The following is a 57671-nucleotide window of genomic DNA, read 5'->3' as shown; positions in this document are numbered from 1 at the left end:
GTCTTCCCAAAAGGCGGCTATTGGAATTATTCACCCCATATGCAACAATTAAAGGCCGATGCAATCAGCATCGATAGTTCCGTTCCGCTAACATCCCTGCAAGCGGCAGCTAAACGATCTTATATCATCCAAGGAAACCTAGATCCGTTTAGCTTAGTTGGGGATATAGGGAATTTAAAGAATGATGTACAAAATATTATACAAAAAATGGGTAAGGAAAAGTTTATCTTCAATTTAGGCCACGGCATCCTTCCGCAAACGCCATTGGAAAATGTATACCAATTAGTTGATCTGGTTAAATCAGGAAAAAAGTAATGGCGCGTATTGCGGTTATTTTATTCAATTTAGGTGGGCCAGATAACCAAAAAGCGGTTTCCGGCTTTTTATATAATTTATTTTCGGACAAAGCGATTATTAAAGCCCCCCAACCGATTCGCTTTTTATTAGCCAAATTCATCACCTGGCGTCGGCAAAAGAAAGCAAAAAAAATTTATAGCTATCTGGGCGGAGGCAGCCCGATTTTGGCAAATACGCAAGAACAAGCAGAGGCGCTGGAAAATAAACTGAGGCAAAATTTTTTAAAAGATACCGTAAAGGTTTTTATCTCCATGCGTTACTGGCATCCCTTCAGCCAGCAGGTGGCGAGCCAAGTCAAGGACTTCGACCCAAACCAAATCATCGCCTTGCCCTTGTACCCCCAATTTTCGACTACCACCACCGCTTCTTCCTTAGACAATTGGCAAAAAACTTGGAAAAAACAGGGGCATCTCGCTTCCGTAACCAGTGTTTGCTGTTATCCAACGTTGTCTGGTTTTACGGAAGTTATGGCAAAATCATTACAAAAAGAAATGGTCCAGTTGCAGCGGGATTTTCCAGGAACGCCCTATCGAGTCCTTTTTTCTGCCCACGGCTTACCTCAAAAAATTGTGGAGCAAGGTGACCCCTATGATGTCCATATTGCCACGTCTGCTGCGGCAGTGGCGGAAAAAGCAGGGTTGCGACCAGATCAATGGCAAATCACCTATCAAAGCCGCGTCGGCCCGGTGCTTTGGCTAAAGCCTTATAGCGAGAATGTAATCCGCGAGCTTAGCAACCAGCATCAGGGACTGATTATTGTGCCGATTTCCTTTGTGTCGGAGCACTCGGAAACGCTGGTTGAACTGGATATCACTTACCGGGATTTAGCTTTAGAAGCAGGTGCTGCTTTTTACAGGCGGCTACCGACGGTGGGTATCGATGAGATATTTATCCAGGGGCTTGCCAATTTAACGGAACAGGCCATGCGGTCGAAGTCCTCTATAACAAGCTGTTCTTTGGAAGGATACTGCCCGTCTTCCAAAAGTGGATGCTATCAGCGTACCCAGTTGAAAGGTCAGCCGTGATGGACGAAATTTATTTATGGGTGAAAGTGTTCCATTTGGTTTTTGTTGTTGCTTGGATGGCAGGTATGTTGTATCTGCCAAGGCTTTTCGCGTATCACGCCACGCTGCTTGCAACCAACCAACCCGCTGAGATATTTAAGGTGATGGAACGTCGCTTACTAAAAGTGATTATCAATCCAGCCATGATCCTGACTTGGGTTTTAGGATTTACTTTGGTATGGTTGGGACAGCATTGGCACGAATCATGGATTTATGTCAAACTAGCTTTGGTAATGGGGTTGCAGCTGATGCATATCTTTTGTATCCGCTGGCAACGTGATTTTGCCCATGACCGCAATCGTCATAACCCTAGATTCTATAAGCTCGTTAACGAGATACCAACCTTGCTGCTGATTGGCATCGTCATTTGCGCCGTTTTCAAATTTTCATGATTTTGCAAGCAATAGCTTATTTTCCCTTTGACATCCCTTTATTTTTCAGCTACTAGCAGTGGAAGAATATATATCATCTGTTATCCCCCATCAAAAACGTCTTGCGTTACGTTGATTTATACGATCAATAATCTGAGCTTTGTAACGGCAAACAAGACATTATCATTTCACACACCTTAATGGTTATAGTTTAAAATTTCATGAATCTTGAAGAACTGAAAAAGAAGTCACCGGCAGAGCTGTTAGCTTTTGCTGAAGAATTACAAATAGAAAACGCCAGCACGATGCGTAAACAAGACATTATGTTTGGCATTTTAAAGAAAACCGCCGAGAATGGCGCACCTATTTTCGGCGACGGCGTGCTTGAGGTTTTGCAAGATGGTTTTGGGTTTTTGCGCTCGCCTGAGGCCAATTACTTGCCAGGGCCTGACGACATTTATGTCAGCCCCAGCCAAATCAAAAGATTTGCTTTAAGGACTGGCGACATTGTCGAAGGCCAGATTCGCGCCCCCAATGATGGCGAGCGTTATTTCGCCATGCTGAAAATCAATACCATCAATTTTGATCAGCCGGAAAAAGTCCGCCACCGGATCAATTTCGACAATTTAACCCCGCTTTATCCTGATGAGCGGTTGAAATGCGAAATTGAGAATCCCAACCGCAAGGATTTAACCACCCGTATCACGGATCTGATTGCCCCGCTTGGCAAAGGCCAACGGGCGCTGATTGTTGCCCCACCAAGAACCGGCAAAACCGTTATGTTGCAAAACATTGCCCATGCCATCGCCCAAAACCACCCGGAATGTTATTTGATCGTTTTACTCATCGATGAACGTCCAGAAGAAGTGACGGATATGGCCAGATCGGTCAAAGGCGAAGTGGTCAGTTCAACCTTTGATGAACCGGCGGCAAGGCATGTGCAGGTTGCTGAAATGGTTATTGAAAAAGCCAAAAGGTTGGTTGAACATAAAAAGGATGTGGTGATTTTGCTTGATTCGATCACCAGGCTTGCCCGTGCTTATAATACAGTTGTGCCATCTTCGGGTAAAGTTTTAACCGGGGGTGTGGATGCGAATGCCTTGCAACGCCCCAAACGCTTTTTCGGCGCCGCACGTAACATTGAAGAAGGTGGGTCGTTAACCATTATCGCGACCGCCTTGATTGATACTGGCAGCCGCATGGATGAGGTTATTTTTGAGGAATTTAAGGGTACGGGAAATTCAGAAATCATTCTTGACCGTAAACTTTCAGATAAAAGGACCTTCCCGGCCATTGACATCACCAAATCAGGGACACGTAAGGAAGAGTTGTTGGTGGATAAGGCAACCCTTTCTAAAATGTGGGTCTTACGCCGCATCCTCATGCCGATGGGAGCAATTGATGGCATGGAGTTTTTATTAGATAAGCTGCGCTTAACCAAAAATAATGCCGACTTTTTTGCCTCGATGAATCAATAGCGATAGGGTTACGCTAGCAGTTATATCCTTGTGGGCTTTGTACAAAATATAAGCGCGCTGTCTTTGCAAGCTTATGTTTCTGGCACGCATTATTCTTCGCTTAAACCCACAGAATCATCAGACTTTGATCGAAAGATTTGACGGCAAGCCAAAAAGTTGTACCATCCCAATGAAGCCCCCTAAAATAACCTTTGCAGTAAGGGAAATAGCCACATGAAATTTCATATTGAGGTTGAATGCCCACCTGAGGAAATCAGGCGGCTGGTCGGATTGCCGGATGTGAGTGCTATGCAACAGGAGCTTTTAAAAGAAATCCAGGAAAAACTTTTATCAGCCATCAGCGAATCAAGTCCTGAAAAATTGCTGAAAAGCTGGATGGGCGGAATGTCCGAAAATTGGCAGGAATGGCAAAAGAAATTCGCCGATTTTAGTAGCAGTTTTCAGAAAAAAGACAGTAAAAAATGACCACTCATCCCAAAGTAAATTCTCCCGTTCCGCTTTATTATCGCAATCATGTGTTTTTTTGCACCAATGAACGTCCTGCCGATCATGCGCGCGGCTCATGTAAGGTTAAGGGTTCTGAAAAACTGCGGAATTATATGAAGGCGCGTGCCAAAGAATTGGGGCTTGATGATACGCGTATTAACAGCGCGGGGTGTTTGGACCGGTGTGAATTAGGTCCGGTGGTGGTGATTTATCCCGAAGGCATTTGGTATCATTGCCAAACGGTTGCAGAAGCTGAGGAAATCGTCCAAAACCACCTTCTGCAAGGGAAGATTGTCGATCGATTGATGTTAAAACCAACGGATAAAGCTCCCCTTGTCCCTTCCTGCTGATCCCAATCTAACGGAAACTATTTTTGCTTTATCGACCGGGTCATTGCCCGCAGCGATTGCCATTATTCGTATTTCTGGCCCAAAAACTGCCGATATCCTAACCCAAATCACCCAAAAAAAACTGCCTTTGCCTCGGCGGGCTCAGCGAAATTTACTATATATCAACAGCAGCTCCAGCGATAACCTGGCAGGGCAGCAAGCTAAAATCTTAGATGAAGCGTTGGTTTTGTGGTTTCCCAACCCTGCCAGTTTTACTGGGGAAGATATGGCAGAATTGCAGGTGCATGGCAGCCGCGCCATTGTTGAAATATTGATTAAGGAATTACAGCAGTTTCCTGAAACCCGTCTTGCGGAAGCTGGCGAATTCACCAAACGGGCTTTTCAACACGGAAAGTTGGACTTGACGGCCGTTGAAGGATTGGCTGATTTAATTGCGGCAGAAACGGAAGCTCAGCGTCGCCAAGCCTTGCGCCAATATCAAGGGGAACTGGGAAAATTATACGAAATTTGGCGGCATGCTTTAGTGCATTTGGCGGCTTATCTCGAAGCTTATATTGATTTTCCTGATGAAGAATTACCGGCTGAATTAAACCACATGGTCAAGCAAAAATTGGCTGATTTGCAAACCCAGATTAAAAACCACCTGGCAGACGGCAATCGCGGCCAACGGATCAGGCAAGGATTGATGCTGACCATCGTAGGGCCACCAAATGCTGGCAAATCAAGCTTGATTAACTGGCTTTCAAGGCGAGATGTTGCCATCGTCTCCCCTATTGCTGGCACGACCCGCGATATTGTGGAAACAACCTTGAATATCGGGGGGGTACCGGTCACGATTGCCGATACGGCGGGGTTGCGGCCAACCACGGATAGCATTGAAGAGGAAGGTGTCAGGCGGGCACGGCAGCACGCGTTGGCAAGTGATATCCAGCTACTGATGGTTTCGGCACAAGACTGGCCGAAAATACCCGATGATATTCGGGAATTAGTGACTTCGGAGACAATTTTTTTGGTCAATAAAATTGATCTATCCCCTTCTGTTCCTATGGCAGCATCACCCGCACCAAATACCTTTTTTATCAGTTTGCAAACTGGTGCGGGCTTAGCGGATTTTATGGAGTTCTTGAAACAGAAAATAGGGGAAATGGTGGGAACAGCAATTGGCTCTGCCCCCCTGATTACCCGCCACCGCCACCGCCAAGCATTGGAAAAATGCTTGCTGAGCTTAGCACAAGCTGATATGACCGTATCTATAGAATTAATGGCCGAAGATCTTCGCTTGGCCATAAGGGCCTTGGGTGAAATCACCGGGCGGGTCCATATCGAAGAGATGTTGGACGTTATTTTCAGGGAATTTTGCATTGGCAAATAGGCAAATTCATCCGTATCTAATATAAGGCGAATAATTTTCAGAACGGTAGGGTTTATAAGATGAAAGTAGATGTGATCGTCATTGGGGGTGGCCATGCTGGCTGTGAAGCGGCGGCGGCGGCGGCTCGTTTAGGGGCCAAGACATTGCTGGTGACCCACCAACAGGCAACGATTGGGGAGATGTCCTGCAACCCAGCCATTGGTGGATTGGGCAAGGGACATTTGGTCAGGGAAATTGATGCGCTAGATGGGTTGATGGGACGGGTAGCTGACAAAGCAGGTATCCAATTCCGTATGTTAAACGCCAGTAAAGGGCATGCGGTGCGAGGGTTGCGGGCGCAAGCCGACCGTAAATTATACCGGGCTGCCATGCAAGCGGCCTTGGCGGAACAGGTAAACCTGGAGATTTACCAGGCATCCGTTGAAAATCTTTTGGTTGATGAGAAGAGCCACGAAATCATCGGCGTGCAGACAGCTGAGGGAAAGAACCTTTATGCGGGCGCTGTGGTGATTACCACCGGTACGTTTTTACGCGGCCTTATCCATATTGGCGAGAAAAAGGTTCCAGCTGGCCGGGTAGGAGAAAAACCGTCTTTAGGGCTTTCAAATTCACTCGAGCGAATCGGGTTTCAATTGCGGCGCTTGAAAACAGGCACTCCTCCCAGACTAGATGGGCGGACCATTGATTGGTCAGGCTTGGAGAAGCAGCCCGGCGATTTTCCCATCCCGGCTTTTTCCTATCTAACCACGGCTATTACAACCCCACAAATCCCTTGTTATTTAACCGCCACGAATGAGGCGACTCATGCGATTATTCGGACCAATTTGCATCGCTCCCCCATGTATTCTGGCCAAATTGAAGGCATTGGGCCGCGTTACTGCCCCTCTATTGAAGACAAGGTCGTGCGTTTTGCAGACCGTTCCCGGCACCAGATATTTTTAGAACCGGAAGGTTTGGATGACGATACCGTTTATCCCAACGGCATTTCCACGTCCCTGCCGGAAGATGTGCAGCTAGCACTTTTGAAAACCATCCCGGGTTTAGCCAATGCGAAAGTGATCAGGCCAGGATATGCCATTGAATATGATTTTGTAGACCCAAAGGAATTATATCCTTGGCTTGAGGCAAAAAAAATGCCCCGCCTGTTTTTGGCAGGCCAAATCAACGGAACTACGGGGTATGAAGAGGCTGCAGCGCAAGGGATTGTAGCAGGATTGAATGCCGCTTATAAGGCCAGTGGAAAGGCACCCGAGATTTTTTGACCGCAGTGAATCCTATATCGGGGTTATGATCGATGATCTGGTTACTTTGGGAACAAATGAACCCTACCGCATGTTTACCTCACGGGCAGAATATCGCCTACATTTGCGCAGTGATAATGCCGATCGCCGTTTAACTGGGCGTGGGATCAAAATAGGGTGTGTGGGTGCGCTTCGTCAGCAGCATTACATAACCAAAATGGAACAATTACAAACCACGCAGCAAACACTTGAAAAAATGTCGGCCACCCCGACAGAATGGCAACGCTTGGGTGTGGGCGTCAATGCGGACGGGGTTAAACGATCGGTGTTGGATGTGTTGGCTGCATCACTAGTAGATTGGCAGCAATTATGCAAAATTTTTCCAAATCTAGTGGGGGTTCCGAACGCTATTGTAGAGCAATTGGAAATTGAAGCCAAATATTCTGGTTATATGAAAAGGCATGAAACCGATATCCGGTTATTCCGTCAAGATGAAGAACTTTTTTTGCCACCATTATTGGATTTTTCAGGTATTCCTGGTTTGTCGGCCGAGCTGCAAAAAAAGCTTAATCAAGCCAAGCCGTATAGTGTTGGGGCCGCCTCCCGTATTCCGGGCATCACCCCAGCTGCTTTAACGATTTTATTGAAATATGCCTATAAAAAGCCCGTTCAGCAAACGGCATAATTGATCATAAGCTTGGACCCATGACAAAAACCGCAGAAGAATGTGCAGCCCTTTTACATGTTTCACGTGAAACATTTCAGCGCCTGCAATTATATGTGACCCTTCTCGGCCAATGGCAAAAAAGGTTGAATTTGATTGCGGAGGAAACGGTTGGGGATATTTGGGAACGTCATATTTTAGATAGCGGCCAAATCCTGACCTTATTACCAGTGCTTCCCCAAAAGATAATCGATATGGGATCGGGCGCCGGTTTGCCGGGAATAGTTTTAGCCATCATGGGTGTCCCAGAAGTTGTTTTAGTTGAGTCAGACCAGCGCAAAGCGATTTTTTTGGAGGAAGTTGCCTATCAGCTGTTTGGAACTGCAGCTATTGCATCAAAAAAAATAACCGTACTTAATCAACGGGTGGAAACAGTTGAATTCCTGAAAATTGATATAGTAACATCCAGGGCGCTGGCAAAATTGGATCAATTATTTAACCTTTGCCGCCATCAATGGCATGACCAGGCCAAGGCTGTTTTCTTAAAAGGGAAATTATGGAAAGAAGAAATCCAACAGGCGCAAAAGCACTGGAATTTTTCGTATCAAGCCCACTCTAGTTTAACAGATTTGCAAGCTAAGATTTTAATCATTGAAAAAATAACGCGAATCGCCTAACACCAAAACCGAGGCAGTGATGGGCTCAAAAAATTCTAAAATAGGCAAAGCAAGTAAAGTAAGCCAGCCATTGCCGTGGTTGGCAAAATATCCCTAGAATGTAAAGGCAGTCTGATGAATAAACCAAGAATTATTGCGATTGCTAATCAAAAAGGGGGGGTTGGTAAAACCACTACTGCCGTGAATCTGGCAACCGCCTTAGCCGCTTATGGGTTAAAGATTTTGGTGGTTGATTTGGATCCCCAGGGGAATGCCAGCACCGGTTTGGCGATTGATCAAACCAAACGCCAATTGTCCACTTATGACATGCTGATTGCGGATAAGGACCCAACCCCGCTGATCCAAACCACCCAGGTTCCTGACCTTTTTATCATTCCAGCCTCGATCAAATTAGCGGGGGCGGAAATTGAATTGGTGGAAATGCCAAAACGTGAACATAAATTACAAATGGCTTTGCAAAAAATAGACAAGAAGCTTTTTGATATTATTTTCATTGATTGCCCGCCTTCTTTAAACTTATTAACCCTAAACGCGTTTGTCGCCGCCGCTCAAGTTTTGGTGCCTTTACAATGTGAGTTTTATGCTTTGGAGGGCCTTAGCTTGCTGATTAAAACCATTGAACGGGTACGGGCGGGATTGAATGCGGGGCTTGAGATCCAAGGCATTGTCTTGACCATGTATGATCGGCGCAATAATTTATGTAATCAAGTGGCGGGGGATGCGCGCCAATATTTCGGGGATAAGGTATATGAAACGGTTATCCCGCGTAACGTGAAAATATCGGAAGCCCCTTCCCACGGAAAACCGGTATTATTATATGATCATCAAAGCGTTGGGGCCCAAGCTTACATCCAATTAGCAGCCGAAATGGTGCGCCGTGAAAAACTGGTTATTTAATTTCTGGGGTATAAAATCATGGTTGAAAAACGAAATTTAGGGCGCGGGTTAGCGGCTTTATTTGGCAATATGGTGGAAGGCGAAGAAACATCATCCCCTTCATTCCTGCTACTGGCCCATGATGTGCTACAACCCAGCACCTTACAGCCAAGGCGGACATTCCTGCCGGAACAATTGAATGAATTGGCTGGATCCATCCGGCAGGATGGGATTTTGCAACCTTTATTGGTCAGGAAGCACCCCAATCTTGCGGGACAGTATGAAATTATTGCGGGTGAGCGCCGGTGGCGGGCAGCAAAAATTGCTGCCTTAAAAGAAGTACCGGTTGTTATCAAGGAAATGAATGACCAGGAAGTTCTGCAGATTGCTCTGGTTGAAAATTTGCAACGCCAGGATTTACTGCCATTGGAAGAAGCGGAAGCCTATCACCGCTTGCTCCATGAATTCGGCAAAAAACAGGAAGAAATTGCAGAAATGGTTGGGAAAAGCCGCAGTCATATTGCCAACCTGATGCGATTGCTGGATTTACCCGCGGAAATTAAAGAATTACTGACGCGCGGCGATTTATCCGCGGGTCACGCCCGCGCGCTACTTAATGCCAAGGATCCGGTGCGTTTAGCAAGACAGGTGATTGCGGAAGATTTAAGCGTGCGGGAGACAGAGGAATTAAGCCGCAAAAACCATAAAGCTTTAAAAAACATTGCAGCTAATCGTTGGCAAAACCGTCAATCAGAAATTATTGCCTTGGAAAAAGATTTATCAACCTTGCTTGGGGCAAAAGCACGCATTACCCTGCATGGGAACGGCGGTATGCTGACATTGCGGTATAAAACCTTGCAGGAATTAGAAGCCATCCTCCATCGGTTGCAGGCACAAAAAAAATAACCTGCCACCTACCTAAAAGGAATGGCGATAGCCTTTTGACACCAGGATCATAGGCAGGATTTTTTAATTTTTTAAAACCAGTCACTTTCCTTGAAATTGCCTTAGGTCTTCCCTAGAGCAGTGATAAGAAAATAGAGGGCTAATCCGTCCAACTGGAAAATTGGCAACTAAACATTTTTCCTGGCGCTGTTTTGTAACGGGAATCCGGAACAGTAGCTGCTTGACTCTTATATAAGGTTCTTTGTTTCACGTGAAACGATTATTTATCATTCCAGGCGCATCAAAAACCAGCGGTAGGCGTTTAACTATTTATTTGCATGATTTGTAGCAATTGGTGAAAAGTTATTTCCGAGGCGGGTGCATGGGGCTGCTTACAGCGAATTTCCAAATTAGTTAATTCTAGAAAAGTAGCCATTAAGCGCTCAAGCGGCCATAAAGAAAATTGACGGCAAAAAGCGGCTTGATATTTATAAAATATAGGGGGTTTTAATTGTATCACTGCTTGATCAAGGGAAAGCTGTTGCCCATCCATAATCACCCGGGCGCGCCAAAATTGTTGCAGATGCCGCAAAACTGCCCGGATGATCGAAATCGGAGTTTCCCCTTCCGCCAAACATCGCGGGTAATGAGTTGAAAAATCATCTAGTTTCTGTCCGGCAAAACTATAAACCAAATCATGAAGCGATATCTCACCTTGATCCCCTAAACATAGTGAAATGATATCAACCGTCAGTAGGTTGGAGGAAGATGTTGTAGGTTGAGGGCTAAGATAGAGCGCCAATTTGGTAATTTCATTTTCAATAGCCAGTTTATGAGCTGGCAAATAACGCTGCAATAGCAACAACCCGTCCCTATCGGCTCTCATGCCATGGGCTGTCAAGGTGCGTTCAATGAAATACGCTTGTTCCTTCTCATCTAAGGGATAACACCCTAATAACCCTGCTTGTCCGTGCGCTTCCATAAATTTGCGCAGGGTAGATTTGGCAGGCAAATCATCTCCTTCCAATAACAGGAAGCTTTGATGGGTGCCATGGGTTAAAATGTCTTTTAAGGGCGCTAAAAAGCTGTCCGTAACTTGCCGTACCTGCACAACCCGGTGGCCACCGGATAAAGGAAACTCGTTTAAACAATCGGCAATTAATAAACCCGTTTCTTGCGCGTTATTCCAAAAGAAACTATTGAAGCGAAAAGGATCAGGAGGAGTGCCTAACAGTTTTTTGATACAACGTTCACTATAATTCCTGATCGAGCCGTGATCTGGGCCGAAAATAAGGATCGTTCCAAAACCAAAAAAAGGGGAAGGTGATTGAGAGGATGATAAGAGGCTTTCAAACTTTTGCGGCGAAATCTTCATAAATCAGCGGGAAGTTAGGAAAATGCTGACGCGTTGATGGATCTGATAGGCAAGTTCTTTCGCTAAGCGCAATTGAGCCTCTTCCTTGGCAACATAAGCTGCATAACCGGAAAGGACATAATTAAAATGGGTGTCTGACTGGGCCACTCCCTTGAGCAAGATAGGATCGCTGCCTTGGAGCTGCAATTGATAGGCGGCGGTTATCTTGTATGTCTTGCGAATAATCACCCCCCCCCTATCCAAGACCAAGTCTGATTCAGTTTCTTTTAATATAAGGGATAAAATATAATGTTTGTCGGAGGGGGCTGGTACCAATAATAACTGATTGGATAATTCCGTATACACCGCTTGTCCCAAGCGATTCTTTAGCCCTTGGATAGCCACAATATTATATAGGGAAAGGCCCGTATTGTTGGTGCTCAAAGCAGGGGCGTAAAGCGGACGAAAACCGCAGGAAGAAAGCAAAAAAGATATAACCAAGAAACAGATCAACCGTGACGGCGGCAGGCGGGCTATCTTCATTTGGTGTCATCTACCATGATGTTAATTAAGCGGTTCGGCACAACAATTATTTTTTTGATCGGCCGATTAGCAAGAAATTTTTGTATGGCGGGTTGCAGAAGGGCTTTTTCCTTCAATACTTGTTCTGATACCTCTTTGGGTACTGTGACAGTATCCCGCATCTTACCATTGATCTGAATGGCAATCACGTGGGTCTCTTCCTGGATAAGGGCTTCATCGGCTTTTGGCCAGGGTTGCTGCATGATGGATTGACGGTGGCCTAGTTGCTGCCATAGCTCTTCAGCTAAATGGGGCATAAAAGGTTGGATCAGTTGTGCCAATGTCTCTAACCCTTCTTGCAAATCGCTTTTAGTGATATTGTCACTGAAGGCATTTACCAATTCATACAGGCGGGCGATAGCTCGGTTAAATCGGAAAGCCTCAATATCAGCCGTAACGCCAGCAATCGTTTTATGGATTGTCCGGCGGAATAATGGCAACGACTCTGCCGACGGGGATGGGTTATGTAATAAAGATAATAACCGCCATATTTTCTGAATAAAACGCCAAGCTCCTTCGGCACCAGCATTAGTCCATTCAAAATCACGGTCAGGAGGACTATCGGATAACACGAACCAACGGGCAGTATCTGCCCCATACATCTCGATGATTTGGGTTGGATCGATCACATTCTTTTTTGATTTGCTCATTTTTTCAGACCGACCCACCGTAACCGGCGTTTGATCTGCTGAGCATACATATTGGCCAGCAGGCTTTTTTTCTACCTCATGGGGGAAAAGCCAATGGCCCTGCTGATGGCGGTAGGTTTCGTGAACGACCATCCCTTGGGTAAATAAGCCTTTGAAAGGCTCATCTAACGTTAAGTAGCCGCAATCACGCAACGCCCGAGTGAAAAAACGCGCATATAATAAATGCAATACCGCATGTTCAACGCCACCCACATATTGATCGACCGGCAACCAGTAACGGGCATCGGCGGCTTGAAAAGAAGCGGAGGATTGCGGTGAACAGAAGCGGGCAAAATACCACGAAGACTCAACAAAAGTATCCAAGGTATCGGTTTCCCGTTGCGCGGACTTCCCGCAACGGGGGCAATCCACATATTTCCAAGTAGGATGATGATCAAGCGGATTGCCAGGTTGATCAAAACTGACATCTTCCGGCAACACCAAAGGCAAATCTTCTAAAGCCATAGGCACTGCCCCGCAATCAGGGCAATGGATAACCGGGATAGGGCAGCCCCAATACCGTTGGCGCGATACCCCCCAATCACGCAGCCGGAAAGCATCAAGGGATTTTCCCTTGCCAATTTGGGTTAGTTTTTCAATCACCTTTTTTTGGGCATCTGCCACCGTCAACCCATTCAGGAAATCGGAATGCTGCAAAATCCCATCTTCTGTATAAGCAATATCTTGAATTTGAAAATCGTTTGCTTGATAGGAGGCAGGGGTAACAACGGGTTTTACTGGTAATTGATATTGCCTGGCAAACTCCAAATCCCGCTGGTCATGTGCCGGGCAGCCAAAAATGGCGCCGGTGCCGTAGTCCATATAGACAAAATTGGCAATGAAAACCGGTAATTCAATGCGGGGATCCAACGGATGAATAGCCTTCAAACCTGTATCGACGCCTTTTTTCGGCATTTTTTCTAATGTTGCTTCATTCACAGCAGATTGTCCGCATTCTTCCAAAAATGTGGCAATCTTACGACTGCTTTTAGCCAACTCAAGCGCTAGCGGGTGATTCGCGGAGATAGCACAAAAGGCAGCTCCAAATAAAGTATCAGGACGGGTGGTAAAAACATTAATCACGTCCAGGCGCCGCCGCAGGGCAAACTGCACCAGCGCCCCATGCGATAAACCGATCCAGTTTTGCTGCATCGTGCGAACTTTTTCCGGCCATTCGGTTAAAGTATCCAGGCCTTCCAAAAGTTCTTGGGTATAATGGGTGATTTTAAAGAACCATTGCCACAAATACCGTTTTTCAACTAACGCTCCTGAACGCCAGCCGCGGCCATCAATCACCTGCTCATTCGCCAAAACAGTTTGGTCGGTGGGATCCCAATTAACGACCGATTGCTTCCGGTAAACCAGCCCTTTTTTCCACAAATCCAAAAACATTTTTTGTTCATGCCGATAATAGTCAGGATGGCAAGTAACTAATTCCCGGGACCAATCGAACGAAAATCCTAGCGATTTCAATTGTTCCTTCATTAAGGCAATATTTTCATAAGTCCAACGGGCTGGGTGAATGTTATGTTGGATAGCGGCATTTTCCGCTGGCAAGCCAAAGGCGTCCCAACCCATAGGATGTAACACATTATAGCCACAGGCCCTTTTATAACGGGCAATGACATCGGTAATCATATAATTGCGGACATGGCCCATATGGATCCGCCCGGAAGGGTATGGGAACATGCCAAGAACATAGTATTTTGGCTGGGAAGTATCTGGGTTGCAATGGTAAGTTCCCTTACTTTCCCATCGTTGTTGCCATTTATATTCAATTTCCTTGAAATTATATCGAGACATTTGCCCCATCGCTCTCAAATAAAACCATTCTATCGCTATGAATCCCTCTGGTACAAAAGGCCAATTCACCTAACCCTTTCATACCAGGTTCCCTATATCCTCGCCCCTAGCATTATATCCAAGCCGTGCCTTAAATATAAGGAGGGGATTGATCAAAACCCTGATCTTTTTTCAGGCGACTTGAATTAACGGGCGCCGATTCGTAATTCGCGGGCGCGGGCCAAAACCGCATCTTCTAAATCGCGGATAGCCTTTTTGCTGGTAATGGCATCTGCCCATGCGGCATTGGCATTTGTCCGGGTTTGGCGGAATAAGGAAATGCTAATCCCATCTGCCCGCAGATCACGGGTTAAAATCCGTACATTCACCTTAAACCGCTCATTTGGGAGTTCCGGACTGCTATACCAATCGGTAATGATGACACCGCCAAAAGGATCAGCAGAAACCAGCGGCATAAAGGAAATAGCATCCAGGGAGGCGCGCCACAGGAAAGCTGTTGACCCCAACCCCTTCAACCACGACCGGCCCCTTATTGTTTTTGCCAAATAAGTTCAAGCCGCCATCGCCCCAAACCGTTTGATTGCCGCCGTTGCGGATGCGCCGCTGCTCAGCCCCCGTCGCCCCTTGGATACCAGGATCATTGGGATCCCCAGCAGAACAATTGGCCAGGATAAAACCGGCGAAGGAAATCAGCAAAAGTTTCGTGCAGACACGGTATGAAAAAGAGGTGTTTAAGCAAAGCTTTTTCGGAACAGAAGGGGTGGTCAACATCGGATACTCCTGAAATAATCATATTATAGGGTCAACAATACACAATTATATTAGGAAATGGTAGCATTTTTTTATGGAACATATCAATCCATTTACAAAACAAACTGGCCGATTTGGTCAGCCTTCCTTAATATTTTAGGAGTGACTATTCTTTATTGACCAGGTGGCCTAACATAAGGGCCGCAATGTTCGGGAATGGCCTCTTATCAAGATCAGGGTGGCCTCGACGGGACAAAACACTCAGGCCAGCAACAGTGAACGAGTGCAATCAAATAATCGTCATGCATGCATAGGCCAATGTTGCATAACTGCAACAGCAGTAAAAAAATCTTATAATCTGGTGGGATTCAGCATAGAATACGCTTGACCACGCCAGTTACCTAGATAAGATGAAAAACTGTTAAGCATTAAATATATATTTTTTCTTATTGTTCAGGGGCTTACACGAAACATCTAACGTTTTATTCGAAAATGCCGAGTGTCGGCAAGTTGGAGTATAACAAATAGGGCGGTATCCTGGACTTCAGAATATTATATATTCTTTATGGTTTTGTTAAAAATTTTGCAGGGGTACAGTTTTTCTTCTAAGGAAGACTTTTTCAGGTGAAATTTTTGTATTTAATTAACTTTTAACTTGGGAAACCAAAGATGATGAAAAAAATTCTTTTGGGTAGCACATTACTGATGAGTGTTGCTTCTTTCTCGGCTGCTAATGCAGGCGAGCCGTTAAAATTGGGTATTTCTGGCTTTTATCACGCAGCCCTCGGTTTTACCGCTGATAGTAAATATAGCGAAGGTGATGGCCGTCGCAACGCCAATTTAAAGCAAAATACCGAAGTTCATTTTAGCGGCGAATTCACGATGGATATCGGGGTCACAGCTGGCGTTAAATTCGAGTTGGAAGGTCAAACAAAGGGCGATCAAATCGATGCCACCTATGCTTACTTAAAGAGTGGCTTGGGTGAAGTGCGTATTGGTAACTTTGGCAGCGCTGCTGGGTTATTGTGCGGTGGTTTAAGCACAGCTTCCGATGCTTTCCCGGTTGCTGGCGCCATGAATTTCAGCAATTTGGGTAGAGACGGTCTGCAATTAGTTAATAGTGACTCAACAGACGTTTGCAATACTATTAACGATAAAGGAACCAAGATTGCCTATTTCTCGCCATCTTTCGGTGGGTTCCGGGTGGCCACATCTTACATGATTGATGATACCGAAGATGATGCCAGTAACTTCCCGGATGGGTCAGCAGGCGGTCTGAATGGTGGCAATAGTGGTGATTCCAGGGAATGGTCATTAGGGGCCACCTATGATGTGACCATTGGCAGCTTTGGCGTTAGCGCCTATGCCGGTTGGGAAAAAGCATTTGACCCTGAAACCAATAAAGGCAGCGGGAAAGCCAGCTACTACCAGTTTGGTGGTGCGGTTACCTTCGGCAATTTAAGCTTGGGCATGGGCTATCAACAAGGATTTAACTTGGGTAGCGCTCATACTTTGGACAGCAAAACCTTTGGTTTAACAGGCACATGGCAAATGGACGCGTTCAAGTTCGGCTTTACCTGGCTGCGCGCTTGGTATGACTTGGACAATGTCTCCAAAAAAGATACCCATGATGTTTATATGATCACCACCTCTTATGCTTTAGGAACTGGCGTGACTTTAGATGGCGCGGTTACCCATGATGTTTATAAGGCAAAGATTGCTGGAAATGATAACTATAAGTCGTATACCTTCCAATTTGGTATGACGATCGGCTTCTAGTTTTGATATCGTTAGGATGAAAAGAGGGGGCATAGTTTGTCCCCTCTTTTTTATTGGTCAAGGGCCTCAGGTAGGTTTTTATCCAAACATTTTGAATGATGAAGCAGGCCATGCACAATAGCTTGATTGATACATACCAAAAAACCCAACAAGAAATTCATTCTTTGCTGATGCAAGCAAGTCGATCGAGTGATTCGTGCGAAATATTGGTGGTTGGCAAACAACAGCCAGCGGAGCTCATAAAGAGCTTATTGGAAGCAGGCCATCAATTGTTTGGGGAAAATTATGTGCAGGAAGCGTTGGAGAAATGGCCCATTTTGCGTTCGTCCTGTCCTAAATTGCGGCTGCACATCATTGGCCCTTTACAAACCAATAAGGTTGCTGCTGCTTTATCCTTGTTTGATGTGATTGAAAGTGTAGACCGACCAAAATTGGCAGAAATGCTAGCCAAAGAACAACAGAAACAATCCCTGCAAAAAGAATATTTTGTGCAAGTAAATACAGGAAATGAAGACCAAAAAAGCGGGATTGCGCCACAAAAAACCCAAGAATTGGTTAGTTTCTGCCAAAATTTGGGATTAAAAGTTAAAGGATTAATGGCCATCCCGCCCGCAGATCAACATCCTGCCCCGCATTTCAGCCTGTTATATGGTTTAGCCCAGCGCTGCGGCTTAAAAGAACTAAGCATGGGGATGAGCCAGGATTACCCAATCGCGATTCGCTTAGGTTCCACTCAATTAAGGTTGGGGACAAAAATTTTTGGCCCCCGTCTCCCAAATAACTAGGGATGAAAAACCACCAAAATCGATGCTAAGCAATAAAATCCTCCAACCGTTTTTATGGCTACAGTGCTTAAAAAAAAGGGTCAGGTGTCAGCTTCTATGACAAATGATGTCCCATTTTTTGTTTTTTTGTTTTTAAATAATCCTGATTAAAAGCATTGCGGCGTCCCAGCATCGGCACCATCCGGTCAATTTTTATCCCGCCTGCTTGCAGGGCCTGTGATTTCAAGGGGTTGTTAGATAGCAGTTGGATAGACGAAATCCCCAAATGTTTTAGCAAAATGGTGGCCAGCTCAAAAGAGCGTTCATCCGCCGAAAACCCTAAATGCCAATTGGCTGCCAACGTATCCAAACCTTGGTTTTGCAAATGATAGGAGCGTAGTTTGTTGGCCAAACCGATATTGCGGCCTTCTTGTAATAAATAAATTAAAACCCCGCCCCCGTGTTTTGCCATATATTCAATTGATTGTTGCAGTTGTGACCCGCAATCACAGCGTAAACTGCCAAGCACATCACCCGTTAAACAGGATGAATGAATCCGGGTAAGCGCGGGTTTGGTGAAATCGGGGTTACCGATAATGACAGCCATATGTTCTGTTTCAGCGCCCTTTTCCCGAAATAAAATAATGCGGCTTTCTTCGGCAGCAGTCAGGGGCAGTAGGGTTTCCACTACAAAATCCACTTCTTTGTTGGGTGAGCCTATGGGTTGCAATTGATCCAGACTGAAAGAGAGAATATGATGCTTTCCTGTATAAGAAGGAATCGATTCGGCCAGCAAAAATTGGCTGATTCCCAAGGGCATTAAACCGGCTTGTCTTAACAAAGCAAGGGCGGTTTTCTCGGCTATGTCAACAGTAAGAGTGTTAGATGAAATGTAAGCTGTTGTTGGTAAAGCATCCAGCGATAATAATTCACGGAGCTGTTGATAAGAACAGGTTGGTAAGGATCGGACGACTGCCTGGTTAGACGCAGGAGGAGGAAGCGGCTGTTGTTCCAGGCTGGATAACCGGTTCTGGCTAATGACTAAACGCCAATCTGCGGAAAATTGGGCGGATAATTGGCGCCATCCGGCAGCCGACAAGCTGTCTAAAGCTATAAAAAAGCAAGCGGCCGCTGGATGCTGCAAAATAACAGGATTGCCGCGCTTTATTTCGCTGATGCAACGGTAGGTTAGGGCAGAGGCTGAGATGTAGGGCTGTGGTTCTTTCGCAGTCATGGGTTCTTATCGTTTAAAATAAAATGTTGGCACTGTTTCATAATCAATTTTATAATATATGACATATTACGATGAGAATGGTTAAGAAAAATTAGCTGCAGGGAGCAAAAGGAAGAAAACTTGGGCCATTTAAAAAATAACAAAGCTATCCCGGCTCAAATCATGGTGGTAAGCCATGACGTTTTTTTGATCTCAATTATTAAAAACTGATTTAGGTAATAAATTAGGAATTGCTGTTGATTACACCCAAGAGCTATCTGATATATACCCACCACGTCCTCATAAGCCTGTCATTGTTTTGGATCTTGATGGCTTTGATCAAGGGGTTATGGACGATTTTTTGGCAAATTTTAGACATGCCAGTCCAGATCAACCACTTCTTATCCTGAGTGCGGCCACCGATAGGGAGGCTGAATATCGTCAAGGCGGGATCAAATGGCTGCAAAAACCATTCCGTCTGCAGCAGTTGGTTGAGTATTTACAGTTGCTGTTGCAAAATAATGAACGGAAACCAATTGAAACAGATCTCTATCTTTTTGATCCTTTGCAGCAATATATATTTTGTAAAAAAAACAATAAAAAAGTCTATTTAACGGAAAAAGAAATAGCCATTTTAAAAGCATTGCATCATCGGCCGGAAGGGTTGAACCGCAAGGATTTACTAAAAGAAATTTGGGGTTATGCCAATAATATTGAAACCCGAACGGTGGAAAGCCACATCTACAGGCTGCGGCAAAAACTGCAAGGGGGGTTCCCCCTGCGTTTGACTATGGATAGAATGTCTCGGAAATACAAACTTATCTATGATGCGTCATAAATGACAAGTCCTAATTCCCCAAATCAATATGGACGGGCACATGATCAGAAGGAGTGGGCCACCCCCGGGCATGGGTGATAATTTCAGCATGGTGGAGATAAGGCTTTAAAGACGGTGTAACCCAAATATGATCCAACCGGCGCCCGCGGTTGCTTTTTTGCCAATCAGCCGCCCGGTAACTCCACCAACTATATAATTTCTGGTCAGCGGGAAAAAACTGGCGAACGGCATCAACCCAAGCAAGGGACTCCCGGACTTTCTCCAAATGATTTGTCTCTATCGGAGTATGGCTGACGACCCCCAGCAGCTGTTGATGGGACCATACATCTTGGGGCAAGGGGGCAATATTAAAATCTCCCAAAATAATCACTGGGTCACTGGGCAGGTGGGTGGTTTTTAAAAAACTAGCCATTTCCTGGACAAACTGCAATTTATGAGCAAATTTTTTATTGACCGCCGAATCGGGAATATCGCCGCCTGCGGGGACATAAAAATTATGAATAATCCTATTATTTTCAAGCTTTACCGAAATATGCCGGCAATCTTCTAAATCGCACCACGATCTTTTCAGATAAGGATGGAAGGGAATTTTTGATAAGACGGCCATGCCATTATAGCTTTTCATACCGGAAACCAGTTGGTGGGGATAACCGTACTGGCGGAAAAATTCTTGGGGAAAAGCCTGATCAACCACTTTGGTTTCTTGAAGGCAGATGACATCAGGTTGTGATTGCTGGATATAAGCAGCCAACAATGGCAGGCGCAAACGAACAGAGTTGACATTCCATGTAGCAATTCGCAAGGCCAAGAGACTTTCTGAAATGGTGGAAATTCTTTTCTCACACACCTGACCAGGTCAAGTATTTTACGCAGCCTTCCGCTTGGCCATCTTGGAATCTGTTGGCCAGATCGCTGCTTTAAAAGCTTGGAAAATCGCTTTTGATAAGGGGTCATCCAGATCATATTCGGGATGCCATTGTACCCCCATCATGAAAGTTGCGGCATTTTTAACCGATACCGCTTCAATAATGCCATCTGGGGCGGTGGCCTCAATCTGCAAGGCTGCTGCCAACTGGTTAATTCCCTGCCAATGCAGCGAATTGACTTTCGCCGTAGGTTGGCCATAAATTTTGGACAGTACACTATGGTCTTGAATATGGATGGGATGGCGCGGCATATATTTTTCTTTGGCGGTCGCATGGCCCACTTCCCGGTGGTCCATTTTACCGCTGACCTGGTGAATTTGTTGATATAAACTGCCTCCCAACGAAACGTTCAGTTCTTGCATACCCCGGCAAATACATAAGAAGGGCTTTGCTTGGTGGATGGCTGCACGTAGCAACGGAAGGGTGGTCGAATCACGGGCGGGATCTTGTGGGCTGTCTGGCCTGTCTGCATCCCCTTTATAATGATGAGGCTGGATATTGGAAACACTGCCGGGGAAAAGCAACCCGTCGACTTTGGTTAACAATCCATCAAAATTCAAAACACTGCCCATGGCCGGAATGATCATAGGAATAGCATCCAGCCCTTGAATAACCGCCATAATATATTTTTGGTTAACGGCATGAAAAGGGGTTAGTTCAAGTTCCTTAATGCAAGCTGGAATTCCGATAACAGGGGCAGATACAGACAATTTTGCCATGATTGACCAAAAGATTTGAAGTTAAAACGATGTCACACAGGAAGGATTTTATGGGAAAACAAAATGTTCGTCAAATCCTCTTCTACTAGGTTGGGGTATCCGAGTAAAAGAGGCCGCTTTTTGATAACGCTTTCTTTGAAGTGGTTACCGGGTATCCCTTTCTGTCTGAGAGGGGCGAGCAAACAGGTTGTTGCTTAAGGGACTGTTCAGCTTGATGTTACTAATGACCACCTGGGTGCCGCGATTTGCCGAATCAATGATTCGCCAATATTTTATCTGGAAAGGGGTTGTCGTAAAAACCAGCTCTAATAAGCCCGCATCTGGTGCATCTGATTGATATAAGATGACTTGCAATTCCTGGGGGGAGCGCGCTATTTTCGTAATGGTTGTGCCTTTTTGCAAACTAAAGGGTTGCGCCAAAATTAACCCCAATGGGGTTGAGGATAAAGGCGCTTCCGTTAATTGGTTTAATTCTTTGTCATAATAACTAACCAACCGGCCGCTGGCGACAATCAGTACGGGGATAGGTGGGTTATATTCCACCCGCATTTGGTTGGGCCTACGTATGTACATTGTACCTGTGGACATTCCTGACTTGGTATATTGGCTAAAATTCGCTTGCAAGGTTTGGATGTTGTTAAAATATTCCTCCACTTTTTTTAAATCTTTTATATCTTGCTCCGTCAAAGGGATTGCGGGAGGGGCAGCCAAGGAAAACCGACTGCTGAAAAGGCCTACCAATAATAAATTGATAAAAATAAATCGCTGTAAAATAAAAGAAACAGATAGTTTTCTCATGGCATTTCCTCTTGATTATGACGTCCCAAAACTTCGCGTTTGCCGACATGGTTCGCCGCACTAACCACACCTTCTTTTTCCATTTTCTCCATAATCCTTGCGGCCCGGTTATAACCGATTTGCAAATGGCGTTGGATAAAACTGGTGGAAGCTTTCTTTTCCCTAGATACAATAGAGACGGCTTGGTCATATAAATCGTCACCCCCATTATCCGCTTCCGCCGCATCGTCGGTATTACCCGCTTCATTCTCGTCTTCCGTAATTTCTTCAATATAATTTGGCTGGCCCTGGTCTTTGAGGAACCGCACGATTTTTTCAACTTCTTGATCAGAAACAAATGGCCCATGAACACGGATTATTTTGCCGCCCTGGCCCATATACAGCATATCGCCCTGCCCTAATAATTGTTCAGCCCCTTGTTCACTAAGAATAGTGCGGCTATCAATTCTTGAGGTAACGTGGAAACTGATCCGGGTGGGAAAATTGGCTTTAATGGTGCCGGTGATAACATCAACGGATGGTCGTTGGGTGGCCATAATAATGTGAATACCGGCAGCCCTGGCCATTTGGGCTAGGCGCTGAATGGTTGCTTCAATATCTTTCCCGGCCACTAGCATCAAATCGGCCATCTCATCCACCACCACCACGATAAAAGGCAGGGGGGCAAGAACAAAAGGTTCTTCTTCGAAGATAGGCTTGCCCGTGGCTGGGTCAAATCCGGTTTGAACCCGGTGCATCAAGATTTCGCCGGTTTTTTTGGCAGTGGCAATCCGCTCATTATAGCCAGCGATGTTACGGACGCTCAGTTTTGACATGGCTCTGTATCTTGTTTCCATTTCCCGTACCGTCCATTTTAAGGCAACGATGGCCTTCTTCGGGTCGGTCACCACCGGGGATAACAGATGGGGGATGCCATCATAAACAGATAATTCCAGCATTTTAGGGTCAATCATGATGAATTTACACTGATCCGGTGATAGTCGATATAAAAGCGATAGGATCATGGTATTGATGGCAACCGATTTGCCTGACCCCGTGGTTCCGGCAATCAACAAATGCGGCATCTTGGCTAAATCCACCACAATAGGGCCGCCGCCAATGTCCTTACCTAACGCTAAAGCTAAGCTGGCTGTATTTTTTTTGTAACTGTCGTCCGAAAGCAGTTCCCGAAAACTGACCATTTCCCGTTTTTGGTTAGGCATTTCAATGCCAATGACACTGCGGCCGGGAACCACGGCGATACGCACGGAGACAGCGCTCATCGATCTTGCAATATCATCGGCAAGGCCAATGACCCGGCTAGTCTTAGTGCCCGGTGCAGGTTCAAGCTCATACAGGGTAACAACGGGACCAGGGCGAACATTCACCACATCCCCCTGGATACCGAAATCGTTTAAAATCGATTCGAGTAAACGGGCGTTTTTTTCCAATCCTTCCACATTCAATTTTTGGATTTTTTCATTTGATGCGGGTGGCGCCATTAATTCCACAGGGGGGAGCTCGAAAGACGAGCGTACAGGCTCAGCCACCACTTTTTCTGGAGAAGGTTTTTTATCAAACAATCGTTTTCTGACCGGTTTTTTAGGACTGCTTGCTTCGGGCAAAGATTTTTCTAGCGCTGAAATTTCAGGTCTAACAGGTAATACCGATTGATCTGTTGCCAATGCTCGGGTTGCCGGATTTAGTAAAATGGGGGTTGCGGTAAGCGGTTTCCTTAGAATGGCTGTCGGTTTTTGCATCGGATTGTGTGCCCCAACATTTATGGTAGGATCATTCACCGCAACTTTATTATCAGCTGTTTGGGGGGTGAAAATAGCCGCTATTTTCCTATATATCCAAGCGACAAACGCCCATAATGTTTTCAGAGATGCTTTCAGTAAACGAGCTAAAAACTGAATAAAATTCCTGTAGGTAGCCCAGGGTATATCTGCAATATAAATAAATAAAGTGGCCAAAATCGCAAGGCATATCCCCATTATCAGGAAAGAATGATCCATCCCTGCTGGCTGCAATTGGGTGTTCATCCACCAACCGATGCAACCGCCTAAGCCGCAGCCAAGCATATCAGGCCAATTTTTGGCAGGGTGAAGGTTTGAAAAAAATAAGCAGGTAACCAGAACAAAGAAAAACGCCAACACTAGCTTGATTCCAAAATTCCTTGAGCGGGTTGCCGAGATAATTTGCCATCCCCAAATCATCATGATCATAATCACCGCACTGCTTCCAAGGCCGATATATTGTAAAAATAAATCGCCAATGTACCCCCCCCAATGCCCCAAAATATTGACTGAGGTCTGATTCGTTATCTTGTTGAAAGAAGCATCGTTGTGGTCAAAATAAACAACGCTCAACATCAAAATAAATGCCAACAGCCATATGGCCACGCCACCCGCCTCGATAGCTCTTTTTCGGATGAAAAATTTTATGGCAGGAGATAAGAAAGGATTACGTTGGGGATCGTTATAGGGGTTCATTTGCTTTCATGGTTTTGCTAAAATAATTCTTGGTATTTATATCAAATAACTCTCTTTGATACAATATATTTACCCTTTAACACGATTTTCCAAACGCCGATATTTCTAAATCAATAGCAGGTAAGAAATCAAATTTATTGATGTTCACGAAGCCGAAGTGGTAGAATACAAAAACTACTTTGAAAGAGTATTTTTATAAGGAAAATGATTTGACAGATCAGGTTATTATTGCGGGTGCTGGCATGGTAGGCCTATCTTTGGCAATCGGATTGGCAAAACATCAAATCCCCGTTTCTATTATCGATGAACAGCCGGATCACCGCATGCAGCGGGATTTTTCGGTTGATAACCGCTGTTCTGCGGTAACTGCCGGTTCTGCAGTTGTCTTAAAGCAATTTGGTGTATGGGATGAGGTGGTAAGGCAGGCGCAACCGATAGGGGAAATCCGGGTGTCTGACCAGGCGGGAAAACCTGGCCAAAATCCAGCCTTTTTCTGCATTTTAAGGCCGATGATTTGCCAGCCGAAACTTTATCTCCTAAGCAACCGCTGGGATATATGGTGGAAAATAAGATTTTACATCACGCTTTATTTGAAAAAATGATCAATGCCCCTTCGATCAAATATTATGGGGGTGTCAAGGTGACAAAGGTTGAACAGGATCAACAGCGGGGACAAGTGAAAATTTCCCTTTCGGATCAGACAAATATCCAAGGGAATTTATTAATCGCTGCCGATGGCCGGCATTCAAAAATTCGAAACATGGCGGACATCCCTGTTATCCGGTGGTCTTACCAGCAAAGCAGCGTCGTATTTAATATCCGTCACGCATTGCCCCACCGCTCTGTGGCTTTGGAACATTTTATGCCTGGTGGGCCACTAGCGGTATTGCCGATGTGCTCACAAGACGGATATCGCTCTGCCATCGTTTGGACGGATAACCCGGTTGCTGCAAGGCATCTTTACAAGCAGGACAACCAAATTCTTGCCACATTGCTGCAGCAGCATTTTGCGGCAACCTTAGGAAAAATCGAAATAGAAGGGGATAAAAAGATTTATCCGTTATCAGGCCTGCATGCCACCCGTTATATCAATCAACGGATTGTGCTGATTGGCGATGCAGCCCACGTTATTCACCCGATTGCCGGACAAGGGTTCAACTTAGGTATCCGCGATTGTTGGGCGCTTAGCCAAATTCTAAAGAAAATCCAGAATTTAGGCTTGGATTACGGACAAACAGCTTTGTTACAAGAATATGAAAAACGTCGCCGTCCAGATAATTTATTGTTGATTGCCGCCACCGATTTTTTGGATCGCTTGTTTTCCAACCGGTCTTTTCTATTGCGGTATGCGCGGGATGCAGGGATGGGTATGGTCGACCGGATGCCTTCCCTGAAAAAAATCTTCATGAAACAAGCTATGGGATTATTGATGGGGCATCCTTGAAATTTCAGGATATTTCATCTCATATGCTTAGCAAGCTTCAACGCAACAGAGGGCTGTTAAAGGTAAGATCACATTTAGCATTGAAATTGCTAAGCTGGGGGCTACCCCAAACATGATGGGTAGGGACTGGGCATGGCGTTCTTTGATTTGGAATGGTTGGTGGCGGTAGAGTTTATGCAAGGATTGTTCTCGGGTAATCCGGGCTGGCAGAAAATATGCAGGCATGGCTTACTCTATCCTGGCCAAAGGAAAAACCGGTAAGATGGCGGTTAATTCCTCAAAAGAGGGATCGAAAATATTGCTTTCAGCCATTTATGCAAATAATAGGGAAGATAATTTCCGCCTTCCATCTAAGGTAGAGGGATGTGAGGCACCCAAAACGTCAAAAGCCTTCAGCAATTGCTGATGCGCTTGACCATTGTTCCAGGTACGGTTCTGCCGAATAAGCCCTAAAAGCTGTTCGATGGCTGCCCCCGGATTTTGATCACGGAAGTAAGCGATGGCCAAATCAAACTGATATTGCAGGTCTTTAGGGGTTCCAGACAATCTGGCCTCTAAATCTTTAGTACGGCCAATGTTTTTGAAGGATTCAGTAAATTCGATTGCTGTTTTTGCATTTTTGACCAAGGGATCAGAAGATTTTTCCGGCGGCAATTGATCCAATACTTTTTTAGCGTCAGCTAGTTTTTGTAACCCTAAATAACTTTTAACCAACCCATTGGCGGCTGTTAAATGATGCGGTTGTTGTTGTAAAATTTTGCTATAAATGGCCGCTGCTGTGCCAAAATGCTGTTGCTGCAATAAATTATGTGCTTCCGTTAACGAGGCCTCAACCGTGGTTGCAGCTGCCGGTTTATTGGTGCCAGCTAATTTTTTTAAATTTTCGATAAAAGTCCGCACTTGGCTTTCCTGCACATTCCCCATAAAACCATCAACAGGTTGGCCTTTATAAAAGGCATATACCATCGGGATAGACTGAATTTGCAACTGGGCTGCTAAATCCTGATTGCGGTCAACGTCAATTTTAACCAATCGGACCAGCCCCTTGGCTTCGCGGACAACTTTTTCTAAAATTGGCCCCAATTGTTTACAAGGCCCGCACCAAGTTGCCCAGAAATCCACAATAATCGGTGTTTGCTGCGAAGGTTCTATAACATCCGCCAAAAAATTCTTGGTGTCGCTATCTTTAATTAAAACCTGTCCTGAAGCGGGTTGTTGGGCAGGGGTATTTTTCTTGAAGCCGATCAGTTGTTCCATGATTTATCTCTTATTAATTATTAAAATAAAGTATTTTTGCAGATGATATAAAAATAGATTGCGAAGGGTAGTTCAAAAAGGGGCAATGTCATTCTTTTTTATTTTATTTAAGAAAGAGGGGCGGGTGATGTGCAGCTTCCATAAATTTTAATAACCCTTCAATAGGTAGCGATAGAGTGATGTCATTCTGTAGGGGGTGACAGGTGACCACCGGATGATCCAATAACTGCTCATCAAAAATGGCTTGGACGTGACATTCAGGATCGTTAATAACCGCCAGCGGGCTTACAGAGCCGGGCCTAACAGCTAAATATTTCTCCAAACGCTCTGCACTGCCGAAAGATAAACGGCCACAACCCAATTTTTTTTCAAGCTCTTTTAAATCAATTTTCTGATCCTCGGGAGCCACCACCAACCACATTTTTTCTTTATTGTCCCGTAAAAACAGATTCTTGAGATGTAAGCCTTCAATTATGCCACGATGTTCCTTAGCCGCTGCAACGGTTGGTAGTGGAGGGTGATAGTAAATTTTGAGGTCAATTTGCAATTGTTGCAGAAGCTTGACTAGCAATCGGTGGCTGATACGAGAAAGGTCAGAAGTTTCTACCATGATGATTGATTGAACGGATCAATCCCTTTCTTCTATAGATTGTTGAATGGCTGATAATAAAACATCATTTGAAGATATTCAACGATATAAAATCTTTGCAAGTACTCAAAAAAAGATTATAGCTTGTGGGTATGATCTTTCTCAATTTGTTCCCATGATCGGTTTTTGGTAAAAATGGATATTCAAGATAAACAACGTGTTTCCGAAATATTAACAGCACTTGCCGAAGATGATCAGCGTGAAAGGATTTCCTTAAAAGATCTTTTGACAATTTTGGGGGAGCGGGGTTTTGGTATTTTAATTCTTGTTTTAACTTTACCAAATTTAACCCCTATATTTTTACCAGGCATGTCGGCGGTTTTGGGCATACCTATTGGCGTCTTGGCCTTACAAATTATGGTGGGGGCAAAACGGCCATGGCTGCCCAGTATATTACTTAAAAGATCACTGGCTAGATCCGATTTTGCCAAAGTTATCAAATATTCTTTGCCTTTGCTTAATCGTGCGGAAAGGATCTTAAAGCCTAGATGGGGGATTTTCACCTCTTTTCTATTTCGCATTCTGATGGCGTGGGTGATTTTGTTGTTGGCTATTTTCCTAGCGTTACCGCTTCCCTTCACCGGCATGATACTGGCTTTTCCCTTATTTATTATGTCGGTGGCTTTGCTGGAGCATGATGGGTTATCAGCGTTGGTGGGAGTCATTTTAGGGATTTTAATCAATGCTAGCATTGTCTATTTCTTTTGGACAATCTTTGTTGAAATTTGGGCCTGGATATTAGGATTATAGGAAAAAACCGCGGAAAATTATTTTTTCTTGATCTTCTCTAAAAAAGCCTTTACATGTTCTGGGTAAGTAACAATGACACTTGTTCACGCGGGCGTAGCTCAGGGGTAGAGCACAACCTTGCCAAGGTTGGGGTCGAGGGTTCAAATCCCTTCGCCCGCTCCAGTTCCAAAACTGGAGTTGTTGGGGAAGTGTATGTCGACGATAATTTTTAAAAATCTGTCGAGGTTTCTCAAATATTAGGCTTTTCCTAAGGAATGCTGAATTTTTGTGTTTTGCCCTGTTGGCAGGTAAGTTTTTATAGGATGGATTGTGGATTAATACATATATCCTATATACGATCAATAAAAGCTTGCGCTCAAGCAGAATGATGAAAAGGGTTAAATAATGAATTTTCGCAATCGGCCTACTGACCAAACAAAAGCAGATAAAACAATCCAAAATCCTATGATTGTTGATGATCATCGCCCAAGCCGGGCGGATGCGGAAGCGGCGGTGCGGACTTTGATTCGATGGGCCGGGGATAATCCCGACCGCGAAGGGTTACTCGAAACCCCGAAACGGGTGGTAAGGGCTTACGAGGAATTTTTTTCCGGCTATGGGCAAGATCCCCAGAAAATCCTTTCCCGTACCTTTGATGAAGTGGAAGGGTATGACGAAATTATCTTGTTGCGGGATATCCGGGTTGAATCGCATTGCGAACATCATCTGGTGCCAATTATTGGGAAGGTTCATCTGGCCTATCTGCCATCCACCAAAGTGGTAGGGATCAGCAAGTTGGCACGATTAGTGGATGTGTTCGCTAAAAGATTGCAAATTCAAGAAAAATTAACCGTACAAATTGCCCAAACTCTCCAAAACGCCTTGCAACCAAAAGGGGTCGCGGTGGTGATTGAATCGGATCATGCCTGTATGACCACCAGGGGGGTTCACAAGACTGGCGTTAAAATGGTTACCTCACAGATGTTGGGGCTTTTTAAAACTGATCTTGAAAAAAGAAAAGAATTTTACACCCTAGCGGGGCTTTCCGGGTAGGCTCTCAAGAACTTCCTTTGCGTATTCGTCAAATACACGGGGTTATTTGATACCTATTGTTCGATGAGCAGGGGTAATTGTAACTCAATGGAAAAAGGGCTTTGGTGAATCAGCAGAGAACCTTGGTGCAGTTCAACAATGATCCGGGCTACAGAAATCGCCAGGTTATTGTTAGATAAAGCTAAGTGGCTGGGCGATGAATCGGTTTGCATCACCCAACAAACAAAGCCTTTTTTGAAAGCAATATGAACTTTTAGAAAATAGCCGTAAGACCGGCTGGTTTCCAAAAGGTTGATCATAGCCCTTTTGAACAGAGGTTCATCAATGGCCACCAGCCTCGATGTATCAAAATCATCCCGATCCCAATGAATTTCATTGCCTGGCATATATTGCTCAAGGGATTGGCTGATGAAAAGATCAATCTCAGAAATCGAAAGTTCTTTTTTCTCCAACCCAATTTTCTTTTGTTCATAGTCGCTGAGGAACCTTAGATTATGGACAAAACGGTCAATATTCCGCACATTTTGATGGATGTCGATATATTCTGACAAAGAATGATCTAGTGAAATATTTTGGATTTGTTGGATCAATTGTTGCAAGAAAGGGTCCAAATCTTGGGTAATCCAAGCAAGGAATAACGAACGGAAACGCCCGGTTTCTGAAATAATCTTAGCCTGATCAATATCCTCGGCCAAATGGACCCGCTCAATCGCCACAGCTGTTTGGTCCGCTAGGGCGTCTAAAAGCCTTTTCTCGTCTGCAGAAAGCGTGAAATCTTCTTGATCACGGTATAATCCCAAAAGGCCCACTTGATCACGCTCAGTTTTTAAAGGGATAAAAAGCCTTTTGGCACCCGGCAATGTATCCGTTCCAGGCCCAGTCATCGTATCATGATCCCAGGCCCATTTTGCGGCGGCATAATCGGAATCATCTAAGATTTCTTGTAAGGGATATCCAGCTTTTACCAGCAGTTTATCTCCCTCTGGTTGTAATAAAACCACCTGTACTTGCAACATTTCTGCAATTTGCTGGCTGACAGCATTTAAAAGGTTATCGACATCCCCGATGGCTGCGATCCGGCGGCTGAAATTATATAAAGCGGTAGTGGTTTTGGCGCGTTGTTGGGCGCTGGTTGCTTGGTTGCGCAACCTGACATTCAATTTACTAGCCAAGATGGATACCAGCAATAATAGGCCAAAAGTAATAAAATTAACGGGCTCGGCAATGGTCAAAGTATAAAAGGGCGGTGTTAAAAAGTAGTTATAGGCCAGCGCGCTTAATAAAGAAGCGTATAAGGCAGGCGCTAAACCAAACTTTGTCGAAATCAAGAAAACGGCGGCCAGGAAAAATATAGCCAAATCCCTGCCTTGACCAGTAGAATTCAATAACCAGCCCAGCATTAAAGCCAACCCGACCAACCCTGTTGCCGCAATATAGCTGAAAAGGCTGCCGAAGTCGGCTTTTAGAGAGGTTGTTGAGGATTTGCCTAAAGATTCATCTTGGGCTGCAATCACATGGATACCAATTTTACCCGAATGGCGGACTAGGTCACGGACAATTGATCCATGAACCATTTCAAACCATTTTGAGCGGGGTGATTTTCCCAAAATAATCTGGGTGATATTATGTTCCCGGGCATAAGCTAAGAGATCCGCGGCAATTTGCCGGCCTGGTATGATAACGGTATCTCCCCCTAACTGTTCGGCGAGCCTAAGGGCTCCTGCAACACGGTCGCGCGCTTCTGTGGATAGGGTGTGATGCCTGGTTGACTCGATATAAACCGCCACCCATTTGGCCTGGATTTTATCGGCTGTCCGCCGGGCATAGCGGATCAAGTCGTAGGAGCTGGGATGTTCATTGACGCACACCAAGATTCTTTCGCCAGCTGCCCAAGGACCTGAAATTGAATGGCTTTGCATATATTGGACCATGTCATCATCAACATGTTGGGCGGTTTGCCGCAAAGCCAGTTCCCGTAGGGCAGTTAGGTTACCTTCCGTAAAATAATTCTGCAAAGCTTTTTGCGCTTGATCACCTAGATACACTTTGCCTTCCTGAACCCTTTTGATAAGATCCTGGGGGGTTAGGTCAATTAATTCGATTTCATCAGCCTGGTCGATCAGGCGGTCTGGGATTGTTTCGCGCACCCGTACGTTGGTGATTTGAGCCACTACATCATTCAAACTTTCCAAATGTTGGATATTGAGAGTCGTATAGACATTAATACCGGCGGCTAGTATTTCTTCAACATCCATATAGCGCTTTGGATGACGACTATCAGCGGCATTGGTATGGGCAAATTCATCAACCAACACCAATTGTGGGGCACGTTTTAAAATGGCATCCAAATCCATTTCTTCGAGTAGGCGGCCTTTATAAACCAAGCGTTGCCTGGGGACAATTTCTAAGCCCGAGATCAGTGCTTCTGTTTCCCGCCTACCATGGGTTTCAACTAAACCGACAACAACATCGATCCCTTGCTTTTTTTGGCTCTGGGCATTTTGCAGCATTTCATAGGTTTTACCAACCCCCGGAGCCGCACCTAAGAATATCTTTAATTTACCGCGTTTTTCACGGTTGGCTTCTTCAAGCAAGGCGTCAGGACGGGTATAGCTGTTCATCGGTACAACTTTTATGGGTTATAGGGAAATAAAAGATCTAGCTGAGTGTTCAATACTAGCACATTGACCCGCGGATCCCCTAAAATAAATAGAGTCCTGCCATCGATATGCTGGGCCACCAAATTCTCAAGATCTCTCTCAGTTATTGCCCGTACATTGGCAATACGGCGAATCTGCAACCGGGCTGCTTCGGGGCTTATATGAGGATCAAGGCCGCTCGCGGAAAACGTAATCAAATCTATCGGGATGGGTTTTTGTTCCCCTTGATAAGATAATGCGTTATCGGCGATATCTGCAATCAGCAAAGGATTAGCGGGGCTTAGGTTCCTGCCTCCCGAACTCATGGCATCATAGCCTTGCCCTGCACCCGAAGGACGGTTATGGAAATACTCATCTCGTTGGAAATTTTGGCCAATGAGGGATGAGCCTTGAATTTTGCCGGTCGGGGATAGGATAAAACTCCCTTGCGCTTGGTCAGGGAAAGCAAGGTTTCCCAGTTCAGTGATCAAGAAGGGATAGACAACTCCCGTTAAAAAGGTCAAACCAAAAAACAAGATGAAAACAGGGCGTAGGACATTCAACACAAAACACCTAAACAAGACCAAGGAAATTAATGATCAAATCGATGATTTTAATGGCAATAAAGGGAGCAATAACCCCCCCTAGACCATAAATTAAAATATTTCGTTTTAAGGCGTACAACGCCCCTTTATTAACGTATTTTACACCTTTTAAAGCCAAGGGGACAAGGGCTATCAGGATCAGTGCGTTAAAGATGATAGCCGATAACATCGCACTTTCTTTATTGCCTAACCCCATGATATTTAAGGCTTCTAAGGGCGGGTAAAGATCGGCAAATAAAGCAGGGATCACGACAAAATATTTGGCGATATCGTTAGAGATGGAAAAAGTCGTTAAGGAGCCACGGGTCATCAAGAGCTGTTTGCCAATACGGACAATTTCAATTAGTTTGGTAGGATTGCTATCCAAATCAATCATATTGCCTGCTTCTCTGGCCGCTTGCGTCCCGGTTTGCATGGCAACCCCCACATCCGCTTGGGCCAAAGCAGGGGCATCATTGGTGCCATCCCCGCACATCGCCACCAGTTTTCCCTTAGCCTGTTCCGCCCGGATCAATTTTAATTTCTCCTCTGGTGTGGCTTGGGCTAGGAAATCATCAACCCCGGCTTCTGCAGCAATGGCCGCAGCTGTTAGGGCATTATCACCGGTGATCATGATGGTGCGGATCCCCATCCGGCGAAGTTCAGCAAAACGTTCCTTGATCCCCCCTTTAATTACATCTTTCAGGTGGATAACTCCCAAAAATTGGCTATCCTTTGCCACTGCTAGCGGGGTTCCCCCTTGTTTGGCAATTTTCTCGGTGATTTGGATTAACTCAGGCGGGATTTGAAAACGTATTTCTTGGGATTTTTGTTTGACGAATTCAATGACCGCATCCACCGCCCCTTTGCGGATGATATGTCCATCCACATCAACCCCGCTCATTCGGGTTTGGGCGGTGAAGGGGATAAAATGCGGCTGTTGTTTAAATAAATTTTTGCCGCGTAAGCCGTATTTCTCTTTTGCCAAAATAACAATTGAACGGCCTTCGGGTGTTTCATCGCTTAAGGAAGCTAACTGCGCGGCTTCCGCCAAATCTTGTAAGGAAGCGGGGGATAGGGCAAAAAATTCGTGGGCTAGCCTATTGCCCAAGGTAATGGTGCCAGTTTTATCCAGCAATAAAGTATTAACATCTCCCGCGGCTTCAACAGCGCGCCCCGAAGTGGCAATGACATTAAAGCGGATGAGCCGGTCCATTCCAGAAATACCAATCGCTGATAATAAACCTCCAATGGTTGTTGGAATTAACATAACAAACAGGGCAATTAACATGATGATAGAGCTATGCCCTTCTGCATAGCCAACAAAAGCCGGGATAGTTGCAGTCGTAAAAAGAAAAATCAGCGTCATGCCGGACAACAAAATATTAAGGGCAATTTCATTGGGGGTTTTTTGGCGTTTAGCGCCTTCCACCAACTTGATCATGCGGTCGAGAAAACTATGACCGGCATCTCGAGTGATCTTGACCTTGATGTGATCGGAAATAACTTTGGTACCGCCGGTTACCGCGGAACGGTCACCTCCGCTTTCCCGGATAACGGGAGCTGACTCACCCGTGATGGCGGATTCGTCAACCGAGGCAATCCCCTCAACCACTTCGCCGTCGCCTGGAATCAGATCACCTGCTTCAATCAACACAATATCCCCGACTTTTAAGTCGCTGGCGGCAATTTTTCTGACTTGGCCAGCGGTTATACTATCAAGTTTTTTAGCAATATTGGCTTTTTGGCTAGCCCGCAGGGAATTGGCTTGCGCCTTGCCCCTGCCTTCCGCCAACGCTTCAGCAAAAAAGCCAAATAAAACGGTCAGCCAAAGCCAAATGACTAATTGTAATTGAAACATCACATCAGGCTTGAAGGCATATAAATCATGCAAAAATAGAATCGTCGCGCTGATGGCGGTTAATTCCATCACGAACATAATCGGACTTTTAATTGCTTGAATAGGATTCAATTTGACAAAAGTTTGAACAATCGTTTCTTGGCACAAAGCCCAGTTCAATTTCTGCGCGCGCTTGGGGTTTAATACATCCGCCATAATATTAAGATCTCTTATTTTTTAAAGCAATTATGATAAGCCATTGAGCATGAGTAAATGTTCTGCTAATGGACCTAGGGCAATAGCAGGTAAAAAGGTTAGAACACCGAAAATCAGGATGACGGCAACTAACAGAATGATAAAAGTTAAATTGTGGGTCGGTAAACTGCCGCTGGTGATGGGGCTAAATCTTTTAGATGCTAGGGAGCCCGCAATGGCAAGTACCGGAATAACCACCATCAGCCGTCCCAGCAACATCGCGATGGCCCCGGTGATGTTATAGAAAGGGGTATTGCCGTTAATACCTGCAAAAGCACTGCCGTTATTGGCGGCACTGGATGTATATAAATATAAAATTTCGCTAAAACCATGTGGCCCTGGATTGGCAATGCTGTCAATCGCGGTGGGATAATTTGCAGCAATAGCGGTGAACCCAAGAATAATCAAAGGCGTTATGAAAGTCGCGAGCATCGCCATTTTGATTTCACGGGATTGTAACTTATTACCATTATATTCGGGTGTTCGACCGACCATTAACCCAGCGATAAAAGAGGTCAGGATAACGAAAAGTAGCATCCCATATAGCCCTGATCCGGCGCCGCCGATAATGATTTCCCCCAAAACCATATTGAGGATCATTAATCCTCCGCTTAAGGGCATAAAACTGCTATGGAGGGAATTGACGGCTCCGGTTGAAGTGGCGGTGGTTAGGGCTGCAAAGAGCGAGGAGTTAAAAAGACCGAAACGGACTTCTTTCCCCTCCATATTGCCGCCTTCCGTCGCGATATTTAACTCATTTAAAGCTTTGGTTAATAAAGGATTGGGCTGGTTTTCAAAATAATAAATCGCAGCCATCCCCATGACCAATAGAATCCCCATGGCGGTAAAGATCGCCCAACCCTGCCGTTGATCTCCTATCATGCGGCCAAAAACATTGGTTAAAGCTGCCCCAATCACCACCATCATGACCATTTGAAAAAAATTGGTCAAAGGGGTCGGGTTTTCATAAGGATGGGCGGAATTGGCATTGAAAAACCCGCCGCCATTCGTGCCGACCATTTTAATGGCTTCTTGCGAAGCAACAGGCCCTTGCGGAACAATCTGGGTTTGGTTTTCAAGCGTACTTATTTCCAGGGGTGCCGAAAAATTCTGTGGCACCCCTTGCCAGATCAGGAAAATGGCAAAAATCGAAGATAGAGGTAAAAGGATATATAAAATTGCTCGTGTCATATCCACCCAGAAATTGCCAATTGTCTGGCGTTCTTGGCGGCTAAACCCGCGGATTAGGGCAACGGCAACGGCGATGCCGCTGGCAGCCGAGAAGAAATTTTGTACAGTTAATCCCGTCATTTGGGAGAAATAAGATAAGGTTTTTTCCCCGGCATAATTCTGCCAATTGGTATTGGTTAAAAAACTGATGGCGGTGTTTAAGGATAAATCAGCGGGAACATTTGGCAGGTTAGAAGGATTAAGGGGCAAGTATGCTTGCAAACGCAGAACGGTATAAAGGAATAGAAACCCAATAAAATGGAATAGTAAAAAACTGCCCGCATAGCGGATCCAATGTTGCTCAACCGTTGTTTTAACACCTGCCGCACGGTACAACAAAAACTCGATTTTTTCAACAGGACGGCGCAGGAAAAAAGGTTCCCCATTAAAGACTTTGGTTATATACCATCCCAGTGGTTTAACCAAAACAATGACGGTGGTGGCATACAATAAAAATTGAAATAAATCAGCAATGGTCATGATGAAGGATGGTTCCGGTTAAAATTTTTCTGGCCAAAGCAGGGTAATGAGCATGTAGATAAAAATAATAATAACCAACCCACTGCCTATAATCAGGTCAAGCACAGTAATAATCCTTTAAATGCGCGAACAAAAAAGGCTGTATAAATAAAGCCCTAAGAAAACAGCAGATGTTGCGGAGAGAAAAATAATATCTAAATACCACATAATACCTATATATATCCTATATTGAAGACAGGGAATATAGGGATTTAATAGGGTTTTGTCAAATAGGGATGAAAAAGGTCGGTGGAATCAAAATGCATCGTTCCGCTTTTCAAACTGGCCTCTAGTCAAAAAGGGCTATTGTTTTTCCTGAGGCATCGGCCTAAATTGGAAGACGGTGATATAAAATATTTAGGTTCAATGCTGGTTATGATATGAAAAAGATAGAATTAGACCAAGAATTATCTGACCAACCCCTTTATGATTTAGTGGTGGTCGGCGGCGGTGTTAATGGTACAGGCATTGCCAGGGATGCGGCGGGACGGGGGTTGAAAGTATTGCTTGTTGAGCAAGCGGATCTGGCCCAGGCCACCTCCTCCGCCAGCAGCAAACTTATTCACGGCGGATTGCGTTATTTGGAATATTATGAATTCCGCTTGGTGCGGGAATCTTTACAAGAACGGGAAGTTCTTTTGAACAATGCCCCCCATATTATCTGGCCGCTCCGTTTTGTCATGCCACATAATAAATTACTGCGACCAGCTTGGATGATCCGTTTGGGGTTATTCCTGTATGACCATTTGGGGGGGCGCCAGCGTTTGCCAGGATCAAACGGTATACGGTTAGATCGCCATATGTTCGGGCAGCCATTGGCCCCTGGCATCCATCAGGGTTTTGTCTATTCCGATTGTTGGGTACAGGATTCCCGTTTGGTGGTGTTAAATGCCATGGGTGCGGCAGAAAAAGGTGCCCGGATTTTAACCCGCCTTCGCTGTACTGCTGCCCATGTCCAAAATGGGCAATGGTCGGTCAGGCTGGTTGATCAACAAACAGACCAATCATACCAGGTGAGGGGGAAAATGTTGATTAATGCGGCGGGTCCCTGGGTTGACCAATTTATCCGCCAAGCTACCCACATCAATCCTAAACATCGTTTACGCTTAGTCAAGGGCAGCCATATAGTGGTACCAAAATTATATGATGGCGAACAAGCTTATATCTTACAAAATACCGACCGCCGGGTTATTTTTGTCATTCCGTATGAACAAGATTTCACCCTGGTAGGCACCACCGATTTAACGGTTGATCCAGAGATATTAAAAGATGTGCGGATTTCTGATGATGAAACCACCTATCTTTGTCAGGCAGCCAACCAATATTTCAGCCGGAAAATCAGCGCAGCCGACGTGGTGTGGAGTTACGCCGGTGTCAGGCCCCTTTATGATGACGCTAGCGCCAATGCCTCAGCAGTCACGCGGGACTATGTCTTACAGGTCAACCAAGATTTAGGTGCGCCGGTTTTATCGATTTATGGGGGCAAGATTACCACGTATCGGCGTTTAGCTGAACATGTAATGCAAAAAATACAACCTTTTTTCCCCCATTTAGGAAAATCCTGGACAGCCAAAGCCCCGTTGCCCGGCGGGGATATCCCAATGGCTGATTTTAAGCAATTTTTACAAGGATTGACAAAACAATACTCTTGGGTACCGGACAAACTATTATATCGGTACGCCCGGGCTTATGGCACTAAAACCCATGTTTTGTTGGATAAAGCTAAAGGGTTAGAGGATTTGGGGCTAGAAATTGTGCCAGATTTATATAGCCGTGAAATTGAATATTTACAGCGATATGAGTGGGCGGTCACGGCGGAAGATATTTTGTGGCGACGCAGCAAATTAGGGTTGCATTTACCCAAAACAGCTTCCCAACAATTGCAGGGATATCTGGATCGAACGGCTACTAAACAAAAACTTGTCAAAGAAAAGGTGGCAGGATAATGCTGATCCTAAACAACCTTGGATATCAGGTTGGATCCCAGAAAATTTTACACGGCATATCTTTAGGGATGCCAACCGGATCGCTAACCGTTGTTTTGGGGCCGACTGGCGCTGGCAAAACGTCTTTATTACGCTTGTTGGCAGGGCTAGAAAAACCAAGTACCGGCAGTATCGAATGGGAAGATCAACCGGGGGTTAGAAAAAAGTTACAAGCACATGACGTAGCCTTAGTTTACCAACAATTTGTCAATTATCCGTCCCTAACGGTTTATGATAATATCGCGTCACCTTTGCGGCAACGCAAAGGCAGCACAGACCAACAAATTCATGAAAAAGTTACGGAAATTGCCGAGTTATTAGGGTTACATCCTTTTTTAAAACGCTTGCCGCACCAGCTTTCAGGGGGGCAGCAGCAGCGAACCGCCATTGCCAGGGCTTTGGCAAAATCCGCGAAACTGCTGCTGCTCGATGAACCATTGGTTAATTTGGATTACAAATTGCGCGAAGCCTTACGGCAAGAATTTCGCGGTTTATTTAAAAAAAGCCAAGCAACGGTCATTTACACCTCAACCGAACCCGAAGAAGCTTTAGCAATGGGCGGACAAATAGCCATCCTTAACCAAGGCCGTTTATTGCAAACAGGTGTGACCAGGCATCTCTATGATCATCCGGCAACGATCGAATCGGCCAGGATTTTTAGCAGTCCACCAATGAATATTCTGCCTGCCCATTGGCAATCTGGGCAACCCGCATCCTTGACAATAGGTACAGAAACTTATCCCATGACTGTGCCATGGCCTGGTACGGCCGAAGCCGCCTATCAATTGGGCATCATGGCGGATGATTTGCAGCCAGTATCAAGCTTGATCAATCCTGGGTCCTCAGATCTTGTTTTGAGAACCACCGTGCTGTCTTCTGAAATTAATGGCTCAGAAACGTTACTTCATCTCAAATATCAGGGATTTACCTTAGTGATGCGACAACAAGGGGTCAAAAATTATCAAACCAACCAGGAATTACACATTCAGTTTTCCTTAAAAAGATTTTTGTTTTTGATCATCAGGGCAAAAGATTAACGCTTTCATAGCAGGGAATTATGGCTTCCATCATTTTAGAAAAGATCGCCCATCGTTACCCGCATGGTAACAAAAACGGACCAGCTGCATCCCTTGATTTGTATGCGTTGCAACCGTTAAGCCTCAGGTTAGAGCATGGTCATACATACGCTTTATTGGGGCCTTCTGGTTGTGGAAAAACGACCCTTTTAAATATTATTTCTGGTTTGCTGGCGCCAAGTGAAGGCAAGATTTTTATAGACCAGCAAGATGTCACCAGCTGGCCCATTAAAAAAAGAAACATAGCTCAGGTTTTTCAGTTTCCGGTGGTTTACGATACGATGACAGTGTTTGCCAATTTGGCTTTTCCCCTGCGGAACCGCCATATTCCAGAAGATCAAACCAAGGCGCGCGTCCATGAAATTGCCGATATTTTAGGGTTGGGGCCATACCTTCGCGAGACAACCAAATCATTATCAGCGGATGTCAAACAGAAAATATCGCTTGGGCGGGGTATCATCCGCCGGGATGTTGGCGCTATCCTTTTTGATGAGCCGCTGACGGTTGTTGACCAACAATTGAAATGGGAGTTACGTCAGCAATTAAAAACAATCCAGCAGCAATACCAGTTGACGTTTATTTATGTTACCCACGATCAGAATGAAGCCTTGTCATTTGCCCAGCAGGTAATCGTGATGGAGAAGGGACGGGTGATCCAAATGGCCAGCCCGCAAGAATTGTTTGAGAACCCGAAAGAAATTTTTGTGGGGCATTTTATTGGCAGTCCTGGTATGAATTATATATCTTTTACCGTTGAACAACCTTTAGGACAGAAAAAACAAGCAAGGATGGCAGGGCAAAACCTACCCTTGCCTCCGGAGTTAATCGAAAAGATCCCGACTAATGACCTTGGTTCAATATTGACAAAACTGGGTATACGCCCGGAATTTATTGAACTTTCCCTAAAACCCGTAGCAGAGGCTTTTCCTGTGCAAGTCACGGAAGTTAGCCAAATGGGGCATTTTGCCCTTATTATGGGCAAAATTGGCACAAGCGATGTGGTTGCAAAAACGCGCGATAGCAGCATCTTTTCTGTTCAACCCGGTCAAACGCTTTGGGCCTTTTTTCCTCCCCCCCATATACGGGTGTTCGTTGACGGCAAATGGCTGCCATCCACTGGCCCACAGGAATAAAAAATTGCAAAAAAAACAAAACAATCAAGCATGGTTTCTCGTCCTACCGGTTTTTTTGAGTGTGGCATTCAGTGCCATTATCCCATTAATGACGGTCGTCAATTATTCCGTCCAAGACATTTTAGGCCCGGACCGACGCTTATATGTGGGAACGGAATGGTATCATGCTGTATTGAACAGCCCCGAATTGCATGCGGCCTTTTTTCGCCAGCTGATCTTCTCTTTTTCGGTATTATTGATAGAAATCCCTTTAGGATTAATGGTCGCTTTAATCCTACCGGTGCGTGGGTGGCTGGTCTCCCTATGTTTGGTTTTGTTAGCCATCCCGCTGCTGATTCCCTGGAATGTGGTTGGGACGATCTGGCAGATTTTTGCCCGGGGTGATATCGGTTTGGGGGGGAGCATCATCAATCATTTAGGGATCCCTTATAATTATACCCTTGATCCCACCGATGCTTGGGTTACCGTACTGGTGATGGATATTTGGCATTGGACATCATTAGTTGTTTTATTATGTTATGCGGGGCTGCGCGCTATCCCTGATGCCTATTACCAGGCGGCAGCCATTGACGGTGCTTCCCGCTTAGCGGTTTTTCGCTACATTCAATTACCCAAATTAAGTGGCGTATTATCCATTGCTGTCTTGTTGCGCTTTATGGATAGTTTCATGGTCTATACCGAGCCTTTTGTTTTGACGGGTGGCGGGCCTGGCAGCAGCACGACTTTTCTTAGCCAATATTTAGTGAATATTGGACTGGGTCAGTTTGATTTAGGGAATGCTGGCGCTTTCTCATTGATTTATTTTTTGATTATTTTGCTGTTCTGTTATGTGTTTTACACAACCGTCCAAAATTTAACCAAGGGAAAAGAATAAATGGTTCGGCGGTTTATCCCTCTATCAGTTTATTTTTTATTTATCTTACTGCCCATCTATTGGATGGTGGTGATGTCATTTAAAACCAACGAAGAGATCTTGGGAGGTTTTACCCTTTGGCCCGTAAACTTTACCCTGGACAATTATACTACTATTTTTACCGACCCATCTTGGTATAACGGTTATATTAATTCCTTTTCCTACGTGGCCATTAATATGGTTTTATCCATTATGATTGCGTTGCCAGCGGCCTATGCCTTCTCGCGCTATCGGTTTTTGGGCGATAAACATTTATTCTTTTGGCTGCTGACCAACCGAATGGCACCACCAGCAGTTTTTGCTTTGCCGTTGCTGAACCTATATTCAAGCGTCGGTTTATTTGATACAACCTGGGCAGTGGCCTTGGCACATTTATTGTTTAACGTGCCTTTAGCCGTGTGGATTTTAGAGGGTTTTATGTCAGGCGTTTCCCGCGAGATTGATGAAATGGCGTATCTGGATGGCTATAAATTTCCTAAATTTTTTGTAAGAATTTTTATTCCTACCATTCGTTCTGGCATAGGGGTTACCGCTTTTTTTTGTTTTATGTTTAGTTGGGTTGAATTGCTGATTGCCCGTACCCTAACCACCGTTCAAGCCAAGCCAATTGTTGCCATTATGACCCGAACAGTCAGTGCGGCAGGAATGGATTGGGCGCTCTTGGCCGCGGCTGGCACCTTGACGATTGTCCCGGGGGTTTTGATTATTTGGTTTGTTAGGCATTATATTGCCAAAGGTTTTGCCTTGGGGAGGGTATAACCATGTTGGACTGGATGGTTTGGACGGTGCCCACCGCTGTTTTTTTTATGGCCATTGCTGCCCTCTTACTCTTCATGCTGGTGGCAGAAATCATTAGCCCCACGATTGCTAGGCGTGGTTTTTTAGGCTTTACCACGACCCGTGGTGAACGCTTATTTATGGGATTATTGGTCAGTGCTTATCTGCATCTGATGTGGATAGTTTTTTTCTCAGGGATTGTTACGATTTCTGTATTATCCTGGGTTGTAGAAATTCCCCTCTGGTGGTTTACAATTTTGTGCGCTATGATCGTTGCTGTTATGCTGCGCTGGGGCTGAATATATCAAAGATATAAACAGTTACCAGGCGGTAAAAAATAAATCAATCCATCATAAAAATGAAAACAGGGAGATATATATTGATGCCAAATAATCATCTCATATCAACGCAGCTATCCCGGCGCAAGGTGTTATTAGCCACTTCGGGTTTAGCAGCAGTGGGCGCGTTAGGGTTATGGCCGCGAAGCAGTGTTGCCGATGTTAAGGCGGCAGAAAAATGGATTAATGCCGAATTTCAGCCAAGCACCATTACCAAAGACCAGCAAATGCAAGAAATGAATTTTTTTATTAATGCAGCCAAACAATTTGCGGGGATGGAAATCAATGTGGTTTCCGAAACGATTGACACCCATGTGTACGAATCCAAAACCTTAGCCAAAGCGTTTACCGAGATTACCGGCCTTAAGGTTAACCATGATTTAATCCAAGAAGGCGACGTGATTGAAAAACTGCAAACGCAGATGCAATCAGGCCGCAATGTGTATGATATGTATATCAATGACAGTGATTTGATCGGCACCCATTATCGCTATGGACAGGCGGTGCCGTTATCGGATTTCATTAATGGGGAGGGCAAGGATGTTACCATCCCCACCCTGAATTTGGATGATTTTATAGGGAAAAGCTTTACGACCGCCCCTGACGGTAAATTATATCAATTACCTGACCAACAATTTGCCAATCTGTATTGGTTCCGGCATGATTGGTTCAGCCGTCCCGACCTAAAAGATAAATTTGCCACAAAATACGGTTATGAATTAGGGGTGCCCCAGAATTGGTCAGCCTATGAGGATATTGCCAATTTCTTTACCAATGATGTGCGGACGATTGATGGGGTAAAAGTTTACGGCCATATGGATTACGGTAAAAAAGATCCATCTTTGGGATGGCGTTTTACCGATGCCTGGCTGTCAATGGCAGGAGCAGGGGATAAAGGTTTTCCTAATGGCAAGCCGGTTGATGAATGGGGTATCCGGGTTGAGGGATGTAGCCCGGCTGGTTCCTCGGTCACCCGGGGCGGTGATGTGAATGGGCCAGCGGCTGTGTATGCGTTAACCAAATATATTGATTGGCTGAAAAAATATGCGCCACCGGAAGCGGCTGGCATGACTTTCTCGGAAGCAGGACCAGTACCTGGACAAGGTAATATTGCCCAGCAGATATTTTGGTATACAGCCTTTACCGCGGCCTTAACCAAACCAGGGTTGCCAGTGGTCAATGCAGATGGCACGCCCAAATGGCGGATGGCGCCATCTCCCCACGGCCCTTACTGGGAAGAGGGGATGAAGCTGGGATATCAGGATTGCGGCTCATGGACCATGTTGAAATCAACCCCCTTAGCACGGCGCAAGGCGGCTTGGTTATATGCCCAATTCTGCGTTTCCAAAACGGTTTCCTTGAAAAAAACCTTGGTCGGGTTAACCCCCATCCGCGAAAGTGATATCCAAAGCCAGGCAATGACCGATATGGCCCCTAAATTGGGTGGATTGGTCGAATTTTACCGCAGCCCCGCGCGTGTCGCTTGGACGCCCACGGGTACGAATGTGCCAGATTACCCAAAATTGGCCCAATTATGGTGGCCAAATGTGGCGGCGGCGGTCAGTGGTGAAAAAACCCCGCAACAAGCCATGGATAATTTAGCGCGGGAAATGGATCAAGTGTTGTCGCGGTTGGAAAGGGCGGGCATGAAAGAATGCGCCCCCAAACTGAACCCGGAACGCGACGCCAAATACTGGTATGACCAACCAGGGGCGCCGAAGCCTAAATTGGCCAATGAAAAACCAAAAGGCGAAACCGTACAATATGAAAAATTATTGGAAACCTGGAAGCAGGGACGGGCAAGGTAATTATCATATCTCGTCTTAACCTCGATAAGAAAGGGTGGCTTCGGCCACCCTTTTGTTTTTCAATAAAGAATTTCTGACAAACGACATGTGGCCAGAAAAATAACATGTGTTCCTGGGTTGTAATCTAAAAAATTGATTTTTTTATTTTATATCTTTACAAGATATATCTAAAAGATATATATTCATGATATGAAAAGAATAAACAAAACGCGTTATGCCTTGCTTGGTATGCTGAGCCATCAACCGATGTCTGGGTATGATATTAAAAAAGCCCTGCATATGAGCACGCAATATTTTTGGCAGGAAAGTGACGGGCAGATTTACCCGATCCTTGCCGAATTATTAAAAGAAAAATGCATTACCAGCCTTGCTATTGAATCTCAAGGCAGTAGAACCCGAAAGGTTTATCAGATCAGCAGCAAAGGATTGGAAGAACTAAAAGATTGGTTAGTGCAAGAGGTGGTACCCACCATCCCGCGCAACGAATTGCTATTGAAGTTATTTTTTGGATCGGATGGTGCCCTTAGAGATAACTCAGAAACATATTTTAGAACACCAACGGCAATTAAAAAAACGCTTGGAAACATACAAAAAGATTGATCAAGGTTTGGGGGATGAAAAATCACCCTATCAGCTTTATTGGCAAATGACGGTCGAGTTTGGCAAGCAAATTGTTCAAGCCCAATTAGGCTGGTGTCAAGATGCTTTGAAATTACTTAAAAAAATTGAACAATCTAAAAGTCAATAAGGAGGGATAAAATGGCATTCCAACTTCTATTTGGTTTTTTACCCTGGATTTTATTAAACGCCTTATTTGGTAAAACCGCGGCGGAAATGCTGATAAGCATTTTAGTGGCAAGTGCCGTATTTTTTGCCTTGGAATGGAAAAGTTTAAAAAAAGGCTTTATTTTAAGTTGGGGTACAGCTTTTTTTCTTATTTTCATTTTTATATTTGATGTGATATTGCAAAATAGCTGGGTTATCCATCATACCCCCTTTTTATCTAGCATTATTCTAGCAACCATTGCCTGGATTTCTTTGTTGATTGGTAGGCCATTCACCCTGCAATATGCCCGCCAACAAGTGGCCCAGCACCTATGGAATAAGCCGGGATTTATGAAAGTAAACCAAATGATTACCGCCATATGGGGCAGCATTTTTCTGGCCTCCGCTGCTTGGCAATTTGTCCCGTTTGGCGATGATCTATCAGGTAAAATATTACCCCAGATCCTTGGCTATGGTACTACTTTGTTAGGTATCTGGATAACCATAAAACTTCCCAATTGGTACAGCAGAAAACAGCAAAAAACACTGAAGACCTCAGAATAAGATTAGTTACTATTTGCAGGAGAATAATTATGTCCCTATCCCTTATTGAGAAAAAACAACGCCAATCACAAAACAAAAATAATCCCTATCTTCAAGGCAATTATGCGCCCATCCGTGAGGAAAGCGATTTCAAGAATTTAACGATTACCGGAAAAATTCCTGAGGGTCTTGAGGGTGTTTACATGCGAAATGGGCCTAATCCGGCGTTCGAGCCGATTTCTTATACCTATCCATTTGATGGCGATGGTATGATCCACGCCATTTATGTACAAAACCAACAGGCAAGTTATAGGAACCGGTATGTGAAAACCAAAGGTTTGTTGCTTGAACAACAGCATGGCCAAGCTATCTATGGGGGCATCGCGCGTATGGCCCAACCTAATCCCAAATTCATCGGGCCGAACGATAATCCTTTTAAGAATGGGGCCTTCATCAACATTATGCGTCATGCGGGCCGTTACCTGGCCATGTGGGAAGGGGGTGCAGCCTATGAAATGGATGAAAATTTGGACACAATCGGGGAATGGAAGCCTGATAGCTTTAAACCCTTAGCAGTAGGCCCGCACGGCCGTTTTGATTCAAATACCGGGGAATTATGTCTGATCACCTATAATATAACTCAACCTTTTCTCACCTATCATCGGATTGATAAAAAAGGATTGCTCGTGGAAACGAAGGCGGTTGACAAACCCTATAGTACGATGATTCATGATTTTGCCCTGACCAAAAATTACTTGGTCTTTTTTGATTGCCCAGCGGTTTTAGATTTTCAAGCCGCTGTTAATGGCGGCAATATGTTAGACTGGCGTGAAGAAAAGGGGACGCGGATTGGCATTATGGCGCGTGGCGGTTCTAGCCAACCAGCCATCTGGTTAAAGACACCCGCTTTTTTTGTATTTCACTTTGTCAATGCTTTTGAACAAAACAACCTGATTTTTGTAGATTATGTCCGGCATAACCGTTTGGGTTTTGCCATCACCAGCGATGAACCAAAATCACCCCCCCAATTATACCGGATGACCATCGATCTTGCAAAAAAAACCGTGGAAGAAAAGCAATTGACGGATCATGGGGTTGAGTTCCCAACATTCAATAATGCTTACAATGGCCGTGATTACCGCTTTATTTATGCCCCCACGAGACTAAGGGGTAAGAGGGAATTTAACGCTTTAATCAAATATGACATCAAAGACCATATCACCACCATCCGTGATTTTGGCGAGGATCATGAAATTGGCGAGGCGAGTTTTGCAGCAAAGCCTAATCCGACTGGGGAAGATGACGGCTATCTCCTATTGTTTGTCTATAATAAGAAAAAAAACAACAGTGATTTTATGATTTTAGATGCACAGGATATAACAAAGGAGCCGGTTGCTAGCATTGCTTTGCCCAGGCGTGTGCCGCATGGATTGCATGGGAATTGGATGTCAAAACAATAAAGAACGAAGGTAGGATCGTAAAAAAACCTTAGGATCAGAAAGGTGGTTTGGAATTCCAAGCGGGAATTTGCTGATGAACTTGGGCAACCTGCTTTAAATCAAGCTCGGCATAAATAATTTCAGGGGTGATCGCCGGCTTCCGCCAAAATCCTGCCCCATGGGTCGATGATCAGGGAATGCCCGTAGGTTTGCCGTCCGCCGGAATGAAGCCCGGTTTGGCCGGGCGCTATCATAAAACAACCGGTTTCAATTGCCCGAGCGCGTAGCAGCACATGCCAGTGGGCTTCGCCAGTAATCTTAATGAAAGCCGAGGGAACTGCAATAATTTGCGCCCCATGTTGGGCTAGATATCGGTATAAATGAGGAAAACGCAGATCATAGCAAATACTAAGCCCCAAGCCACCCCAATCGGTCGGGGTAACCACTGGTTGGTTACCAGCGTGGAACGCCTGCGATTCCCGAAAATTTTTGCCGTCAGGCAAATTGGCATCGAACAGATGGATTTTATCATATTTTGCTACAATATTCCCTTGGGGCCCAAATAAATAACTGCGGTTATAGCATAAATTATCGGGGCCTTTAATAGTGAGGGAGCCGATTAGCAGCCAACAATGAAACTCTTGACTTAATTGCTGGAAAACTGGGATGCCGGGATGCGCGTCTTCGGCAAATGCTTTTTTCAACCGTGCTTGTGGATTATGTTCCATTAAACAGGTGTTTTCTGGGGTTGCGATCAGCTGCGCCCCTTGTTGGCCAGCCTGGCGGATTGCCAGGGCAACTTTATCGATGTTAGCCTGAACATCGTCACCGCTACAAAGTTGAATACAAGCAACTTTTAACAATTTATCCACGGGTTTTATCCTGTAATCATCGACAATAAGCGGCCAGCCTTATCCAGGGCGTATAAATCATCGCAACCCCCAACATGTTTGCCATTAATAAAAATCTGGGGAACGGTTTGCCGGCCATTGCTGCGTTTCAGCATTTCTTCCCGTTTTAAGATATTGCTTGAGACATTGATCTCTTCAAAGCTTAAATTGTGCTTGCGCAACAGCTGTTTGGCGCGGTCACAATAAGGACAGACATTGGTTGTGTACACTTCAATTTTTGCCATGCTTTTTCTCCAGATGCGTTATTTAACATAGGTAGGTTGTTTCCGTTGCTTTTACAAGCAAGGCGGCCGTTTATCCCCCATTTAAAGCCTACAGGCGGGTGATGATACAACCACTGACGACCAGGATTGAAGCTAGTATCCGGGGAATTGTACAGCGTTCTTTTAATACAAAAATCCCTAAGAAGGTACCAAAAATAATGCTGGTTTCCCGCATGGCAGTGACTTGGGAGGCATACCCAAAACGGAAAGCCAGCATGGCCAACCCGTAACTGCCTAAAGATAAAATCGCAGCCACCGCACCGATTTTCTTATGAGGCCATAGTTTTTGGAACAAATTCTTTGGGTAACGATAGAATAAATATGCAAGCATTAAGGTATTTTCACTGACCAGGAAATACCATAACACATAGCTCCACAAATTATCGCTCAGGCGGATGCCGTGGGCATCAACCAAGGTATAGGAAGTGATCGCAATTCCGGTTAAGAAAGCTAAAAATACCCCCATTCGCAAGGAAGCGCTGTTGACGGTGGTTTTTAAAGTGCTTTCAACCGCTAGCAGCAAGATGCCAGCGGTAATGAAGCTGATCCCCCCGCCTGTCTGCCAAGTAATTTCTTCTTGTAAAAAGAAAAAAGCCCCGATGGTAATTAAAACCGGGGAGATACCCCGGGCTACGGGGTATACTACGCTTAAATCGGCTAACCTATAGGAATTGATTAAAAGCATTTGATAGACAAAATGGATGGTGCCCGATAATCCCAGCCAAATCCAGATGTGACCAGGGGGAAAGGGCACAAAAAAAATGAAAGGCACCACCATACAGGCTGATCCCAATCCTATCCAAGCGCGCAGCAATAAACGCTCCGCGCTTTTTTTCAGCAAGGCATTATTAGCTGCATGTAGCACGGCGGAAACGAGGGCTAATATCAGGGCCAGTTGTGAAAAATTGATCATGGGATGTATAATAAAATGAGAAAAATTAACCCATCATTACCAATGACAGATCCAGATACGTATTTTTTATAAAGACAAATCGTCCTCCTGGCAACCTTGATGATCCGTTGCGATCCATTTCCCTATTTTCCACCCTTGTTTGGTTGGTGGTTTATGGTGTAGAGTACAAAAAATAGACGGAGTCACCTGAACCATATTTTAATGATAAGGAGATAAGAAAAAAATGAAGTGGAAATTGGTTGGCGGGGCCATGGTTTGGGTGCTTCATTTGATATCTTTTCAGTCCCATGGGCAGGAAAGCGAAAAAACCACCACTTCCCATGCGGTCACCATACAAGGGCAACCTAAATACGGGCCTGATTTCAAAAATTACGATTATGTGAACCCCAATGCACCGAAAGGCGGAAATGTAGCGCTGGGTTTGCAAGGAACTTTTGACAGTTTTAATCCTTATATCGTGAAGGGAACGCCTTCGGCCGTCAGCGCCCTGATTTACGAAACTTTAATGTCCCGAAGCTCTGATGAGCCAGGTACGGATTATGGGTTGATTGCGGAAAGCATTGAACTGCCTGAAAGCCGTACATGGGCTGTTTTCAATTTGCGCCCTGAAGCCCGCTGGCATGATGGCAAACCCATCACCGCGGAGGATGTGGTGTTTTCATTCAACATTTTGCGGGAAAAAGGCAATAATTTGTATCGCACCTATTATGCCGATGTGGTGCGAGCCGAGGTGGTTTCAGAGCGAAAAGTGCGTTTTGTTTTCAAAAATGGTGATAATCCGGAGTTGGCCTCAATCATCAGCGAATTGCCGGTTTTGCCGAAACATTATTGGCAAAACCGCGATTTTACCAAACCGTCTTTGGATATCCCTTTGGGCAGCGGCCCTTACAAAATTGTCTCTTTCGATCCGGGCCGGTCGGTGACGGTTGAACGCGTCAAAGATTATTGGGGGCAAAATTTACCTGTTCGTAAAGGCACCAACAATTTTGATCGTATCACCTATCGTTATTACCGCGACAGCACAGTATTGTTTGAAGCTTTTAAGGCTGGGGAATATGATTGGCGTCAGGAAAACATCGCCCGGCAATGGGCGACCGGATATGATATTGCGGTGGTCAAAGACGGGCGGATTGTGAAAGAACGCATCCCTCATGAAATTCCCGTGGGGGTACAGGGCTTGATTTACAATATCCGACGCCCGGTTTTCCAAGACATCCGGGTGCGGCAAGCCTTAACGTATCTGTTTGATTTTGAATGGATGAACAAAACCCTGTTTTGGGGCCAATATCAACGCGCGCGTAGTTATTTCAATAATTCGGAATTGGCATCATCCGGCTTGCCATCGGCTGAAGAACTGAAGATTTTAGAGCCATTGCGTGGGCAAATTCCGGGTAGCGTGTTCACCAAAGAATTTACCCTGCCGGTCAGTGACGGCAGCGGCAATATCCGCAACCAAACCCGGCAAGCCATTGATTTGCTGAAGCAAGCTGGCTTTGATATCCAAAACGGGAAAATGGTCAACCAAAAAACCGGCCAGCAAATGGCTTTTGAGATATTGCTTAAGGATCCAAGCTAGAAAGGATTGGTGGCCTCGTTTGTGGAAAATTTGAAAAAACTGGGGATTACCGTCACTGTTCGCACTATTGACCCCAGTCAGTACCAAAAAAGAGTCGAAGACGTCGATTTTGATATAATTAATAAAGTTTTACGCCAATCGGTATCACCCGGTAATGAGCAGCGCAATTTCTGGGGATCGGGCAGTGCGGATGTTCCTGGCAGTGAAAATACCATTGGCATCAAAAACAAAGCGATTGACCAATTGATCGAATTGGTGATCAATGCGCCTGACCGCCAAAGTTTAATCACCCGGACCCGGGCATTGGATAGGGTATTGCTGGCGAATTATTTCGTTATCCCAGAATGGCATAGCAAAGCTTATAATATCGCTTACTGGAACATTTTCGGCCATCCGGCTGTCGCCCCTAAATATGGGATTGGTTTTGACAATTGGTGGGTGGATCCCAAAAAAGCGGAATTATTAAACCGCAACGGCCGCAAGTAAAGCCGATGACTGCTTATTTGATCAAAAGGTTGTTGCTGATTATCCCTACCCTTTTCGGGATCATGCTGATCAATTTTTTAATTGTCCAGCTTGCCCCTGGTGGCCCCATTGACCAATTTATCGCCCAGCAACGTGGCCATCAGGGCGTGTTGCCGGAACGGTTGGTGGGGGGTGATAGCGAAATCGCCTTGCCCGATAATCCTAACCGTTCCTCCACATCCCGCGGGATTGATCCGGGCTTGCTTAAACAATTGCGGCAAGAACTGGGCTTTGATAAACCGTTGGTTGAGCGGTTTTTTTGGATGATGGGCAAATATCTAACCTTTGATTTTGGCACCAGTTTTTTTAAAGGCCAACCGGTCACCCAATTGATTTTTGAACGCTTGCCCGTATCAATTTCGCTGGGGCTTTGGAGCATGCTGATCATTTACATGGTCAGCATTCCCCTGGGCATCCGCAAAGCCGTTCGGGACGGCTCAACTTTTGATGTGTGGACCACCACCGTGATTGTCACTGGTCATGCAATCCCAGGCTTTTTGTTCGCCGTGTTGCTGATTGTCCTGTTTGCGGGGGGCAGTTTTTTAAACTGGTTTCCGTTAGGGGGCTTGATTTCCGATCATTGGCGGGAAATGGGATGGTGGCAGCTGGTCGGAGATTATTTCTGGCATTTGGTTTTGCCCACCAGCGCCTTGGTTATTGGCGGTTTTGCCAGTTTGACCATGCTGACAAAAAATTCGTTTTTAGAGCAAATTCGCCAACAATATGTATTAACTGCGCGGGCAAAAGGGTTGCCGGAGAAAAAGATTTTATACGGCCATGTTTTCCGCAATGCTATGTTATTGGTGATTGCGGGCTTACCGGCCAGCATCCTTGGGTTATTATTCACCGGTTCCTTGCTGATTGAGGTGATTTTCTCCCTGGATGGGCTGGGATTACTCGGATATGAGGCGGCAATCGGTCGTGATTACCCGATTTTATTCGCCACCTTGTATTTTTTTACCCTGCTTGGGTTACTGATCCAAATCATCAGTGATATCTGTTATGTCTTGGTGGATCCCAGGATCGATTTTACGGCGGTGCGTTGATGCGTAAGGGACAATTTTTTCAGCTTCGACCAATCACCAAACGGCGCCTGCAGAAATTCCGGCAGCATCGGCGCGGATGGTGGTCATTATGGATTTTTTTGACCCTGTTGACCTTATCGTTATTTGCAGAATTCATTGCCAATAATCGGCCCTTGCTGGTTTTTTATGAAGGCCAATTATATTGGCCGGTTTTCCAGTCATACCCGGAAACCACTTTTGGGGGCGAATTTACGAGCGAAGCGGATTATCAAGATCCCTATGTATCCGCATTGATCGATAAAAAGGGTTGGATATTATGGCCCTTAGTTCGTTATCGGTATGATACCATCATTAAAGATTTGAACGAACCGGCACCGTCAGCTCCCAGCCTTAACCATTTGCTGGGCACCGATGATCAGGCACGCGATGTGGTTGCCCGCTTGATTTACGGATTTCGCGTATCCGTCTTGTTTGGGTTGATTTTAACGCTGGTCAGCACCATGGTGGGGATGGCGGCTGGGGCCATTCAGGGTTATTTTGGCGGTAAGACAGATTTGATCTTCCAGCGTTTGTTAGAGATTTGGGGAGGGCTGCCTACCTTGTTCATTCTGATTACGGTTGCCAGCATTATCCAACCCGGGTTTTGGACCTTGTTGACGGTGATGTTGCTGTTTAGCTGGACTTGGCCGGTTGCTTTGGTGCGCGCGGAATTCCTGCGTTCGCGGAAATTAGAATATGTGCGGGCGGCCCGTTCCATGGGGGCCAGTCATGTCCGGATTATTTGGCGGCACATTCTTCCCAATGCGTCGGTTGCCATGTTAACGTTCCTGCCTTTCACCTTGGCCTCCTCCATGATCATGCTAACCGCCCTTGATTTTCTAGGGTTGGGGCTGCCGGTTGGCTCCGCCTCCTTAGGGGAGCTGCTGGCCCAGGGTAAAGCCAACTTACAAGCCCCGTGGCTGGGGATCAGCGGATTTGTAACGATCAGCTTCATGATGATATTGGTCATGTTCATAGGCGAGGCCGTTCGCCATGCTTTTGACCCAAGGGGACAATAAAATGGAACAATCTCCCTTATTAAGGGTTAAGGATTTATCGGTATCTTTCGGTCACGGTAGCAGTGAAATCAAGGCAGTACAGAATTTCCACTTAACTTTGCAACCGGGGGAGGTGATGGCGTTGGTTGGTGAATCAGGATCCGGTAAATCCGTAAGCGCCCTTTCCATTTTGCAATTGTTGCCTTACCCCCATGCCCATCATCCAACCGGCAGCATCCAATTTAAAGGCCAGGAATTGGTGGGTGCTTCATCCCGTATCATGCAGAAAATCCGGGGCAAGGAAATAACGATTATTTTTCAAGAACCTATGACCTCACTTAACCCCTTACACCGCATTGAAAAACAAATTGTTGAAATGATGTTGATCCATCAATCTTTCAGTTGGGCGCAGGCGGCTAAAAGATGCGTGGAACTGCTGGAGATGGTGGGTATAAAAGCGGCTAAGCAGAAAGCCCAGTCGTTCCCCCATGAATTATCAGGTGGGCAACGCCAGCGTGTAATGATCGCGATGGCCTTGGCCAACAATCCGGCCTTATTGATTGCCGATGAACCGACCACGGCCTTAGATGTTACGATCCAGGCACAAGTGCTGAAATTGCTCAAAGACCTGCAGCAACAATTAAAAATGGCGATGCTATTTATCAGCCATGATCTGGGGATTGTCCAGAAAATGGCTGACCGGGTTAGCGTGATGAAAAACGGACAGATTGTCGAGCAAGGGGGGGTGCAACAAATCTTATCATCGCCAACCCATCCTTATACCCAAGAATTGATAAAATCCTACCCGAAACCTAGAATGATCGATGAACAAAAATCCCAAGCGGTGCTGTTGCAAGGGGAAAATATACGCGTTTGGTTCCCGATTCGGCGTGGATTCTTTCGTAAAGCAACCCAATATGTCAAAGCGGTGGATGATGTTTCCTTCATCCTTAATAAAGGGCAAACGCTGGGGATTGTTGGGGAAAGCGGATCGGGTAAAACCACTTTGGCCATGGCGCTGTTGCAGCTAACCCCGATGCAAGGGCGGGTTATTTACCAAGGGGTAAGGCTTGATCAATTGCCGGAGCGGCAGCTGCGGCCGATGCGCAAGGATTTGCAGGTGATCTTCCAAGATCCTTACGGATCGCTCTCCCCCCGCTTAACGGTGAACGAAATTATTGCGGAAGGATTGGATATCCATCAACCCCAATTATCCGCAGATCAGAAAAACCACCGGATAGAAGAAGCACTGGCGCAAGTGGGGTTATCCAAGGATTACCGCAACCGGTATCCCCATGAATTTTCAGGCGGCCAGCGGCAACGGATTGCCATTGCCCGCGCCCTTGTTCTTAATCCGCAACTGCTGATTTTGGATGAACCGACATCGGCTTTGGATATGACAACCCAAGCGCAAATTATTGATTTATTGGCGGAATTACAAATTCGGCATCATTTGACTTATATCTTTATCAGCCATGATTTGCGGGTCATCCAATCCTTGGCTGACGAATTAATCATCATGCAAAACGGCAAAGTTATTGAGCAGGGCAAAGCCAAAGAGATTTTTGCAAATCCGCAAGACCCTTATACCAAAAAATTACTGGCGGCCGCTTTTGCCTTTGAAGCAGATGAACGGCCCACTTAGCTTTTGGGAAGGTTTTTGGCTGCCGCCTTTTCTTTGATTAACGCATAGACGGCGCGCAAGGCCATGGCTTCCCCGCCAACCGGTTTACCGGGCAGTTGACGCTGATTCCATGCCATCAAATCCAGATGGATCCAGGGGGTCTCAGCTGTTACAAATTCTTGTAAAAATAAAGCGGCCACAATGGCCCCGCCATAACTTGATTCCCCTGTACTATGCAAATTGGCCACCTTGCTTTCCAGCCATTTCCGGTAGGGGCTATATAAAGGCAAACGCCAAAGCGGATCTTTTTGTTGCTGGGAACAATTAATCAAATCTTGGGCTAAATCATCTTTATTGCAAAAGAAGGCTGGCAAATCAGGTCCTAAAGCTACGCGGGCAGCCCCGGTAAGGGTTGCAAAATCAATGAGTAAATCGGGCTTTTCGCTACAGGCCTCGGTTAAAGCATCACTGAGGATCAGGCGGCCTTCAGCATCGGTATCACCCACTTCAACCGTTATGCCGCTGCGGCTGCGGATAACATCAAGCGGGCGGTAGGCATTGCCCGAAATGCTGTTATCAACCGCGGGGACCAAGACACGCAAGCGAACGGGCAACCCTGCGGCCATAATCAGGGAAGCCAACCCCAAAACATGGGCGGCACCGCCCATATCCTTTTTCATTAGCAACATATTGCTAGCACTTTTGATATCAAGACCACCCGAATCAAAGCATACCCCTTTACCTACCAAGGTAATTTTCATGCCGCTTTTCCCCCAACGCATATCAATCAGGCGGGGAGGGCGGCTGCTGGCCCGCCCAACCATGTGGATGGACGGATAATTTTGTTTTAACAAATCCTCACCCGTCAAGCATTGGTAGCTTGCCTGATATTTCTGGGCGATCATTTCTGCCGTCTTTGCAAGCTCTGCGGGCCCCATATCTTCCGCGGGCGTTGTGATCAAGTTGCGCACTAGGAAAATCGCCTCAGCTACATATTCGATTTCTTTTTGGTCAACATGATCTGGCCATTCCAAAGTAACGGGTTGCTTTTCCGATTTTTTATACCGGTCATATTGATAGCTGCCCAATGCCCATCCTAAGCACGCATGATAGGAGGAAATGGAAGTGGGGCCTAGCGTTAATTGATAATGACCTTCCGGTAAAGATAAAGGTAAGGAGCTGTAAGCCCATATATCGTCGATCCCGTCGATCCCTAATAAAACCAAGCCGATTTTACCGTTAGGGGCGGGCAGCAATACATGTCTGCCGCTTTGCCCCGTGAAATTCTGCAGCCTGACCCAATTTTGGGTGAATTCATTTTGACCTGATAACCAGGAATCAACATGAAGCGGCGATAAAGGTAAAATAGGAACGGCTGATTGTTTGGAACCACGGAAATATTTTAACACCTTGAGCACCCCCCTAAAAAATGACGATCGACTCTTTCATATAATAAATGAGGTCATAAAACAAACAACTTCTTAAAGGCCTATGCACGTCTGGCAAGGCGCCCGCTGTTTATGTGTAGCAAGATGCCTGATAGCCTTGTTTATACCGATAGCCATCAATCATATTTAAGCACTTTCGCAAAAGCGGGTAGGGATGCCGCAAAAGGCGAATAGGTTTCATTAAGCACCTCTTAAAAGGACATATTTTTGTATGTCCTTTTTTTTTAATTATGGCAAACTAAAAAAATTGGATAAAAAAGCCTTTTGATATAGAGTCATGTTTTTGATGAATTTAGTTTCTCCCCTCCATAAAAAAATGTTTCTAATTATTGCCATCTTAGGGGGCGGGTCAATTTTAACCGGGTTATTTTTTCGCCCTATTATCCTTGCAACGGAACAAAATTTTTTATCAGAAGTTTGGTGGGCATGGCAAAACCAGGCCCATATACAGCATGGTTCATTATCTTTTTTTGGCCAGATGATCTATGCAGTTTGGTTGATCACAGGAGTTTCGGACTGGGTAACACGCCTGATCGTACCCATTTTTGCGGTTGGCACCTTATTCCCGTTGATGGCCATCTGTCGGCATTTATGGCCACAAGAAGCAAAATTACGTGCTATCTGTTGCATTGTCTGGATGGGTAGCGGCGGCTATATGGTATATGTGGGGGTTATCACCCAAGATTTTGTGACTATTTTCCTTAATCTTTGGGCGACCCGGGCTGCATTTGATTTCTTAGACCAAAAAGGCATATTACCAAAGTTTCAGGTCTTGCTAGCTCTCTTAGGTCTTTTCCTGATTTCAGGATGGTATGGATTGATCGGGGTTTCTCTGCCTATTTTAGGGGCTTGGCAGATAAAAA

53 protein-coding genes, 1 tRNA gene and 2 pseudogenes (2 of these 56 running past the window's edge) are annotated in these 57671 nt (G+C 45.3%); 36 read left to right on the top strand and 20 right to left on the bottom strand.

The window, feature by feature from the left end; genetic code table 11:
- From IPP67_09035 to IPP67_08985, 11 genes and pseudogenes are all read left to right on the top strand, one after another.
- A protein-coding gene (locus IPP67_09035; protein ID MBL0339282.1) for a uroporphyrinogen decarboxylase crosses the window boundary here: on the top strand, positions 1–315 show its final stretch. It extends 717 nt beyond the left edge of the window; the window shows 315 of its 1032 coding nt (coding positions 718–1032); the start codon falls outside the window, past its left edge; its stop codon occupies positions 313–315.
- The gene (gene hemH, locus IPP67_09030) at positions 315–1382 is read left to right on the top strand and encodes a ferrochelatase (protein MBL0339281.1); all 1068 of its coding nucleotides are present in this window, start codon (positions 315–317) and stop codon (positions 1380–1382) included. Before IPP67_09035 ends, hemH begins: the two co-directional genes overlap by 1 nt.
- The gene (hemJ, locus tag IPP67_09025) at positions 1379–1813 is read left to right on the top strand and encodes a protoporphyrinogen oxidase HemJ (protein MBL0339280.1); all 435 of its coding nucleotides are present in this window, start codon (positions 1379–1381) and stop codon (positions 1811–1813) included. Before hemH ends, hemJ begins: the two co-directional genes overlap by 4 nt.
- Positions 1814–2013: 200 nt before the next feature.
- Positions 2014–3270, top strand: coding sequence for a transcription termination factor Rho (gene rho / locus IPP67_09020; GenBank protein ID MBL0339279.1), 1257 nt, complete (start codon positions 2014–2016; stop codon positions 3268–3270).
- Between the two features lie 213 nt (positions 3271–3483).
- Entirely contained in the window at positions 3484–3735 is a 252-nt protein-coding gene (locus tag IPP67_09015; GenBank protein ID MBL0339278.1) for a hypothetical protein, read from the top strand.
- On the top strand, positions 3732–4106 hold the full coding sequence (locus IPP67_09010) for a (2Fe-2S) ferredoxin domain-containing protein (GenBank protein MBL0339277.1): 375 nt from the start codon (positions 3732–3734) through the stop codon (positions 4104–4106). Before IPP67_09015 ends, IPP67_09010 begins: the two co-directional genes overlap by 4 nt.
- A complete protein-coding gene (mnmE, locus tag IPP67_09005) occupies positions 4090–5478 on the top strand; it encodes a tRNA uridine-5-carboxymethylaminomethyl(34) synthesis GTPase MnmE (protein ID MBL0339276.1) in 1389 nt (462 codons plus the stop codon). Before IPP67_09010 ends, mnmE begins: the two co-directional genes overlap by 17 nt.
- 59 nt (positions 5479–5537) lie before the next feature.
- Positions 5538–7404: pseudogene (mnmG, locus tag IPP67_09000) on the top strand (tRNA uridine-5-carboxymethylaminomethyl(34) synthesis enzyme MnmG).
- A gap of 20 nt (positions 7405–7424) precedes the next feature.
- The gene (gene rsmG / locus IPP67_08995) at positions 7425–8060 is read left to right on the top strand and encodes a 16S rRNA (guanine(527)-N(7))-methyltransferase RsmG (protein MBL0339275.1); all 636 of its coding nucleotides are present in this window, start codon (positions 7425–7427) and stop codon (positions 8058–8060) included.
- 114 nt (positions 8061–8174) lie between these two features.
- Positions 8175–8957: a ParA family protein gene (locus tag IPP67_08990; GenBank protein ID MBL0339274.1), complete on the top strand. Its 783-nt coding sequence runs from the start codon at positions 8175–8177 to the stop codon at positions 8955–8957.
- Between the two features lie 18 nt (positions 8958–8975).
- The gene (locus tag IPP67_08985) at positions 8976–9842 is read left to right on the top strand and encodes a ParB/RepB/Spo0J family partition protein (protein MBL0339273.1); all 867 of its coding nucleotides are present in this window, start codon (positions 8976–8978) and stop codon (positions 9840–9842) included.
- A gap of 301 nt (positions 9843–10143) precedes the next feature.
- Here the strand turns inward: IPP67_08985 and holA are convergent, their stop codons facing one another.
- From holA to IPP67_08965, 4 genes and pseudogenes are all read right to left on the bottom strand, one after another.
- Positions 10144–11196 (bottom strand): DNA polymerase III subunit delta, encoded by a 1053-nt coding sequence (holA, locus tag IPP67_08980; GenBank protein MBL0339272.1) that lies wholly within the window; start codon positions 11194–11196, stop codon positions 10144–10146.
- A 3-nt stretch (positions 11197–11199) separates the two neighbouring features.
- Entirely contained in the window at positions 11200–11718 is a 519-nt protein-coding gene (locus IPP67_08975) for a hypothetical protein (GenBank protein ID MBL0339271.1), read from the bottom strand.
- Positions 11715–14249 (bottom strand): leucine--tRNA ligase, encoded by a 2535-nt coding sequence (locus IPP67_08970; GenBank protein MBL0339270.1) that lies wholly within the window; start codon positions 14247–14249, stop codon positions 11715–11717. The genes IPP67_08975 and IPP67_08970 overlap by 4 nt, the downstream gene beginning before the upstream one ends.
- A gap of 185 nt (positions 14250–14434) precedes the next feature.
- Positions 14435–15020: pseudogene (locus tag IPP67_08965) on the bottom strand (DUF3576 domain-containing protein).
- 648 nt (positions 15021–15668) lie between these two features.
- On the opposite strand from IPP67_08965, the gene IPP67_08960 reads away from it, so the two are divergent.
- Together IPP67_08960 and IPP67_08955 are read left to right on the top strand one after the other, a co-directional pair.
- A complete protein-coding gene (locus IPP67_08960) occupies positions 15669–16778 on the top strand; it encodes a porin (protein MBL0339269.1) in 1110 nt (369 codons plus the stop codon).
- 110 nt (positions 16779–16888) lie between these two features.
- Entirely contained in the window at positions 16889–17563 is a 675-nt protein-coding gene (locus IPP67_08955) for a YggS family pyridoxal phosphate-dependent enzyme (protein ID MBL0339268.1), read from the top strand.
- Between the two features lie 94 nt (positions 17564–17657).
- Here the strand turns inward: IPP67_08955 and IPP67_08950 are convergent, their stop codons facing one another.
- Entirely contained in the window at positions 17658–18776 is a 1119-nt protein-coding gene (locus IPP67_08950) for a GTP cyclohydrolase II (protein ID MBL0339267.1), read from the bottom strand.
- 340 nt (positions 18777–19116) lie between these two features.
- Here IPP67_08950 and IPP67_08945 point away from each other — a divergent pair, with 340 nt between their 5' ends.
- The gene (locus IPP67_08945; protein ID MBL0339266.1) at positions 19117–19593 is read left to right on the top strand and encodes a winged helix-turn-helix domain-containing protein; all 477 of its coding nucleotides are present in this window, start codon (positions 19117–19119) and stop codon (positions 19591–19593) included.
- A gap of 10 nt (positions 19594–19603) precedes the next feature.
- On the opposite strand, the gene xth is transcribed toward IPP67_08945, so the two are convergent.
- From xth to IPP67_08925, 4 genes are all read right to left on the bottom strand, one after another.
- On the bottom strand, positions 19604–20395 hold the full coding sequence (gene xth, locus IPP67_08940; GenBank protein MBL0339265.1) for an exodeoxyribonuclease III: 792 nt from the start codon (positions 20393–20395) through the stop codon (positions 19604–19606).
- 63 nt (positions 20396–20458) lie between these two features.
- Positions 20459–21238, bottom strand: a complete 780-nt coding sequence (locus IPP67_08935) for a gamma-glutamyl-gamma-aminobutyrate hydrolase family protein (GenBank protein MBL0339264.1) — start codon at positions 21236–21238, stop codon at positions 20459–20461.
- A 144-nt stretch (positions 21239–21382) separates the two neighbouring features.
- Positions 21383–22036: an outer membrane lipoprotein carrier protein LolA gene (locus tag IPP67_08930; protein ID MBL0339263.1), complete on the bottom strand. Its 654-nt coding sequence runs from the start codon at positions 22034–22036 to the stop codon at positions 21383–21385.
- Positions 22033–24510, bottom strand: coding sequence for a DNA translocase FtsK 4TM domain-containing protein (locus IPP67_08925; GenBank protein ID MBL0339262.1), 2478 nt, complete (start codon positions 24508–24510; stop codon positions 22033–22035). The genes IPP67_08930 and IPP67_08925 overlap by 4 nt, the downstream gene beginning before the upstream one ends.
- A 209-nt stretch (positions 24511–24719) precedes the next feature.
- Here IPP67_08925 and IPP67_08920 point away from each other — a divergent pair, with 209 nt between their 5' ends.
- Entirely contained in the window at positions 24720–25112 is a 393-nt protein-coding gene (locus IPP67_08920) for an FAD-dependent monooxygenase (protein ID MBL0339261.1), read from the top strand.
- Positions 25025–25954, top strand: a complete 930-nt coding sequence (locus tag IPP67_08915) for an FAD-dependent monooxygenase (GenBank protein MBL0339260.1) — start codon at positions 25025–25027, stop codon at positions 25952–25954. Before IPP67_08920 ends, IPP67_08915 begins: the two co-directional genes overlap by 88 nt.
- A 27-nt stretch (positions 25955–25981) precedes the next feature.
- Here IPP67_08915 and IPP67_08910 read toward each other — a convergent pair whose 3' ends face one another.
- The 3 genes from IPP67_08910 to IPP67_08900 all read right to left on the bottom strand — a co-directional run bounded on the left by IPP67_08910 (position 25982) and on the right by IPP67_08900 (position 27821).
- Positions 25982–26179: a hypothetical protein gene (locus IPP67_08910; GenBank protein ID MBL0339259.1), complete on the bottom strand. Its 198-nt coding sequence runs from the start codon at positions 26177–26179 to the stop codon at positions 25982–25984.
- Between the two features lie 87 nt (positions 26180–26266).
- Complete coding sequence (gene trxA, locus IPP67_08905) at positions 26267–27211, bottom strand: thioredoxin (protein MBL0339258.1); 945 nt, start codon at positions 27209–27211, stop codon at positions 26267–26269.
- A 103-nt stretch (positions 27212–27314) separates the two neighbouring features.
- Entirely contained in the window at positions 27315–27821 is a 507-nt protein-coding gene (locus IPP67_08900) for a prolyl-tRNA synthetase associated domain-containing protein (protein MBL0339257.1), read from the bottom strand.
- Between the two features lie 174 nt (positions 27822–27995).
- Here IPP67_08900 and IPP67_08895 point away from each other — a divergent pair, with 174 nt between their 5' ends.
- The 3 genes from IPP67_08895 (at position 27996) to folE (ending at position 29642) form a co-directional block, all read left to right on the top strand.
- Positions 27996–28610, top strand: coding sequence for an exopolysaccharide biosynthesis protein (locus tag IPP67_08895; protein MBL0339256.1), 615 nt, complete (start codon positions 27996–27998; stop codon positions 28608–28610).
- A gap of 87 nt (positions 28611–28697) precedes the next feature.
- A tRNA-Gly gene (locus IPP67_08890) sits at positions 28698–28772 on the top strand.
- A gap of 282 nt (positions 28773–29054) precedes the next feature.
- Positions 29055–29642 carry a GTP cyclohydrolase I FolE gene (folE, locus tag IPP67_08885; GenBank protein MBL0339255.1) on the top strand — a complete coding sequence of 196 codons (588 nt, stop codon included), beginning with the start codon at positions 29055–29057 and terminating at the stop codon, positions 29640–29642.
- Positions 29643–29695: 53 nt separating this feature from the next.
- On the opposite strand, the gene IPP67_08880 is transcribed toward folE, so the two are convergent.
- From IPP67_08880 to kdpA, 4 genes are read right to left on the bottom strand one after another with little or no spacing between them, the layout of a single operon-like run.
- Positions 29696–32263: a sensor histidine kinase KdpD gene (locus IPP67_08880; protein MBL0339254.1), complete on the bottom strand. Its 2568-nt coding sequence runs from the start codon at positions 32261–32263 to the stop codon at positions 29696–29698.
- Positions 32264–32274: 11 nt separating this feature from the next.
- On the bottom strand, positions 32275–32847 hold the full coding sequence (gene kdpC / locus IPP67_08875) for a potassium-transporting ATPase subunit KdpC (GenBank protein MBL0339253.1): 573 nt from the start codon (positions 32845–32847) through the stop codon (positions 32275–32277).
- A gap of 7 nt (positions 32848–32854) precedes the next feature.
- On the bottom strand, positions 32855–34921 hold the full coding sequence (gene kdpB, locus IPP67_08870; GenBank protein ID MBL0339252.1) for a potassium-transporting ATPase subunit KdpB: 2067 nt from the start codon (positions 34919–34921) through the stop codon (positions 32855–32857).
- Positions 34922–34951: 30 nt separating this feature from the next.
- Positions 34952–36670, bottom strand: a complete 1719-nt coding sequence (kdpA, locus tag IPP67_08865; protein MBL0339251.1) for a potassium-transporting ATPase subunit KdpA — start codon at positions 36668–36670, stop codon at positions 34952–34954.
- A gap of 419 nt (positions 36671–37089) precedes the next feature.
- Between kdpA and glpD the strand changes: the two genes are divergently transcribed.
- The 11 genes from glpD (at position 37090) to IPP67_08810 (ending at position 47507) form a co-directional block, all read left to right on the top strand.
- Positions 37090–38655 (top strand): glycerol-3-phosphate dehydrogenase, encoded by a 1566-nt coding sequence (gene glpD / locus IPP67_08860; protein ID MBL0339250.1) that lies wholly within the window; start codon positions 37090–37092, stop codon positions 38653–38655.
- Positions 38655–39731, top strand: a complete 1077-nt coding sequence (locus tag IPP67_08855; protein ID MBL0339249.1) for an ABC transporter ATP-binding protein — start codon at positions 38655–38657, stop codon at positions 39729–39731. The genes glpD and IPP67_08855 overlap by 1 nt, the downstream gene beginning before the upstream one ends.
- 20 nt (positions 39732–39751) lie before the next feature.
- Positions 39752–40903, top strand: a complete 1152-nt coding sequence (locus IPP67_08850) for an ABC transporter ATP-binding protein (GenBank protein MBL0339248.1) — start codon at positions 39752–39754, stop codon at positions 40901–40903.
- Positions 40904–40907: 4 nt separating this feature from the next.
- Positions 40908–41777 carry a sugar ABC transporter permease gene (locus IPP67_08845; GenBank protein MBL0339247.1) on the top strand — a complete coding sequence of 290 codons (870 nt, stop codon included), beginning with the start codon at positions 40908–40910 and terminating at the stop codon, positions 41775–41777.
- Entirely contained in the window at positions 41778–42575 is a 798-nt protein-coding gene (locus IPP67_08840) for a carbohydrate ABC transporter permease (GenBank protein ID MBL0339246.1), read from the top strand.
- A gap of 5 nt (positions 42576–42580) precedes the next feature.
- Positions 42581–42892 carry a hypothetical protein gene (locus tag IPP67_08835; protein ID MBL0339245.1) on the top strand — a complete coding sequence of 104 codons (312 nt, stop codon included), beginning with the start codon at positions 42581–42583 and terminating at the stop codon, positions 42890–42892.
- Between the two features lie 83 nt (positions 42893–42975).
- A complete protein-coding gene (locus IPP67_08830) occupies positions 42976–44739 on the top strand; it encodes a carbohydrate ABC transporter substrate-binding protein (GenBank protein MBL0339244.1) in 1764 nt (587 codons plus the stop codon).
- 189 nt (positions 44740–44928) lie between these two features.
- Positions 44929–45339 (top strand): PadR family transcriptional regulator, encoded by a 411-nt coding sequence (locus tag IPP67_08825; protein MBL0339243.1) that lies wholly within the window; start codon positions 44929–44931, stop codon positions 45337–45339.
- On the top strand, positions 45257–45487 hold the full coding sequence (locus IPP67_08820) for a hypothetical protein (protein ID MBL0339242.1): 231 nt from the start codon (positions 45257–45259) through the stop codon (positions 45485–45487). The genes IPP67_08825 and IPP67_08820 overlap by 83 nt, the downstream gene beginning before the upstream one ends.
- 11 nt (positions 45488–45498) lie before the next feature.
- The gene (locus IPP67_08815; protein ID MBL0339241.1) at positions 45499–46068 is read left to right on the top strand and encodes a hypothetical protein; all 570 of its coding nucleotides are present in this window, start codon (positions 45499–45501) and stop codon (positions 46066–46068) included.
- Between the two features lie 29 nt (positions 46069–46097).
- Positions 46098–47507: a carotenoid oxygenase family protein gene (locus IPP67_08810; GenBank protein MBL0339240.1), complete on the top strand. Its 1410-nt coding sequence runs from the start codon at positions 46098–46100 to the stop codon at positions 47505–47507.
- A 119-nt stretch (positions 47508–47626) separates the two neighbouring features.
- Here IPP67_08810 and IPP67_08805 read toward each other — a convergent pair whose 3' ends face one another.
- The 3 genes from IPP67_08805 to IPP67_08795 form a co-directional block, all read right to left on the bottom strand.
- The gene (locus tag IPP67_08805) at positions 47627–48358 is read right to left on the bottom strand and encodes a carbon-nitrogen hydrolase family protein (protein MBL0339239.1); all 732 of its coding nucleotides are present in this window, start codon (positions 48356–48358) and stop codon (positions 47627–47629) included.
- A gap of 5 nt (positions 48359–48363) precedes the next feature.
- Positions 48364–48621: a glutaredoxin 3 gene (gene grxC, locus IPP67_08800; GenBank protein ID MBL0339238.1), complete on the bottom strand. Its 258-nt coding sequence runs from the start codon at positions 48619–48621 to the stop codon at positions 48364–48366.
- A gap of 88 nt (positions 48622–48709) precedes the next feature.
- Complete coding sequence (locus tag IPP67_08795; GenBank protein ID MBL0339237.1) at positions 48710–49573, bottom strand: EamA family transporter; 864 nt, start codon at positions 49571–49573, stop codon at positions 48710–48712.
- A gap of 223 nt (positions 49574–49796) precedes the next feature.
- Between IPP67_08795 and IPP67_08790 the strand changes: the two genes are divergently transcribed.
- The 5 genes from IPP67_08790 to IPP67_08770 are packed head-to-tail and all read left to right on the top strand — an operon-like array spanning position 49797 to position 55381.
- A complete protein-coding gene (locus tag IPP67_08790) occupies positions 49797–51149 on the top strand; it encodes an ABC transporter substrate-binding protein (protein ID MBL0339236.1) in 1353 nt (450 codons plus the stop codon).
- A gap of 21 nt (positions 51150–51170) precedes the next feature.
- Positions 51171–51635, top strand: coding sequence for a hypothetical protein (locus tag IPP67_08785; GenBank protein ID MBL0339235.1), 465 nt, complete (start codon positions 51171–51173; stop codon positions 51633–51635).
- A gap of 5 nt (positions 51636–51640) precedes the next feature.
- Positions 51641–52720: a microcin C ABC transporter permease YejB gene (gene yejB / locus IPP67_08780; GenBank protein ID MBL0339234.1), complete on the top strand. Its 1080-nt coding sequence runs from the start codon at positions 51641–51643 to the stop codon at positions 52718–52720.
- Entirely contained in the window at positions 52720–53757 is a 1038-nt protein-coding gene (locus tag IPP67_08775) for an ABC transporter permease (protein ID MBL0339233.1), read from the top strand. The genes yejB and IPP67_08775 overlap by 1 nt, the downstream gene beginning before the upstream one ends.
- A gap of 1 nt (position 53758) precedes the next feature.
- Positions 53759–55381 (top strand): ABC transporter ATP-binding protein, encoded by a 1623-nt coding sequence (locus tag IPP67_08770; protein MBL0339232.1) that lies wholly within the window; start codon positions 53759–53761, stop codon positions 55379–55381.
- On the opposite strand, the gene IPP67_08765 is transcribed toward IPP67_08770, so the two are convergent.
- Positions 55378–56769: a leucyl aminopeptidase family protein gene (locus IPP67_08765; protein MBL0339231.1), complete on the bottom strand. Its 1392-nt coding sequence runs from the start codon at positions 56767–56769 to the stop codon at positions 55378–55380. The two genes, IPP67_08770 and IPP67_08765, sit on opposite strands and share 4 nt — an antisense overlap.
- A gap of 322 nt (positions 56770–57091) precedes the next feature.
- On the opposite strand from IPP67_08765, the gene IPP67_08760 reads away from it, so the two are divergent.
- Positions 57092–57671 carry the beginning of a hypothetical protein gene (locus tag IPP67_08760; protein MBL0339230.1) on the top strand. It continues 1034 nt past the right edge of the window, so 580 of the gene's 1614 nt are visible here — the first part of the coding sequence; it begins with the start codon at positions 57092–57094; the stop codon falls past the right edge of the window.

This window comes from Rhodospirillaceae bacterium (assembly GCA_016722635.1).
In the GTDB taxonomy this organism is placed as follows: domain Bacteria; phylum Pseudomonadota; class Alphaproteobacteria; order JAEUKQ01; family JAEUKQ01; genus JAEUKQ01.
Note: the sequence above shows the minus strand (reverse complement) of the source record. Positions and strands in the feature narration are given on the sequence as shown.

What these genes read in the sequence shown, in the direction of transcription:
- IPP67_08990 (MBL0339274.1), top strand. Translation starts at nt 8,175, where the DNA reads ATGAATAAACCAAGAATTATTGCGATTGCTAATCAAAAAGGGGGGGTT.
- IPP67_08825 (MBL0339243.1), top strand. Translation starts at nt 44,929, where the DNA reads ATGAAAAGAATAAACAAAACGCGTTATGCCTTGCTTGGTATGCTGAGC.
- IPP67_08770 (MBL0339232.1), top strand. Translation starts at nt 53,759, where the DNA reads ATGGAACAATCTCCCTTATTAAGGGTTAAGGATTTATCGGTATCTTTC.
- folE (MBL0339255.1), top strand. Translation starts at nt 29,055, where the DNA reads ATGATTGTTGATGATCATCGCCCAAGCCGGGCGGATGCGGAAGCGGCG.
- yejB (MBL0339234.1), top strand. Translation starts at nt 51,641, where the DNA reads ATGACTGCTTATTTGATCAAAAGGTTGTTGCTGATTATCCCTACCCTT.
- glpD (MBL0339250.1), top strand. Translation starts at nt 37,090, where the DNA reads ATGAAAAAGATAGAATTAGACCAAGAATTATCTGACCAACCCCTTTAT.
- IPP67_08975 (MBL0339271.1), bottom strand. Translation starts at nt 11,718, where the DNA reads ATGAAGATAGCCCGCCTGCCGCCGTCACGGTTGATCTGTTTCTTGGTT.
- IPP67_09010 (MBL0339277.1), top strand. Translation starts at nt 3,732, where the DNA reads ATGACCACTCATCCCAAAGTAAATTCTCCCGTTCCGCTTTATTATCGC.
- IPP67_08855 (MBL0339249.1), top strand. Translation starts at nt 38,655, where the DNA reads ATGCTGATCCTAAACAACCTTGGATATCAGGTTGGATCCCAGAAAATT.
- IPP67_08900 (MBL0339257.1), bottom strand. Translation starts at nt 27,821, where the DNA reads ATGGTAGAAACTTCTGACCTTTCTCGTATCAGCCACCGATTGCTAGTC.
- IPP67_08790 (MBL0339236.1), top strand. Translation starts at nt 49,797, where the DNA reads ATGAAGTGGAAATTGGTTGGCGGGGCCATGGTTTGGGTGCTTCATTTG.
- IPP67_08815 (MBL0339241.1), top strand. Translation starts at nt 45,499, where the DNA reads ATGGCATTCCAACTTCTATTTGGTTTTTTACCCTGGATTTTATTAAAC.
- IPP67_08985 (MBL0339273.1), top strand. Translation starts at nt 8,976, where the DNA reads ATGGTTGAAAAACGAAATTTAGGGCGCGGGTTAGCGGCTTTATTTGGC.
- grxC (MBL0339238.1), bottom strand. Translation starts at nt 48,621, where the DNA reads ATGGCAAAAATTGAAGTGTACACAACCAATGTCTGTCCTTATTGTGAC.
- IPP67_08895 (MBL0339256.1), top strand. Translation starts at nt 27,996, where the DNA reads ATGGATATTCAAGATAAACAACGTGTTTCCGAAATATTAACAGCACTT.
- IPP67_08830 (MBL0339244.1), top strand. Translation starts at nt 42,976, where the DNA reads ATGCCAAATAATCATCTCATATCAACGCAGCTATCCCGGCGCAAGGTG.
- kdpB (MBL0339252.1), bottom strand. Translation starts at nt 34,921, where the DNA reads ATGGCGGATGTATTAAACCCCAAGCGCGCGCAGAAATTGAACTGGGCT.
- IPP67_08970 (MBL0339270.1), bottom strand. Translation starts at nt 14,249, where the DNA reads ATGTCTCGATATAATTTCAAGGAAATTGAATATAAATGGCAACAACGA.
- IPP67_08950 (MBL0339267.1), bottom strand. Translation starts at nt 18,776, where the DNA reads ATGACTGCGAAAGAACCACAGCCCTACATCTCAGCCTCTGCCCTAACC.
- IPP67_08925 (MBL0339262.1), bottom strand. Translation starts at nt 24,510, where the DNA reads ATGAACCCCTATAACGATCCCCAACGTAATCCTTTCTTATCTCCTGCC.
- IPP67_08775 (MBL0339233.1), top strand. Translation starts at nt 52,720, where the DNA reads ATGCGTAAGGGACAATTTTTTCAGCTTCGACCAATCACCAAACGGCGC.
- IPP67_08910 (MBL0339259.1), bottom strand. Translation starts at nt 26,179, where the DNA reads ATGCCTGCATATTTTCTGCCAGCCCGGATTACCCGAGAACAATCCTTG.
- IPP67_08930 (MBL0339263.1), bottom strand. Translation starts at nt 22,036, where the DNA reads ATGAGAAAACTATCTGTTTCTTTTATTTTACAGCGATTTATTTTTATC.
- trxA (MBL0339258.1), bottom strand. Translation starts at nt 27,211, where the DNA reads ATGGAACAACTGATCGGCTTCAAGAAAAATACCCCTGCCCAACAACCC.
- IPP67_08960 (MBL0339269.1), top strand. Translation starts at nt 15,669, where the DNA reads ATGATGAAAAAAATTCTTTTGGGTAGCACATTACTGATGAGTGTTGCT.
- IPP67_08935 (MBL0339264.1), bottom strand. Translation starts at nt 21,238, where the DNA reads ATGGCAAAATTGTCTGTATCTGCCCCTGTTATCGGAATTCCAGCTTGC.
- hemH (MBL0339281.1), top strand. Translation starts at nt 315, where the DNA reads ATGGCGCGTATTGCGGTTATTTTATTCAATTTAGGTGGGCCAGATAAC.
- IPP67_09015 (MBL0339278.1), top strand. Translation starts at nt 3,484, where the DNA reads ATGAAATTTCATATTGAGGTTGAATGCCCACCTGAGGAAATCAGGCGG.
- IPP67_08840 (MBL0339246.1), top strand. Translation starts at nt 41,778, where the DNA reads ATGGTTCGGCGGTTTATCCCTCTATCAGTTTATTTTTTATTTATCTTA.
- IPP67_08850 (MBL0339248.1), top strand. Translation starts at nt 39,752, where the DNA reads ATGGCTTCCATCATTTTAGAAAAGATCGCCCATCGTTACCCGCATGGT.
- kdpA (MBL0339251.1), bottom strand. Translation starts at nt 36,670, where the DNA reads ATGACCATTGCTGATTTATTTCAATTTTTATTGTATGCCACCACCGTC.
- IPP67_08795 (MBL0339237.1), bottom strand. Translation starts at nt 49,573, where the DNA reads ATGATCAATTTTTCACAACTGGCCCTGATATTAGCCCTCGTTTCCGCC.
- IPP67_08955 (MBL0339268.1), top strand. Translation starts at nt 16,889, where the DNA reads ATGCACAATAGCTTGATTGATACATACCAAAAAACCCAACAAGAAATT.
- IPP67_08810 (MBL0339240.1), top strand. Translation starts at nt 46,098, where the DNA reads ATGTCCCTATCCCTTATTGAGAAAAAACAACGCCAATCACAAAACAAA.
- rsmG (MBL0339275.1), top strand. Translation starts at nt 7,425, where the DNA reads ATGACAAAAACCGCAGAAGAATGTGCAGCCCTTTTACATGTTTCACGT.
- rho (MBL0339279.1), top strand. Translation starts at nt 2,014, where the DNA reads ATGAATCTTGAAGAACTGAAAAAGAAGTCACCGGCAGAGCTGTTAGCT.
- holA (MBL0339272.1), bottom strand. Translation starts at nt 11,196, where the DNA reads ATGAAGATTTCGCCGCAAAAGTTTGAAAGCCTCTTATCATCCTCTCAA.
- IPP67_08880 (MBL0339254.1), bottom strand. Translation starts at nt 32,263, where the DNA reads ATGAACAGCTATACCCGTCCTGACGCCTTGCTTGAAGAAGCCAACCGT.